The sequence below is a fragment of the Kerstersia similis genome (assembly GCF_965139615.1).
In the GTDB taxonomy this organism is placed as follows: Bacteria; Pseudomonadota; Gammaproteobacteria; order Burkholderiales; family Burkholderiaceae_B; genus Kerstersia; species Kerstersia similis.
The window spans coordinates 57,672-115,342 of sequence record NZ_CBCSIQ010000008.1 but is presented as its reverse complement, the minus strand read 5'-3'; the positions used below and the strand labels follow the sequence as shown (position 1 = coordinate 115,342).

52 protein-coding genes and 1 tRNA gene (2 of these 53 cut by a window edge) are annotated in these 57,671 nt (G+C 61.9%); 16 read left to right on the top strand and 37 right to left on the bottom strand.

Annotation, left to right across the window (positions count from 1 at the left end):
* The 3 genes from ACNA1V_RS07325 to ACNA1V_RS07315 all read right to left on the bottom strand — a co-directional run.
* Positions 1-262 carry the start of a 3-hydroxybutyrate dehydrogenase gene (locus tag ACNA1V_RS07325; RefSeq protein ID WP_415832932.1) on the bottom strand. It extends 521 nt beyond the left edge of the window, so the window shows 262 of its 783 coding nt (coding positions 1-262); the start codon lies at positions 260-262; the stop codon falls past the left edge of the window.
* Positions 263-275: 13 nt separating this feature from the next.
* Positions 276-1,046 (bottom strand): acetoacetate decarboxylase, encoded by a 771-nt coding sequence (locus tag ACNA1V_RS07320; RefSeq protein WP_415832931.1) that lies wholly within the window; start codon positions 1,044-1,046, stop codon positions 276-278.
* Between the two features lie 219 nt (positions 1,047-1,265).
* Positions 1,266-2,465 (bottom strand): patatin-like phospholipase family protein, encoded by a 1,200-nt coding sequence (locus ACNA1V_RS07315; RefSeq protein ID WP_415832930.1) that lies wholly within the window; start codon positions 2,463-2,465, stop codon positions 1,266-1,268.
* A gap of 994 nt (positions 2,466-3,459) precedes the next feature.
* Here ACNA1V_RS07315 and mdlC point away from each other — a divergent pair.
* On the top strand, positions 3,460-5,094 hold the full coding sequence (mdlC, locus tag ACNA1V_RS07310; protein ID WP_415832929.1) for a benzoylformate decarboxylase: 1,635 nt from the start codon (positions 3,460-3,462) through the stop codon (positions 5,092-5,094).
* Between the two features lie 141 nt (positions 5,095-5,235).
* A complete protein-coding gene (locus ACNA1V_RS07305; RefSeq protein ID WP_415832928.1) occupies positions 5,236-6,180 on the top strand; it encodes an AEC family transporter in 945 nt (314 codons plus the stop codon).
* A 140-nt stretch (positions 6,181-6,320) separates the two neighbouring features.
* Here ACNA1V_RS07305 and ACNA1V_RS07300 read toward each other — a convergent pair whose 3' ends face one another.
* The 7 genes from ACNA1V_RS07300 to rpsU form a co-directional block, all read right to left on the bottom strand.
* Positions 6,321-7,376, bottom strand: a complete 1,056-nt coding sequence (locus tag ACNA1V_RS07300; RefSeq protein WP_415832927.1) for a linear amide C-N hydrolase — start codon at positions 7,374-7,376, stop codon at positions 6,321-6,323.
* A 221-nt stretch (positions 7,377-7,597) separates the two neighbouring features.
* Positions 7,598-8,050: an NUDIX hydrolase gene (locus ACNA1V_RS07295; protein WP_415832926.1), complete on the bottom strand. Its 453-nt coding sequence runs from the start codon at positions 8,048-8,050 to the stop codon at positions 7,598-7,600.
* A 234-nt stretch (positions 8,051-8,284) separates the two neighbouring features.
* Positions 8,285-8,361, bottom strand: a tRNA-Ile gene (locus ACNA1V_RS07290).
* 85 nt (positions 8,362-8,446) lie between these two features.
* The gene (locus tag ACNA1V_RS07285; protein ID WP_068368964.1) at positions 8,447-8,899 is read right to left on the bottom strand and encodes a DUF441 domain-containing protein; all 453 of its coding nucleotides are present in this window, start codon (positions 8,897-8,899) and stop codon (positions 8,447-8,449) included.
* A 16-nt stretch (positions 8,900-8,915) separates the two neighbouring features.
* On the bottom strand, positions 8,916-11,153 hold the full coding sequence (gene rpoD / locus ACNA1V_RS07280; protein ID WP_415832925.1) for an RNA polymerase sigma factor RpoD: 2,238 nt from the start codon (positions 11,151-11,153) through the stop codon (positions 8,916-8,918).
* A 250-nt stretch (positions 11,154-11,403) separates the two neighbouring features.
* Positions 11,404-13,482, bottom strand: a complete 2,079-nt coding sequence (dnaG, locus tag ACNA1V_RS07275; RefSeq protein ID WP_415832924.1) for a DNA primase — start codon at positions 13,480-13,482, stop codon at positions 11,404-11,406.
* Between the two features lie 12 nt (positions 13,483-13,494).
* Positions 13,495-13,707: a 30S ribosomal protein S21 gene (gene rpsU / locus ACNA1V_RS07270; protein ID WP_006218592.1), complete on the bottom strand. Its 213-nt coding sequence runs from the start codon at positions 13,705-13,707 to the stop codon at positions 13,495-13,497.
* A gap of 352 nt (positions 13,708-14,059) precedes the next feature.
* Between rpsU and ACNA1V_RS07265 the strand changes: the two genes are divergently transcribed.
* Both ACNA1V_RS07265 and ACNA1V_RS07260 read left to right on the top strand, forming a co-directional pair.
* Positions 14,060-17,476, top strand: coding sequence for an AAA family ATPase (locus ACNA1V_RS07265; RefSeq protein WP_415832923.1), 3,417 nt, complete (start codon positions 14,060-14,062; stop codon positions 17,474-17,476).
* Positions 17,477-17,608: 132 nt separating this feature from the next.
* Positions 17,609-18,088: a hypothetical protein gene (locus ACNA1V_RS07260; protein ID WP_415832922.1), complete on the top strand. Its 480-nt coding sequence runs from the start codon at positions 17,609-17,611 to the stop codon at positions 18,086-18,088.
* 124 nt (positions 18,089-18,212) lie between these two features.
* Here ACNA1V_RS07260 and ACNA1V_RS07255 read toward each other — a convergent pair whose 3' ends face one another.
* From ACNA1V_RS07255 to ACNA1V_RS07205, 11 genes are all read right to left on the bottom strand, one after another.
* Positions 18,213-19,100 (bottom strand): helix-turn-helix transcriptional regulator, encoded by an 888-nt coding sequence (locus ACNA1V_RS07255; RefSeq protein ID WP_415832921.1) that lies wholly within the window; start codon positions 19,098-19,100, stop codon positions 18,213-18,215.
* Positions 19,101-19,105: 5 nt separating this feature from the next.
* Positions 19,106-19,741, bottom strand: coding sequence for a YbhB/YbcL family Raf kinase inhibitor-like protein (locus ACNA1V_RS07250; RefSeq protein WP_415832920.1), 636 nt, complete (start codon positions 19,739-19,741; stop codon positions 19,106-19,108).
* Positions 19,742-19,913: 172 nt separating this feature from the next.
* Entirely contained in the window at positions 19,914-20,555 is a 642-nt protein-coding gene (locus ACNA1V_RS07245; RefSeq protein WP_415832919.1) for a phosphoribosylanthranilate isomerase, read from the bottom strand.
* A gap of 43 nt (positions 20,556-20,598) precedes the next feature.
* Positions 20,599-21,432: a tRNA pseudouridine(38-40) synthase TruA gene (gene truA, locus ACNA1V_RS07240; RefSeq protein ID WP_415832918.1), complete on the bottom strand. Its 834-nt coding sequence runs from the start codon at positions 21,430-21,432 to the stop codon at positions 20,599-20,601.
* Entirely contained in the window at positions 21,432-21,785 is a 354-nt protein-coding gene (locus ACNA1V_RS07235; RefSeq protein ID WP_415832917.1) for a hypothetical protein, read from the bottom strand. The genes truA and ACNA1V_RS07235 overlap by 1 nt, the downstream gene beginning before the upstream one ends.
* A gap of 109 nt (positions 21,786-21,894) precedes the next feature.
* Entirely contained in the window at positions 21,895-23,025 is a 1,131-nt protein-coding gene (gene asd, locus ACNA1V_RS07230) for an aspartate-semialdehyde dehydrogenase (protein WP_415832916.1), read from the bottom strand.
* A gap of 275 nt (positions 23,026-23,300) precedes the next feature.
* Positions 23,301-24,374, bottom strand: a complete 1,074-nt coding sequence (gene leuB, locus ACNA1V_RS07225) for a 3-isopropylmalate dehydrogenase (RefSeq protein WP_415832915.1) — start codon at positions 24,372-24,374, stop codon at positions 23,301-23,303.
* A 113-nt stretch (positions 24,375-24,487) separates the two neighbouring features.
* On the bottom strand, positions 24,488-25,138 hold the full coding sequence (gene leuD / locus ACNA1V_RS07220; RefSeq protein WP_415832914.1) for a 3-isopropylmalate dehydratase small subunit: 651 nt from the start codon (positions 25,136-25,138) through the stop codon (positions 24,488-24,490).
* Between the two features lie 6 nt (positions 25,139-25,144).
* Positions 25,145-26,548, bottom strand: a complete 1,404-nt coding sequence (gene leuC, locus ACNA1V_RS07215; RefSeq protein WP_415832913.1) for a 3-isopropylmalate dehydratase large subunit — start codon at positions 26,546-26,548, stop codon at positions 25,145-25,147.
* Between the two features lie 268 nt (positions 26,549-26,816).
* Positions 26,817-27,890 carry a chorismate synthase gene (gene aroC / locus ACNA1V_RS07210; protein WP_415832912.1) on the bottom strand — a complete coding sequence of 358 codons (1,074 nt, stop codon included), beginning with the start codon at positions 27,888-27,890 and terminating at the stop codon, positions 26,817-26,819.
* 148 nt (positions 27,891-28,038) lie between these two features.
* Positions 28,039-29,544, bottom strand: a complete 1,506-nt coding sequence (locus tag ACNA1V_RS07205; RefSeq protein WP_415832911.1) for a protein adenylyltransferase SelO — start codon at positions 29,542-29,544, stop codon at positions 28,039-28,041.
* Positions 29,545-29,594: 50 nt separating this feature from the next.
* On the opposite strand from ACNA1V_RS07205, the gene ACNA1V_RS07200 reads away from it, so the two are divergent.
* Positions 29,595-30,932 carry a YihY family inner membrane protein gene (locus tag ACNA1V_RS07200; RefSeq protein ID WP_415832910.1) on the top strand — a complete coding sequence of 446 codons (1,338 nt, stop codon included), beginning with the start codon at positions 29,595-29,597 and terminating at the stop codon, positions 30,930-30,932.
* A complete protein-coding gene (locus ACNA1V_RS07195; RefSeq protein ID WP_415832909.1) occupies positions 30,916-31,383 on the top strand; it encodes a CBS domain-containing protein in 468 nt (155 codons plus the stop codon). The genes ACNA1V_RS07200 and ACNA1V_RS07195 overlap by 17 nt, the downstream gene beginning before the upstream one ends.
* Positions 31,384-31,547: 164 nt before the next feature.
* On the opposite strand, the gene dusA is transcribed toward ACNA1V_RS07195, so the two are convergent.
* From dusA to ACNA1V_RS07180, 3 genes are all read right to left on the bottom strand, one after another.
* A complete protein-coding gene (dusA, locus tag ACNA1V_RS07190; protein ID WP_415832908.1) occupies positions 31,548-32,522 on the bottom strand; it encodes a tRNA dihydrouridine(20/20a) synthase DusA in 975 nt (324 codons plus the stop codon).
* Between the two features lie 146 nt (positions 32,523-32,668).
* A complete protein-coding gene (locus ACNA1V_RS07185) occupies positions 32,669-34,420 on the bottom strand; it encodes a SulP family inorganic anion transporter (RefSeq protein ID WP_415832907.1) in 1,752 nt (583 codons plus the stop codon).
* Between the two features lie 240 nt (positions 34,421-34,660).
* Positions 34,661-34,942, bottom strand: a complete 282-nt coding sequence (locus ACNA1V_RS07180; protein ID WP_415832906.1) for a SlyX family protein — start codon at positions 34,940-34,942, stop codon at positions 34,661-34,663.
* 350 nt (positions 34,943-35,292) lie between these two features.
* Here ACNA1V_RS07180 and ACNA1V_RS07175 point away from each other — a divergent pair, with 350 nt between their 5' ends.
* Both ACNA1V_RS07175 and ACNA1V_RS07170 read left to right on the top strand, forming a co-directional pair.
* A complete protein-coding gene (locus tag ACNA1V_RS07175; RefSeq protein ID WP_415832905.1) occupies positions 35,293-36,261 on the top strand; it encodes a homoserine kinase in 969 nt (322 codons plus the stop codon).
* A gap of 23 nt (positions 36,262-36,284) precedes the next feature.
* The gene (locus tag ACNA1V_RS07170) at positions 36,285-37,079 is read left to right on the top strand and encodes a BPSS1780 family membrane protein (RefSeq protein ID WP_415832904.1); all 795 of its coding nucleotides are present in this window, start codon (positions 36,285-36,287) and stop codon (positions 37,077-37,079) included.
* Here the strand turns inward: ACNA1V_RS07170 and ACNA1V_RS07165 are convergent.
* From ACNA1V_RS07165 to ACNA1V_RS07110, 12 genes are all read right to left on the bottom strand, one after another.
* Positions 37,018-37,446, bottom strand: a complete 429-nt coding sequence (locus tag ACNA1V_RS07165; RefSeq protein WP_415832903.1) for a DUF192 domain-containing protein — start codon at positions 37,444-37,446, stop codon at positions 37,018-37,020. The two genes, ACNA1V_RS07170 and ACNA1V_RS07165, sit on opposite strands and share 62 nt — an antisense overlap.
* 47 nt (positions 37,447-37,493) lie before the next feature.
* Positions 37,494-38,528 (bottom strand): type II secretion system F family protein, encoded by a 1,035-nt coding sequence (locus ACNA1V_RS07160; RefSeq protein WP_415832902.1) that lies wholly within the window; start codon positions 38,526-38,528, stop codon positions 37,494-37,496.
* A complete protein-coding gene (locus ACNA1V_RS07155; protein ID WP_415832901.1) occupies positions 38,525-39,373 on the bottom strand; it encodes a type II secretion system F family protein in 849 nt (282 codons plus the stop codon). The genes ACNA1V_RS07160 and ACNA1V_RS07155 overlap by 4 nt, the downstream gene beginning before the upstream one ends.
* Complete coding sequence (locus tag ACNA1V_RS07150; RefSeq protein WP_415832900.1) at positions 39,370-41,370, bottom strand: ATPase, T2SS/T4P/T4SS family; 2,001 nt, start codon at positions 41,368-41,370, stop codon at positions 39,370-39,372. Before ACNA1V_RS07150 ends, ACNA1V_RS07155 begins: the two co-directional genes overlap by 4 nt.
* The gene (locus ACNA1V_RS07145) at positions 41,354-42,814 is read right to left on the bottom strand and encodes a type II and III secretion system protein family protein (protein ID WP_415832899.1); all 1,461 of its coding nucleotides are present in this window, start codon (positions 42,812-42,814) and stop codon (positions 41,354-41,356) included. Before ACNA1V_RS07145 ends, ACNA1V_RS07150 begins: the two co-directional genes overlap by 17 nt.
* Complete coding sequence (gene cpaB / locus ACNA1V_RS07140; RefSeq protein ID WP_415832898.1) at positions 42,805-43,680, bottom strand: Flp pilus assembly protein CpaB; 876 nt, start codon at positions 43,678-43,680, stop codon at positions 42,805-42,807. Before cpaB ends, ACNA1V_RS07145 begins: the two co-directional genes overlap by 10 nt.
* Positions 43,677-44,618 (bottom strand): hypothetical protein, encoded by a 942-nt coding sequence (locus ACNA1V_RS07135; protein WP_415832897.1) that lies wholly within the window; start codon positions 44,616-44,618, stop codon positions 43,677-43,679. The genes cpaB and ACNA1V_RS07135 overlap by 4 nt, the downstream gene beginning before the upstream one ends.
* Positions 44,615-45,325, bottom strand: coding sequence for a hypothetical protein (locus tag ACNA1V_RS07130; protein WP_415832896.1), 711 nt, complete (start codon positions 45,323-45,325; stop codon positions 44,615-44,617). Before ACNA1V_RS07130 ends, ACNA1V_RS07135 begins: the two co-directional genes overlap by 4 nt.
* Positions 45,322-46,722: a hypothetical protein gene (locus ACNA1V_RS07125; RefSeq protein ID WP_415832895.1), complete on the bottom strand. Its 1,401-nt coding sequence runs from the start codon at positions 46,720-46,722 to the stop codon at positions 45,322-45,324. The genes ACNA1V_RS07130 and ACNA1V_RS07125 overlap by 4 nt, the downstream gene beginning before the upstream one ends.
* Positions 46,722-46,985, bottom strand: a complete 264-nt coding sequence (locus ACNA1V_RS07120) for a hypothetical protein (protein ID WP_415832894.1) — start codon at positions 46,983-46,985, stop codon at positions 46,722-46,724. Before ACNA1V_RS07120 ends, ACNA1V_RS07125 begins: the two co-directional genes overlap by 1 nt.
* A 143-nt stretch (positions 46,986-47,128) precedes the next feature.
* A complete protein-coding gene (locus ACNA1V_RS07115; RefSeq protein ID WP_415832893.1) occupies positions 47,129-47,827 on the bottom strand; it encodes a fumarylacetoacetate hydrolase family protein in 699 nt (232 codons plus the stop codon).
* Between the two features lie 93 nt (positions 47,828-47,920).
* A complete protein-coding gene (locus ACNA1V_RS07110; RefSeq protein WP_415832892.1) occupies positions 47,921-49,315 on the bottom strand; it encodes an aminotransferase-like domain-containing protein in 1,395 nt (464 codons plus the stop codon).
* Positions 49,316-49,422: 107 nt separating this feature from the next.
* Here ACNA1V_RS07110 and ACNA1V_RS07105 point away from each other — a divergent pair, with 107 nt between their 5' ends.
* From ACNA1V_RS07105 to ACNA1V_RS07075, 7 genes are all read left to right on the top strand, one after another.
* Complete coding sequence (locus ACNA1V_RS07105; protein ID WP_415832891.1) at positions 49,423-50,709, top strand: hydroxymethylglutaryl-CoA reductase, degradative; 1,287 nt, start codon at positions 49,423-49,425, stop codon at positions 50,707-50,709.
* Between the two features lie 2 nt (positions 50,710-50,711).
* Positions 50,712-51,626 carry a hydroxymethylglutaryl-CoA lyase gene (locus ACNA1V_RS07100; RefSeq protein WP_415832890.1) on the top strand — a complete coding sequence of 305 codons (915 nt, stop codon included), beginning with the start codon at positions 50,712-50,714 and terminating at the stop codon, positions 51,624-51,626.
* 111 nt (positions 51,627-51,737) lie between these two features.
* The gene (locus tag ACNA1V_RS07095; protein ID WP_415832889.1) at positions 51,738-52,973 is read left to right on the top strand and encodes a CaiB/BaiF CoA transferase family protein; all 1,236 of its coding nucleotides are present in this window, start codon (positions 51,738-51,740) and stop codon (positions 52,971-52,973) included.
* Positions 52,974-52,997: 24 nt separating this feature from the next.
* Positions 52,998-53,453, top strand: coding sequence for an FAS1-like dehydratase domain-containing protein (locus tag ACNA1V_RS07090; protein WP_415832888.1), 456 nt, complete (start codon positions 52,998-53,000; stop codon positions 53,451-53,453).
* Positions 53,450-53,878, top strand: a complete 429-nt coding sequence (locus tag ACNA1V_RS07085) for an HTD2 family dehydratase (protein ID WP_415832887.1) — start codon at positions 53,450-53,452, stop codon at positions 53,876-53,878. The genes ACNA1V_RS07090 and ACNA1V_RS07085 overlap by 4 nt, the downstream gene beginning before the upstream one ends.
* Positions 53,879-53,953: 75 nt before the next feature.
* Complete coding sequence (locus tag ACNA1V_RS07080) at positions 53,954-54,487, top strand: hypothetical protein (RefSeq protein WP_415832886.1); 534 nt, start codon at positions 53,954-53,956, stop codon at positions 54,485-54,487.
* Between the two features lie 2 nt (positions 54,488-54,489).
* On the top strand, positions 54,490-55,872 hold the full coding sequence (locus ACNA1V_RS07075; protein ID WP_415832885.1) for a tripartite tricarboxylate transporter permease: 1,383 nt from the start codon (positions 54,490-54,492) through the stop codon (positions 55,870-55,872).
* A gap of 61 nt (positions 55,873-55,933) precedes the next feature.
* Here ACNA1V_RS07075 and ACNA1V_RS07070 read toward each other — a convergent pair whose 3' ends face one another.
* A complete protein-coding gene (locus ACNA1V_RS07070) occupies positions 55,934-56,521 on the bottom strand; it encodes a TetR family transcriptional regulator (protein WP_415832884.1) in 588 nt (195 codons plus the stop codon).
* 389 nt (positions 56,522-56,910) lie between these two features.
* On the opposite strand from ACNA1V_RS07070, the gene ACNA1V_RS07065 reads away from it, so the two are divergent.
* Positions 56,911-57,671: the 5' portion of an MFS transporter gene (locus tag ACNA1V_RS07065; RefSeq protein ID WP_415832883.1), read on the top strand. Its footprint extends 478 nt past the window's final position; 761 of the gene's 1,239 nt are visible here — the first part of the coding sequence; its start codon is at positions 56,911-56,913; its stop codon lies beyond the right edge, outside the window.

Here is a 57,671-nt window from a genome sequence, read left to right as displayed (position 1 = left end):
CCAGCACATCAATCTTGCCGTACTTGGCAATGACATCCGCCACACCCTTTTCCACTTGTGCTTCGTCGGTCACGTTCATCGCAACCGCAAAGGCATCAGCGCCAGTTTTCTTGATTTCTTCCGCCGTTGCCTGCGCCGCCTGCAGGTTCAGGTCAGCAATAACCGGCGTGCCGCCTTCTGCTGCGAAACGCAGTGCGATTTCCTTGCCGATACCGCTTGCAGCACCAGTGATAATGCCGATTTTTCCATCAAAGCGAGACATAAACAGACTCCTATCAAATATTGTTAGTGTTGGGTGCCAAATAATCGTAGATCACTTCGCCCAGCCCGAGGGTCAGGTCGGCAATGTAGTGGCTGGCGGAGATCACTTCCCGCACTGGCAAGCGCGCCACATCGCACATGGCATGTTCGAACAGTTGCAGCGCAGCCGGCCCGGACCATGCACCCTTCAAGGTAACGTCTTCCATGTAATAGCGCACCAGTTCGCATATGCGGGGCGTGCCATCCACATGAGGAATGATCTTGATCATGAACGCCGGCTTGGCCATCGCGGCCGAGAAGGTGCTCAGATCCAGTTCCTTGTGCTTGTATCCCATCGTTGCCGTCACACACAGCACGGAACCGTAATGCAAGGTACCGACCAGGGTTTCCTGTTCGTGGCGGAACTTGGGGCTGGCCAGCTTTTTGGGGAAGCCCCACAGTTCACGGCCGCCAGCAATCGGCGCGTTGTCGTCGAGATACATGGCATGCACGTATCCGCCTTCCTGCACTTCGCCCGACGGGGTCTTGAAGCGCACGGGAATCACTTGCCCGGTTTCCGTGTAATCACCGAAACCGGTGGAATCCGGCATACGAATGAACTCATAGGAAACGGTATCACCAATCACTTCCAGCGGTTCCGGCACCAGTTCCCGCAGCACTTCCGGATCGGTGCGGTAATTGATGACGAAAAATTCGCGGTTGTAGAACTTGTATGGCGGCCTCGGATAGGCGGGATCGTGCAGCGGCATGGCAAATGCCTTGGCGCGCACATCGGCGATTTTCATCAGTCACTCCCTTTTATCTTGCAGTGGGTCGAAAAAACATGGTGCTGCCCGACCAGCACAGGCCGGGACTTGCCTGGTGTCCCCAGGCAGCATCCTGTCGCCGCGACGGGATGCAGTAGCCATTGCGGTGGCATGCGGATACGTCAACCACGATATCCCTGCGCCGCCACACCATCGCCACGCAACCGCCCCAAAGGGATGCTGCAGGGGGGAAGTCATTTACCTGCGGCGCGCGCGCCGGGTTCTGAGCTGCGGCTCGTGGTCATGGATATCGAAAGTCGCCACGCCATCCGGAGTCTCGGGCCGTTGCCAGACCTCCTTGTGCTTCAGCGTTTCCACTGCGTCCGCATAACCGGAGTCCCAATGCTCTTGCATGGTGACAGCGGAAAACTCATAGTCTTTGCAGGAGCCCTCGTAATTCTTGGCCCGGTAGATCAGGTGGATGATGTTGTAAACCTTCTCATCCGCCTCTGAAATCAAGGCCTCGATGCCGGCATCATCCTTGCCCAGCAGCGCAACATCCGGCATGTCTTCGATCATGCGCGCCAGCGCGCGGCGCAGGCGCTGCTGGTTGCGAAACTGTGTCGTGGCGTAGCGCGTACGACTGGAAAAACGGATGTCCTTCAGGCGCAGGTCCTGGCTGATCAGGTCTCCGGGAAATTCGCCCATGGCGCTCCAGAGATCCACCTGAAATGCCAGCGTGTCACGCCGAGGCTTGTTTTCCAGCACCCATTGCAATGGCGTGTTGGAAACCAGCCCGCCATCCCAATAGGCTTCGCCATCTATTTCCACTGCCGGAAACCCAGGCGGCAACGCGCCGCTGGCCATGATGTGCTCCGGACGGATGGTATGCGTCGTCGTATCGAAATACGTGAAGTTGCCGTTGCGGACATTGACTGCCCCGACACTGAAGCGCATCTCGCCCGAATTGATCCGGTCGAAGTCCACCAGTCGTTCCAGCGTGGAACGCAGGGGGGAAACATCATAAAAACTCTGTGCGCTGTCCGTTCCCTTGGGGGCAAGCAAAGGATGCAGCGTGCGCGGCTTGAAGAATTCCGGCGCGCCACCCAGAACGGTCGCCACCGCATTCATCTGGTTCGCCCAGCCATGCACGGTTTCGTTCCAGGCGATCATTTCTGCTTTATCCAGGCCCAGGAAACGCAGCATATAGGCCGGGTGCGCAGGATGTGCGGTCGTAATGGACTGCCAGAAATCGCGCAAGGCATCCACGCGCTTTTCCGGGGGGTTGCCGGCGATCAGGGCGGAATTGATGGCTCCGATAGAAATGCCTGCGACCCAGCCAGGATGCAAACCTTCTTCGGCCAGCGCCTGATATACCCCGGCTTGATAGGCTCCGAGCGCACCGCCGCCCTGCAGTATCAAGGCGATTCGCTCAAAGGAAGGATGTCGCTTCGTCATGATTGAACTCCAACCTATAAATTCGAAATTTTTTTATTAAATCTATTCTTAATTATTAGCGTGCCAGCACGACAGAAAAAATCACAATTGAAGTCAAATGTAACAATCGACACATCCAATCCCGTCCTGCAGAGCCAAGGAAATCGCGGGAAAACCAAGCCCGTCCACAAGGACCCGGCTTCTCCCCAGGCCACAAAACTGTATCGTTCGTTACACTAAATGCTGCACTGCAGCGTTTCAGCACAACAACACTTCCTCTACACACCGGGCCTCGACACGGCCAGCGGTACCACTTGGTCTTGCATGGCTGCCATCTCTCGCCACCGATACGGCACATCGGCCTGCCATAGCCAGCCCCCTATCAGTTCTTACTGGCAGTGCTGGATCGCCCCCCGTCCATGTGGCCGTCATGCCTACCAAGCGCCCCCTGTTTCGGCATCTTGCTTAATGGATAAAACTGCGGCGCTGATAAAAATCGCTTTCTTCCGTTCCGCCCCATCAAGCGGGGAAGGATTTTCCGCAATAAACAAAATTCACATCAGACTGCAAAATTCCGGAAACATTGTTCAGCCCTTGAAACCCGATAACCCCAAAAACAACCCTTCCCACCCTGCCACTTATGCCTTATTACTGAAACAATAGCAAAAATCACACCGGGCCAATGAAAAGAAGAATTCATACATATCCAAACGGCCATAAAAACAAAAATTTTCCTTTTAAAAACATACAACTATGACAGCCATTATTTTCACCATCATTTAATCCAGATCAAAGACACAGCCATTTACTTATCCTCCGAAAACAATCGTAAAAATCTAATAAAAATAAAATTACAAAAAGTTTCAAAAACAATGGCATTTACAGAGCGACTTTTTCAGTTACTAGCAATCCAGGACAGTCATCAATCATCATCTGACGTTACATTAGGAATGAATCTGCCAGATATTCACATAGCGGGCAGACTTTCCCTCCATCTGGAACCGTCGGAGTTCACATGTCAGACAAAACCATTCGTGACGTTACCTTTCAATTGCTGCGTGACCTGGGCCTGACCACCATGTTCGGCAATCCTGGATCCACCGAGGAAACCTTCCTCAAAGATTTTCCAGAAGACTTCCGCTACATCCAGACCCTGCATGAGGCCTCTGCCGTCGGCGCCGCTGATGGCTTTGCCCAGGCCACCCGCCGTCCGGCGCTGGTCAATGTGCATACCTCTGCCGGCCTGAGCAACGCGATGAGCAACATCCTGACGGCATCGCAGAACAAGACGCCGCTGATCATCACCGCTGGCAACCAGACCCGTGAAATGCTGCTGATGGAGCCCTGGCTGACCAACGTCGAGCCCTCCTTGCTGCCCAAGCCCTGGGTGAAATGGAGCTACGAGCCCGTGCGTGCCGAAGATGTGCCGGCTGCCTTCATGCGTGCCTATGCCATCGCCATGCAACCGCCCGCAGGGCCGGTCTTTCTCTCCATTCCGCTGGACGACTGGGATAAGCCTGCCACTGGCGCAGCCGTCGTCCGTTCGGTCACGACGCGTATCGCTCCCGATCCGGAACGGATTGCGGAATTCGCTCAGGCGCTCTCCAGCGCCCGCCATCCTGCACTGATCTACGGCTCGGCCATCGCCCGCGGCGACGGCTGGCAGCAAGCCATCGCGCTGGCGGAAAAACTGCAAGCCCACGTTTATGCTGCCCCTGCCTCCGAACGCCCGCCCTTCCCCGAAACCCATCCGCTCTATAGCGGCGGCCTGCCATTTGCCATCGGCCCGCTCTCCAAGAAGCTGGCAGGACATGATCTGGCAATCGTGATCGGCGCGCCGGTGTTCCGCTACTATCCCTTTGTCGAAGGCGACTACCTGCCCGCCGGCCTGCGCCTGCTGCATATCACAGACGACCCTTCGGAATCCGGCCGTGCACCGGTGGGCGACAGCCTGCTTGGCGATGCCGTGCTCTCCCTGGAGGCCCTGGAAAAACTCGTGCAAGGTCGGGCTGCTCCGGCCAACGCTGTCAAGCGCCAGGCGCACGGGATGGCGCCGCATCCTGCAGCCAGCACCGACAACACCAGCCAGAACGGCGTGCTGTCGTCGCTGACGCTATTCCAGACCTTGCGTGCAGCCACGCCGCCGGAAACCGTCCTGGTGGAAGAATCTCCCTCCAACCTGGGGGAGCTGCATACCGCCTGGCCGGTGGACCGTCCGGACTCGTTCTACACCTTCGCCAGCGGCAGCCTGGGCTGGAACCTGCCTGCCAGCGTTGGCCTGGCGCTGGCCGAACGAGACAGCGGCCGCAACCGCCCGGTGCTGGCCATCATCGGCGACGGCTCTTTCCAATACTCGATACAAGGGCTCTGGACGGCGGCGCAGCACAAGCTGCCCATCCTCTTTGTCGTGCCGCGCAACGGCCAGTACGGCATCCTGAAATCCTTTGCTGAACTGGAACAGACACCCGGCGTACCCGGCCTGGATCTGCCCGGCCTGGATTTCGTTGCACTGGCCAGCGGCTATGGCGCCCATGGGGTACGCGCCACCACGCCGGAAGAAATCCGCGCCGTTTGCGCCGAGGCCTTCACCCGCCAAGGGCCGACTGTGCTGGAAGTCCCGGTGCTGCCGACCATTCCGCCGCTGCTCTGATGCAAGGGATTGCCTGACGGCACAGGGCCAGACCTGAGCAATCCGGCCCTGTGTCCTGGGGGCCGCTGTTCAGGCCCCGGTTCAGGTTCTCTGCCCAGGCCCTTTGTTTCTGCCCTTTGTCGGCTTTTGGAGAAACACCGTATGCTGGAAACTATCATCACTGCCTTGCTGCCTATTGTTGTCACCCTGATGCTGGGTTACTTCGCAGGCTGGGAGCGCAGCTTTTCACAGGACCAGGCCAGCGTTCTCAACCGCATGGTCATGCTCTATGCGCTGCCGCTGATGCTGTTTGCCGGCATTCTCAGCACCTCGCTGACGGCCATCAGCCAGAACATCCCGCTCTTCATCTGGACGGCCATCGGCATGATAGGCGGCCTGATCATTGTCTTTGCGCTGTCCCTGCTCGTCTTCCGCTCCACGGCGCAGCTCGCGGCATTGCGAGCCATCGCCATCGCGGGCCCCGCCGTTCCCTTCATCGGTACGCCGGTGCTGGGCATGCTTTACCCCAATGACGCCGATATTGCCATTGCCACCGGCAGTTTGCTGATGAATCTGGTACAGGTGCCCCTGGCCCTGATCTTTCTGGTCGGCAATCAAGAGGAAAGCGGCGCAGTCAAGAAAAGCGCGCTGGCCATTGCCGGCGACAGCTTGCTCAAGGCAATCAAGCAACCCGTCGTCTGGGCGCCGGTGCTGGCCTTCATCCTGTTGCTGTGCGGCCTGGAAATGCCTCGCTCCCTCAAGGGTTCCTTCACCCTGCTGGGCCAGGCAACGGGTGGCGTCGCGCTCTTTGCCGTAGGTATTGTGCTGTTCTCGCAGAAAGTCAGTGTTTCGCTGCCTGTCATCATCAACGTCATCGGCAAAAACCTGCTGCTGCCCGGCATCATCCTGGCCATCATGCTGGCCGTGGGCGTGCCCTCTGTCGAACGCGGCCTGGTCGCCGTCACCCTGGCCATTCCCACCGCCTCCATTGCCGTGATCTTCGCCGTGGAATACAAATGCGGCACCCAGGAAATGGCCTCGACCTTGTTCTGGAGCACCATCCTGTCCATCCTCACCATGGGGATGTTCATCTGGATGACCGCCTGAAGCCGACAGCCGGAACCCTGGCGCCAGGCCTGCTGTCTGCCCCATCAAAGGCAAACGCCACCGGAATAATTCCGGTGGCGTTTTTTTTCGGGAAGAACCGATGCCCATCAAACGCAGGCATTCCTGCGATCAGCCGGGCGTTACTCTACCGCCTTGAATTCGAAAGGCGTGGCCGGCACGAACTGCGCCGACACCTCTCCGGCCAACACCCGATTCATATCCACGCCCAGATTCAAGGTCAATGTCTCTGCCCCTTCGGAAAAATCAAGGCGCTGCAGATCCACCCAAAACACATTGGGCGCAGTGGCCGACTCCGCGTAGAACAGCTTGTTCTTCTGGTCCGCCACAACGCGCCAGCGTGTCGTGGACAGATTTGGGGCATCCGGATGGCTGATACCGTAAGGCACCGACACATTCCGCACCACGCTGAATAGCGCCGCCGCTGCCGTACGGGGATCATCGCTTTTCAGCACGGCGTCTGCATAATAATTGGCACGGACAAAACGATCCGGTGCGCGGTTGGTGCCCGGCAAGAAGCTGCGCCCATCCACCCCACGCCAATACTTCATGATCGCCAACTGCTCGTCATACGGCGGGTCATTGGTCATCACCCTGAACTCGCGGCCATGGTGCACCTTCAACTGGCCGTCGATCCACTCCAGAATGGCGCTATCCCCTGTTGCGTCCGACAGGGACAAATGCAGTGGCGCCAGGCTTCCCGGCCGGCCCGGCACCTCTCCGCTCGCCACCAGCATCGGATGCTCCTGCACATGCTTCACAGCCTCTTCGACCGTCGCGAACTGGTCGAGGAAATACTGCGCCCATATCGCCAGCGAGATACGCGGCGTCGCCCCATCGTCCTCAGGGTAGCGGGCGTCGGCCAGCCAGAGCAGATTGGCATTGAGCCCGGCCTCATTCATGCCGTCCACGGCGGAAATCTCATAGCCGGAAACGATCAGGCTGCCATAGGTCGATTTCCATGTCACTGAACGAGGCCCAGCAGCACCATGCCGCTCCATGCCACGCGGAAATACCCAAAGATTGCTGATCATCGGATCTTTGAAATCCATGGATCGTCCCGTCAGATAGGTATCGTTGGGGCCATGGTAAATCACCCGGGTACAAGCCTGCGCTTCGACTGCCAGAATCGCTGCGGCCGCGGCCAACGCCATACCCAAACGTGTCGCTCGTTTCATCTCGACATGCACTCCTTATGGGTTCAAAACTGCCCGAGCCTATGTTGCCACAAGCGGAGCGTGAAACCTTGCTGTGTCTTGATGGTAAACGACATCGCCAGCCAAGTCCTGAACCCCATGGGAATTGCAGAGATTTCCCGAACGTGCAAAGAACCACCGGCCGTGTATCACCCGGCCGGGTGGTTCAGGCCATGAGCGAAAAATCAGGGCAGGCCCTGGCGTCAGGCATCCATCCCTTCGGAATGGATAGACTCAAGCAAATCAGCCAGCCAATCCGGCTTGAAAATATCAGGAGATTGAGCCTGCATATCCTCCAGGCGCCACCACTTCCATGCCTGAATCGTACTCTGCTCCTCCTCCGTCCAGCCGTCACGCCGGATTGCTGCCGGAGCCGGGCAGCGCACCAGAAAGTACTGCTCCAGCCATCTGGCAGGCGAGGACCGGGCCACCGCATACACCGCATCCCTGGTTTTCAACAGTCTCCCGATCTCCAGCGCCAGGCCGGTTTCCTCTTCCAGCTCGCGCCGTGCCGCATCCAGATAAGACTCGCCCGGCAACAGCTCGCCGCCAGCCGTCGCCCAGAAAGGCGCCTGATGCTCATCGTGGTATTGAAATAGCAGCAACCTGCCGTCCTCATCCACAATAATGAGGCGTGCGGATCTTCTGAGACTCAACGCTGTCATTTCCTGACCCTTGAAAGGTGGTGTGGAATATCAAAATCACGCTAGCGCCGGGCAGGCCTTGCCGCTATGCGACAGGTGATTGGGCTGGAGCAAAAATAGCGCACCTCGCACCGCCACGGTTGGCCGCCCGCGCCGCAGCGGCCACACTTTGGGCACAAGCAGCACCAGAAAAGAAAAACGCCACCGTTAAGGGTGGCGTAATTCACTGATAATGCTAGGTAATTTTGGTAGGCCGTGCTGGACTTGAACCAGCGACCAAAGGATTATGAGTCCTCTGCTCTAACCAACTGAGCTAACGGCCCCCAAGCTCGCTATTATGACATGCCTGACAGGCATTGCAAAACAGAAGCACAGCAAAATCCCTGATCTTCCGGCAGCCGTTCAGGCTCAGGATTTACCGATCAGCAAGGAGAGCAAACCGGCGGCGATCAGCGGTCCGACAGGTACGCCGCGGAAGAAGGCCACGCCGATGAGCGTGCCCATCAGCAAGCCTGCCACGATCTGCGGGCTGTTGCCCATGAGCACTACGCCCCGCCCACCCAGCCAGGCCACGCCAATGCCAACCAGCACGGCCAGGAAGGAGCGCCATTCGACGAACGAATGCAGCAGGTCGCTGACACTGATGCGGCCGCTGGCAATGGGCGTCATCACCCCTACCATCAGGATGATGATGCCTACGCTCAGGCCGTATTTCTGTACCCACGGGAAATGCGCCTGCAGCGGCGTCAGCCGGACAAACAGCAGAACCAACATAGCGATGGACACCGCCATGTTGTGGCTGACGTAGCCGAGCACGGCAAACGCCAGCAACAACAGGATGGTTGGATCAGCCCAGCTCATCGCAGGAAGGCTTCCATTACTGCCCTTCCAGGAAGCTCTTCAGTTTGTCCGCACGGCTGGGGTGACGCAGTTTGCGCAATGCCTTGGCTTCTATTTGGCGAATGCGCTCACGCGTGACGTCGAATTGCTTGCCGACTTCTTCCAGCGTCTGGTCGGTGCTCATTTCAATACCAAAACGCATGCGCAGCACCTTCGCTTCGCGCGGCGTCAGCGAATCCAGCACTTCCTTGACGACGTCGCGCATGGAGCCATGCAAGGCCGCTTCGGCAGGCGCCAGGTTGGCCGTGTCTTCGATGAAATCGCCCAGGTGGGAATCGTCGTCATCCCCGATCGGCGTTTCCATGGAGATCGGTTCCTTGGCGATTTTCAGGATCTTGCGGATCTTGTCCTCGGGCATGTCCATCTTGGCCGCCAGGGTTGCGGGATCCGGCTCGGCACCGGTTTCCTGCAGGATCTGGCGGTTGATCCGGTTCATCTTGTTGATCGTTTCGATCATGTGCACCGGAATACGGATGGTGCGGGCCTGGTCGGCAATGGAGCGCGTAATGGCCTGACGGATCCACCAGGTCGCGTAGGTCGAGAACTTGTAGCCACGACGGTATTCGAACTTGTCCACTGCCTTCATCAAGCCGATATTGCCTTCCTGGATCAGATCCAGGAACTGCAGGCCACGGTTGGTGTATTTCTTGGCAATGGAGATCACCAGACGCAGGTTGGCCTCGATCATTTCACGCTTGGCCTTGCGGGCCTTGGCCTCACCGGTCGCCATGCGCTTGTTGACGTCCTTGAGATCCTTGAGCGGCAGCACGACGCGATCCTGCAATTCGATGAGCTTGCCTTGCAGCTCCTGGACGTCAGGAATGTGGCGCGCCAGCGTTTCCGAGTAGGAATGCCCGGCATCAACTTCTTTCTGCACCCATTCCAGGTTGGTTTCCTGGCCCGGGAAGGCTTTGATGAAGTGGCTGCGAGACATGCCGGCACGATCCACGCAGACCGACAGCACGGCACGTTCCAGCTGGCGTACTTCCTCTACCTGCGAACGCAGCGTGTCGGCCAGCCGCTCGACCATCTTGGCCGTGAAGCGAATGCCCAGGAACTCTTCCTGGATGCCTTCCTGCGCTTCCAGGTAACGCGCCGAGCGGTAACCGCCGGTTTCGTAGCACTCGCGCATCACGCCGAACCATTTCTCGACGCGATCGAATTTTTCCAGCGTTTCGATGCGCAGGGTTTCCAGCTGCTTGCTGCTCATGCCGCCGGCAGGGCCGTCATCGCTGCTGTCGGTCACGCCAGCACCCGCGTACTCTTCGCCGTCCTGATCCAGCAGGCCGTCAACGATTTCATCGACCTGGATGGAGCCGTCACGGACCTTGGTGACATGCGCCAGGATTTCCAGGATCGTCGTGGGACACGCGGAGATGGCCATGACCATGTGCTTCAGGCCGTCTTCGATACGCTTGGCGATTTCAATTTCGCCTTCGCGCGTCAGCAGTTCGACGGAACCCATTTCACGCATGTACATGCGAACCGGATCGGTCGTGCGACCAAAATCCGAATCCACCGTCGTGAGCGCGGCTTCGGCTTCGTCTTCGACGTCATCGTCGTTGGACGCGACCGGCGCGTTTTCGCTCATCAGCAGTGTTTCGGCATCGGGTGCCTGGTCATAGACCGCGATACCCATGTCGCTGAAGGTGCTGATGATGCCGTCGATGGCTTCGGCATCGACCAGATCGTCAGGCAGATGGTCGTTGATTTCGCCGTAGGTCAGGTAGCCGCGATCCTTGCCCAGCTTGATCAGCTGCTTCAGGCGATTGCGGCGGGCTTCATATTCCTCGGGCGAGACCGGGCCGCGCGCGATCAGATCCTTGGGATCCGCCTTGCCGCGCTTGCCGCGCTTGACCGGCTTGAAATCCGGAACGATTTCGCCGTCCTGGTCCATATCGTCATCGAAATCCGCGCTGACGTTGGCGCTCTTGGCCGGACGGCCGGGACGCCGGCCAGTGCCGACTGCCTTCGGTGCCGCAGCCTTGGGTTCGACAGCTTTCTTGGCCGCCGTCTTGGTCGCGCTCTTGGCTGCCGTCTTTGCCGTCTTGGCCGCGCCCGCCGCAGCCACCTTGACCGCAGCCTTGGCCGGCGTCTTGGCGGCGGCGCGCGTTACCTTGCGTGCGCCAGCCGTTGCCGCACTGCCTGTATCCGGCACGTCGATATGCGTCTGTTGGTCTGCCTTCGAACTTTTTGCGGTTTTGGATTGGGTCATAATGGTTTCCGTAGCGAAGTTGCCGCCACAAAACGGGAGGGCTGTTTGATTCTGCCGACAGCCCAAACATTGAACAGGACAAAAAAGAGCGAGAACAACTCGGCTTCAAGCGCCGAAAAGCCGGAAGCAGCAAAGCCCCCGGCATCAGGCGGGTTAAGACCCGCAGCATCATCCGACCACACCGCCGATAAAAGGTTCGGGGCAGACAGCGCAAACCCCTGAATCTTAACTTATTTGCGGGAACACTACACTAAGCGTTCCCCAAGCCTCTCAGCCGGCGTGTCAGATCATGATATAAACTTTTCGATTCCTCATCGGTCAGGCCAGCTGCCACCAGGGCATCCAGCTCAAGCTTCAGCGCATCGCGTTCGACACTGCGCAGTCCCCCTTCCCACTCCAGCTGCGGGTTGGGCAACTCCTCACTGCCAAGCACATCACGCGACAGGTCATGCAGGATGCCGGCCAGCTCGGAACCCGATGGCACAGCTTCCATCATGGCGCCTATGTGCCTTGCTCCCGAATCCTGCAAGAGTGTCACCAGCTCCCTGACCATACGCATATGGGGGCTGCTATCCAGAACTTCAAGCTGCTGATCGCCCATTTCATCGACCAGCCCGGGATGGCTGACCAGCAAGCGCAATAATTTGCGCGGCAGGCTGGCCACCTGCTGGCCGCCGCTCAAGGGAGGCACGCCGCCACGGTCGTTCCAGCGCCCGCCCCCTTTGCGTCCCTTCTGGCTGCCATCGCCACGGCCATTGCCATTCCATTGCCGGCGGCCACCTGAGCGGCCTGCTTGCGATGGAAAGGAGGCTTCCTGCTCCGGCGGCCAATAGCCCCCTTCAGGATCCAGCCCGCCATGAAAACCGATATCCTCGGGCACCACATCGTCGGGCGCCACCATCCAGGGCGGCGGCGCATCCGATGACGGCGCATGAGCGCCCGCCGGAACACCGCCATGCCCGGCCACCACAGGACCTTCCGCCCCGCCACCAGCCTGACTGGAGGCATGCGACACCGGCCGCCCCGGCGCCTGGGCCTCACCCGCCCGGAACATGGCATGCAACTCTTCCGGCGTCAGCCGCACCTGCCGCGCAAACTCGTTATGCAGCTGGATTTTCAGCGCGCACTCAGGAATTTCGGCAAATAGCGGCCGGGCCTCATGAATACATGCCGCACGCCCTTCCACTTCCTCAAGCGCATGACGAGCCGCCAGTTCATCGAGCAAAAAGCGCGACAAGGGCTGAGCTTCGGCAAGCGTGGCCCGAAAGGCCTCGGCACCGAAGGCCCGCACATAGGAATCGGGGTCGTGCTCTTCCGGCAGGAACAGGAAACGAATGGAAATATCATCCCGCAGCAACGCCAGGCAGGTATTGAGCGCCCGCCATGCAGCGCGTCGGCCGGCCTTGTCGCCATCGAAGGAAAACACCACGTTTTCACTGGCGCGCAACAGCTTCTGCACGTGCTGCGGGGTCGTCGCCGTACCCAGCGTCGCCACGGCATGCTCTATGCCCAGTTGCGCGAGCCCGACCACATCCATGTAGCCTTCGACGACCAGCACCTGCCCGGCCGCACGAATGGCCTGGCGCGCTTCCCACAGCCCGTAGAGCTCCTGCCCCTTGGAAAACAGCGGTGTTTCCGGAGAGTTGAGATACTTCGGTTCGCCTTTGCCGATAATGCGGCCGCCAAAACCGATCAGGGCACCACGCGCATTGCGGATGGGAAAGGTCACGCGCTCGCGGAAGCGATCATAGCGGCGGCCGTCTTCGGCTTCCACCACAAGACCGACCTCGACCAGCACCGGGTCGTCATACCGCTCGAACACATTGGCCAGGCCACGACGGTCATCTCCCGTCCAACCCAGGCCATAGCGCTTGGCGATTTCACCAGTCAGCCCGCGACCTTGCAGATAGCGGCGCGCCTGCGCCGATTGGCGCAACTGAGCCAGGTAGTATTCCTGTGCTTTTTCCAGGGCTTGCGTATGCCGAGAAACCTCTTCCTTGCGACGTGCCGCCTCGGCCTGCTGACGCGGGCTGCGCGGTTCCTCGGGTACGTTCATCCCTGCTGATGCGGCGAGCGAACGCACGGCCTCCGGGAAACTCGCCCCGGTATGCTCCATCAGAAAGGTAATCGCGCTGCCATGGGCTCCGCAACCAAAACAGTGATAGAACTGTTTGGTAGGGCTGACAGTAAAGGAAGGGGATTTTTCGTTATGGAAGGGGCAGAGACCTAAAAGGTTCGCCCCACCCTTGCGCAGCTGCACATAACGCCCGACGACATCAGTAATATCGACCCGGGCGAGAAGTTCCTGGATGAAAGAATCAGGAATCACTCACTGAACAGATCAGTAGAGGCGCGGAGGCAGTTGTTGGCTGCGGATACGCTTGTAGTGGCGCTTCACGGCGGCGGCATGCTTGCGCTTGCGCTCAGCGGTGGGCTTTTCGTAGAACTCGCGCGAACGCAGTTCGGTCAGCAGACCCGTCTTTTCGATGGTGCGCTTGAAGCGGCGCAGAGCGGCTTCAAACGGCTCGTTTTCTTTCAGGCGAACAATAGGCATGAATTCTATTACGCAGTTAAAAAATGGATGGAATGAGGTGCATACTGAATCGTCGGATTCTATCACGTTACGCGGCAGATTCAAAACCGCGACTGTTGCCTGTACGCCAACCCAGATCCTGTTACAAATAGGACCACGCCGCGAAATGCCCATTTTCCCTGATCTGTTCCTGGCAGCTGCGCGCAACCCACCCCCGCCACCAACCTTTACAACTCACACAATCTGGCACAAGTGTGACATCAAAAATCGCTGATCCCTCACAACTCAAGGCATGCCGCAGCGGGCACCCCGGTATGGGAGTGCCTATACTTCACTCTGCTGTCCTACCTTTCCCCTGCATTTTTCCTCAAGCATGCCCCCGATCCAGCCGCTGACTTTCCTTGACGTACTGAAGCTATCCAAAATCACTGCCCTGCGCCATGGCCTCATGCGCATCAACATGGATATCATCAACGAAACGTTAAAAACCTACGTCGATACCACGGAAATTTCCGACGACACCGCGAGAAAGCTGGGACTGGACCCCAGGGATAAGCAAGCACCGAAACGCAAGGACGGCAGCCAGCAGCTAGCGGAGTACCCTGCCCAGCCAGCCGTGGCCCTGACTGCCGAAGTCACATCGCTGCGACAGGAATATGGTTCATCTCCAGTGGCAGGCCTATTCCTGCCCGAACTGGAAACGAGCACCGTTGCCCAGGTAGCGGCCGAAGACATTACCAACGACGAGCCCATGTCGCCGGCCACGCCCGGCGACTGCACCGACAACGCCTCCGCGCACCTCGCCGCAAATCCCAACGCCAGTGGCGCCGACCGTGATATCTCTTTGCAGGAATGCCTGGTGCTGGCCGAACAGACCGCCAGGGCCAGCGGCAAAGACAGCATTACCCTGGGAGCGCTGCGTGAAGCCTTGTCGCTCTATGTCGATACCCGTGCCCTGGGCTTGCATCAAACGGCTCGGCTGGGCATTACAGGCGCAGCGGCCGCACGCACGGATGGCATGCATTACCTGGCTGGCGGTCAATCCGGTACCACACTGCCGGTCTCCGAGGAAGTGACGGCGCTGCTCGACCAGTTCCAGGACGAAACCCTGCCCCTGAAGCTTCCAGGGCGCCCCCCGGCCGCCGGCAAAACCAAGGCAGGCGACACCAGCAACAAGCAAGATCGCCGCAACCACCCGGGACGCAGCCGCAGCAGCGAAGCGCCCCCGGCCAGCGGCGAGCCTGCGCTCCCGGCCACCGAACCGGAAGACACCCTCAGCCGCGAAGAACGCGTCCCCGCTGTGTTGAAGCAGGTGGACGAACAGTTGCAAACGCTGGGGCAGACCATCATCGGCCAGCCCGCGGCACTGGCGCGCCTGCGTACGGAACTGCTGGCGCGCGCCCTGAAGCTGAACGCACCCGGCAAGCCGCGCCTGCTGGTTTGCATCGGCCCGGCGGGTACCGGCAAATCGCTGCTGGCACGCAAACTGGCCGAAACCAATGAAGGCAAAAGCCTGGTGCTCAATATGGCCAGCTTTCAGAGTCACAACGAGGGTTTCGGCCTGACAGGGCTGCGCGAGGGTTACAGCAACGCCGGCCCTGGCCGCCTGACCGGATTCGTGCGCCGCCACCCGCGCGCCGTGGTGGTATTCGACGATGTCGATCGCGCCCATCCCAATGTGCAGAATATTCTGGCCAATCTGCTCAGCGATGGATATCTGGAAGACGAGTACGGCTTCGGCAATGAGAAAGAGCGCTCCCGCGCGGAAAGCCGGCGCGTTTCCTTCCAGGCCACACAGCTGATTTTCACCATGCGGCCCAGCCCTCAACTGGCCGAGGACAGCAGCCTTTCCAAGTTGATACGGGAACATCCGGCACGCGCCGCCAACCTGCTCGCCGAAGACATGCTGGCGCGCCGTGCCGACGACGACAGCGAGGACACCAGCAGCGAGAATGGCAAGATCACCTCTTACCTGGCCGGCTACCTCTCCAATGCCACCCTGCTGCCATTTGCCGAGTTGACGATAGCGTCATTGATCAGCATCACCAGGGCAGCGCTGTCGGATTTTGCCGAACGGTTCAGCCAGCAGGCAATCCCTGTCGAATTCGACAATCCGGCGCTGATTGCGACCATCGTCACACTATCTTTCGGCCCGGACATTACCCCGCTGGAGCTCTCCGAGGCCGGGACGCAATGGCTGACGGAAGCCTGCTTTGCCGACACGGCCAGCAGCAGCCAATTGCCGGAACGCATCAAGGTCAGCATCAGCCAGGAAGTGCAGGACTGGTTTGCCGGCCGCGATCTTGATGCGCTGCATCGCAACCAGTTCCGCCGCCGCGAAGTCCTTCATTACGAACTGCGGCCACACCGGCAGGAAGGCGAGTTGCAGCTGGTGATCGACTCGGTTCGCCTGGATCGTATCCAAGGCCGCAAGGACTACGGCGCCGATGATGGCTTCGCCGTTGAAATGCCGGATTTGCGTTTCCAGGACATCAAAGGGCATACCCGTGCCAAGGAACGCCTGCAACAAATCATCCATTTGCTGGCCGCCCGCGATGCGGGCAGCGCCGACACTGACAGCCAGCAGGCACCGCCCCCCAAGGGCATGCTGCTGCATGGTCGCCCAGGAACCGGCAAAACCATGCTGGCCAAAGCCCTGGCCGCAGAAGCCGGGGTTCCCTTCCTCTCAGTCACCGGCCCGCAACTGTTCAATCCGACCCTGACCCGTTCCATTTTCCGGCGCGCCCGGCGCTATGCCCCCAGCATCGTTTTCATCGACGAAATCGACGCCCTGGGCATACGCGGCATGCGTGGCATGGAACCGGCGATCAACCAGCTGCTTGCGGAAATCGACGGCTTCGGTTCGCAGACAGATCATCCGGTTTTTATTGTCGCCGCTACCAATTTTCTGGCAAATGTCGATCCGGCATTGCTGCGTTCCGGGCGCCTGGATCTGCTCATGGAAGTCCCGCTGCTGGATCGCGAGGCCCGCCGCCACTTCATCGACACGCGCCTGAGCACCCTGCCCCGGCCGCTGCCCCCGGCCGCCGACGCCTGGAATCTCGATGCGCTGGTCGCTATGACTGCCGGCATGAGCGGCGCCGACTTCGAAAAAGTCTATCGTGAGCTGGTGCTCGCCCTGCGGCAGAACCCGCACGAACACATCAGCTACGAACAGTTGCTGGAACAGATCAATACCGTGAAATACGGCGAACGCAGCCGCCGCAAACCGCTGCAGGAGTACCTCTCCGCCGTCGCCTTCCATGAGGCGGGGCATGCCGTGCTGGCGGCCTTGCTGCGACCGGAGCACCCACTGGAACAAGTCACCATCGCCGGACGGGGCGACGCCCATGGGTTTGTCGCACTCTCCCGTGATGATGAGCACAGCGTGCGCCCGATGAATCGCCGCGAAGCCATGGACGACCTGTGCATCAAACTGGCCGGCCGTGTGGCGCAACTCAAGCAGTTTCCCGCGTCCGAACCTGCCGGCGGCAGCGACAACGGCGCAGCCAGCGATCTGGCCAAAGCCAGTGAACTGGCCTGGCTGGCAGTCACCGAATGGGGGCTGGATGAAAGCTTCGGCTGGCTGTCCCTGGCGCCATTCGATACACCCCTGCCTCCTGCCTGGATGGAACGTGCCCAGCTGCGCGTGGATATCTGGCTGCAGGAAGCGCGTGAACGAACAGAAACGCTGGTGGAAACACACTGGCACAGCATCAGGCAGCTGGCGGAGCAACTGCTGCGTGAAGAAACACTGGACGGCCATGCCGTGCTGGCGCTTCTCCGCTAGACAAGACGGCACAATATGGCAGCGGAATATGAAGCAGGCGCCTGGCCGCTGCCACACCTGAAGTCCCCGGCCAGCGACATACCCTTATCGCTCAAGCCACCATTTCGTTATCTCAAGAAGGAGCACCTACTCATGACGTCCAAGACCGAAGAACTGCAAAAGCTGTACCAAGAGGTTCTGGATTACAAATCGGACATCGACGATGACGGTGATGTCCGTTTCCGCCACCCGGAAATGGGCGTGTTCTACCTTTCCATCGACGCCGACAACGACCCGGAATTCCTGCGCCTGGTATTTCCGAATTTCGCCGATGATGAACGCACCGGCCTGTCGCGCGAGCAACTGCTGGAACTCGCCAATGAAGTCAATATCCGCAACAAGGCTGCCAAGCTGACTGTCAGCTACATGAATAGCGACAACACCTGGAACGTGAGCGCCCAGATCGAATGCTTCCTGGCAGCTTCCGATCAATTCCCCGATCCCGAAATCCTCCGCGCCACGATGAACCGCAACATTTCCGCCATTCGCGCCAGCCTCTCGACCTTCCACCAGGCCGTCGAAGAAGCCAAGGGTTCGGAATCGGAAGACGGCGAGAACGACGACGCGATCTGATCGCGCAACCGTCTGGGCAAGGGCATGCAACACCCTGTTGATGCCCCCATCAAGTATGCCGCGCCGGGCAGCTACCCGGATGAACAGCGCACCGCGCAGTTCACCGGAGAGGCTGCCCGTTTTTTTACCGAACGGCAGAAGGCAGATAACCAAAACGCAGACGGAAACGGTCGGTAAAACGTGCACGCGACTGATACCCGCAAGCCTGAGCAATGCGGGGGATGCTCCAGGGGGTCGTCTGGAGCAGCATCATGGCGTGATGCATGCGGATATCAACGAGCAATGCCTCGAAGCGTACGTTTTCACTGGCCAGCCGACGCCGCAACGTGGCTTCACTCATCGCCAATGCCTGCCCTGCCGCACGTGCCGTCCAGTGCCGATCGGGCGCTTCACCCAGCAATGCCCGCAAACGTCCGGCCGTCCCGCGCTGCCCGGCGTCGGTAAAGGCATGGCCGCGCTCGGCCAGCGCCAGCAGAAAATCCATCAGCCTATGCGCCAAGCGCTCATCACTCACCCGGCTGGCCTGCACCCCATCCATCACGCCACGCAATGTCTCGGCCAGGTCCGTATCCAGAGGAACTTGTCGGCAGGCCCACGGATTACCACTGCCTGACGGCTTCGAGGCAGCATGATGGCGATGAAAGGTTTCCAGCAATGCCGCCGGAAAACTCAAGAAAACCGAGCGAAAGGGAAGCTCGGGACTTTCCGGCGCTTTTCGCACATCCAGGCAGCTTTCCGGATCAATGAGCAGCAACGCCTCTTGCGCTCCCACGGACAGCCGATTGACGCCATCATCAAGATCCAGCCGCCCGGCCATCACGAACAGCACCGTGGCCTCATGAAACAGGAAGCGCGGCATCTGCCGCGCTTGCTTCAGCACGGGCTGGGCAAGGCTGCACAGACTGCGCCGCAACACTGGCGCGCCGGACGGCAACGGCTCACCGGGAGGCTGGCCCGCCGCCATGGAAATGGCGGCGGATGTCGATGGCAGCTGCGGGTAGCGCCGGTTCATGGATATCAATCAAACGGGACGGCGGGGTTAAGGCCATACAGGCCTGTCAGGCTGGCTTGCCCCAATACCGGCACCGTCGCCAGGGCGGCACGCACGTTCGCACCGGTCAGCGGCCCCGCCACGGCCAGCGAGGGCGTCGCCAAGGCATAGAGCGTGAAGATATACCGATGAACCAACTCGTCATTCCACGGCGGGCAGGGGCCATCGTAGCCATGATATTCACCCTGCATTTGCGCATCACCGGCAAACCAGGCCGTGTAGTCATTGATCCCGTGCCGCATGCCAGCACTGGCTGCGGGCCCCGGCTTGCCGCCAGGCGTCACGGCGTTCGAATGGGAACCGGCCGCGATTTCCGCCACATCCGCAGGAATATCCAGCAACAGCCAGTGAAAGAAGTCAATGCGCGGCAGGCTGGCTGGCACCTCGCGCCCTGCCTGATTCACATCATCGCCCCGGCTGGGCACATCGGGATCATGACAGATGAGCACAAAGGAACGGGTTCCTGCGGGAATCCCCGTCCATGCCAGATGCGGATTGCGATTGGACGACAACACCACTCGCGTGGCGGCATCGGGGACTGCGAAAGCAAATTCGCCGGGAATGGCCTTGCCATCCTGGAAACTATGACTGATGAGTTGCATATCAGATTCCATCCTATGCGTTGAGGGGCATTTCAATGCTGAACAAGGCCGTGTTCTTCATGGAATTCTAGGGCCCTGCGAAGGAATCGAGATATCTCATCCGATCAATATCCAGACTTATCCCGTCATTTTGACTGCCTGTGATTGGCCATAGGGCGTATGGCTTGCCGCCCTATTCTGCTGCCTGCCGAACCGCATCAACAAAGCGACGCACTTTTTCCGCGCTTTTGATACCAGGTGCATCTTCGACGCCACTGCTGACATCCACCGCCACCGGACGCACTCGCCGAATGGCTTGCGCCACATTGCCCGCATGCAAGCCACCCGAAAGAATCAGGCGTCCACGCGCCGGCTCATCCCATTCATCCAGCAAGCCATGGTCGAACACCGTGCCGCTTCCGCCATAGCCTGGGCTATCGGTATCCAGCAGGCAGCCATCGGCCTGCGGGTAGGCCTGCATCTGCCCGGCCAGCATCGCGCCCGTCACGCCACCTTCCTTGGGCACACGCAAGGCCTTGAGCCAGGGATGCCCGTAAGACATGCAATGTTCCGCAGTTTCATCACCATGAAACTGCAAAAGATGCGGACGCACCAGTCGCAGCACCGTTTCGACGTCTGTGCGCGTGGCGTTCACAAACAGCGCCACGACTGTCACGAAAGGCGGTATCAGCGTGCGCAAAGCGGCAGCCTGCTCGGGGGTCACATAGCGCTTGCTGGGAGGGTAGAAAACAAAACCCAGCGCATCCACGCCGCTGCGCACCACCATCCGCACATCGTCGGGCCGCGTCAGGCCGCAGATCTTTATTCTTGTCATGTTGTCGTCCTCAATCCATCCTGCCCGTCCGGCTGCCCGCCATTCAGGCCCGGGGCCAGGCGCTCAACTCACCGTCGGGCGAGAGCTGCAAGCCAGGCATGATTTCCAGGCCTTCCTGTAGCGGCAAGCCATAGCTGGCGGGATAATCCACCGCACACAGATACAACCCGGCGGCCGAATAGGTCGGCGCTGCGCGGCGCCTGTCGCGCTCCTGCAGCAACTCCTGCATGCGCGCAACGGTGTAGCGCCCCTGGCCGACATAGACCAGCGAGCCAATGATATTGCGCACCATATGATGCAGAAACGCATTGGCCTTGAGCACGAATACGATCATATCGCCATGGCGCTGGATATCCAGGCGCTGCATCGTACGTACCGGATGCGCCGCCTGGCATTGCGAGGAACGGAAGCTGCTGAAGTCATGTTCGCCCAGCAGATGTGCCGCCGCAGCACGCATGGCCTCGACATCCAGGGGACGAAAACACCATCCGGCCCGCCCGGCCCATAGAGGTGACCGATAAGGACGGTTCCAGAGCAGATACACATAGGTACGAGCCTGCGCCGAAAAACGCGCATGAAAATCTTCCGGAACTTCCCGCGCCCACTGCACCGCAATGCTTTCCGGCAGATGTGCGTTCAGGCCACGGATCCAGGCCACATCACGACGCTCCAGCCCGGTATCCAGATGCACGACCTGCAGACAGGCATGAACACCGGTATCCGTGCGGCCGGCGCAGATTGTCGGCACCGGTCCGCCGGTAAAGGCGAACAAGGCTTTTTCCAGCTCGTCCTGCACGGTATGCCCGCCCGGCTGCGTTTGCCAACCCAGCCAGGACGAACCTTCGTAGGAGACCCCCAGCGCTATCCTGCGCGCCATCAGCGGCTGCCCCCGCGCGGGCCGTGACGTTCTGCTGCCGGGCGACGATCCGGCGCCGGAGGCGCATCCAGATCAAGATCTATGGCAGACAACTGCTGTTCGAATTTCTTGCGTGCCTGCTCCAGACGCTGCGCCTGCAGATCATCCGGCTGTCGTCGCGACTCCGCCTGCACCTCTTCCACCGAGCCTGCGTCGGCGTCGGTACTTTCGCTGCCGTGATCAGCGCTACCGCTATCGTCGGTATCCTGCCTGGCCCCTGCGCGGCGCATCAGCAAAGCCACCCAGAATGCCACTACTGCCAGCAGGACGGTGCCCAGCACCAGGCCATAGCCCTGCCCAAATTGCGCGTCCACAGCTCACTCCCTTAGAACGTGTTTATGACCTGATCCTGACCAAGCAAGATACAGGTCATAAACACGTTCCTGGGGAAGGCCACCATGGCCTTCCCCGAACCTTCCCTGATTACAGTTCGCCGATGGCGATGCGCAGCATGCGGCGCAGCGGCTCTGCCGCTCCCCACAGCAGCTGGTCACCCACGGTGAAAGCACCCAGATAATCCTGGCCCATCGACAGCTTGCGCAGACGGCCCACCGGGATGTCCAGCGTTCCGGTCACGGCGACAGGCGTCAGGCCATGGATCGTGGATTCCTTGTCATTCGGAATGACCTTGGCCCAGTCAGTGCCTTGCGCAATGATGTCGGTGATCTCGTCGAGCGGCACATCGCGCTTGAGCTTGATCGTCAGTGCCTGGCTATGGCAACGCATGGCGCCGATACGCACGCAGAAACCGTCGATGGGCGTAGCTTCGCTGCCGAAGGCTGCGCCGCGACCCAGAATCTTGTTGGTTTCCGCTTCCGCCTTCCACTCTTCGCGGGACACGCCATTGCCCAGGTCGGAGTCGATCCAGGGGATCAGGTTGCCGGCCAGGGGCACGCCAAAGCGCTCGGTCGGCAGATTGCCGCTGCGCTGCAGGTCCAGCACGCCACGGTCGATCTGCAGGATGGCCGATGCGGGGTCATCCAGCAAGGGACGCACGGACTCGTTGACCAGGCCGAACTGGGTCAGCAGTTCGCGCATATGTTGTGCGCCGCCGCCAGAAGCCGCCTGGTAGGTCATGCTGGTCATCCATTCGACCAGATCATGCTGGAACAGGCCGGACAGCCCCATCAGCATGCAGCTGACCGTGCAGTTGCCGCCGATGAAATCACGCACGCCACGGTTCAGGGCGGCGTCGATGACATTACGGTTGACCGGATCCAGCACGATGATGGAATCATCATTCATGCGCAGCGAGCTGGCTGCGTCGATCCAGATGCCCTTCCAACCCGAGGCACGCAGCTTGCCGTGCACCGCTTTGGTATAGTCGCCGCCCTGAGCCGTCACAATAATCGGCAATTTCGCCAGCGCCTCGATATCGTAGGCGTCCTGCAGCGGACCCGCACCCGTCGCCCAGGACGGTGCCGCACCGCCCACCTGGCTGGTGGTGAAAAACACGGGTTCAATCAGGGAAAAATCATTTTCGTCGCGCATGCGCTGCATGAGGACTGATCCCACCATGCCGCGCCAGCCGACCAGACCGACGGCTTGAGTCATCTGTATTCGCTCTGTTTTATATGTGAAGAACAAGCCACGCCGCCCGCTCCTGACAGTGTGGCCCTCGGTATAAGAATGTATCAGAATTACCAGGGTTTACCTGGGTTTTCCACGAAATAATGCGCCATTTTTTGGCGTGGCGTAAAACGGACGCAACAATCCTTCCCGCCCGATTTGCCAACGGTGGCCAGCCACACACAAACAAGGCAGGACGCCGGTGCAAACCGGTGCCCTGCCCTGGCGTCGATACCGGCCTTTGAGGCCAGCAGAACCGCTTACAGTGCCGCCAGAACGGCGTCGCCCATTTCGATGGTGCCGACCTTGCGCGTGCCTTCTTCGTAGATATCCGCCGTACGCAGGCCATCCGCCAGCACTTTGCGTACCGCCGCCTCCACGCGATCCGCCTGCTCGCTCAGATCCAGCGAATAGCGCAGCAGCATGGCGGCCGACAGGATGGTGGCCAGCGGATTGGCCAGGTTCTTGCCAGCGATGTCAGGTGCGGAACCGTGGCTGGGCTCGTACAGCCCCTGGCGCTTTTCGTTCAGCGATGCCGAAGGCAACATGCCGATGGAGCCCGTCAGCATGGCGGCTTCGTCAGACAGGATGTCGCCGAACAGATTGCCGGTCACGATGACATCGAACTGGCGCGGTGCGCGTACCAGCTGCATGGCAGCGTTATCGACATACATATGGCTCAATTCCACATCCGGGTATTCGCGTGCCACGTCGATCACGATATCGCGCCAGAACTGCGAGGTTTCCAGCACATTGGCCTTGTCCACGCTGCACAGCTTGCGATTGCGCTTCTGTGCCGACTGGAAGCCCAGGTGGGCAATGCGGCGCACTTCGCTTTCGGCGTAGCGCATGGTATCGAAACCTTCGCGCTGGCCCTGGAACACACCGTCTTGCGCCGTGCGCACGCCACGCGGGGTGCCGAAATAGATATCGCCGGTCAATTCGCGCAGGATCAGGATATCCAGGCCGGACACCACTTCCGGCTTGAGCGTCGAAGCCGCTGCCAGTTCCGGATAGAGAATGGCCGGACGCAGGTTGGCAAACAGCCCCAGCGCCTTGCGCAAACCAAGAATGGCCTGCTCCGGACGCAGCTCACGCGCCAGTTTGTCGTACTTCCAATCTCCCACCGCACCAAACAGGATAGCGTCGGACTCCTGCGCCAGCGCCAGCGTGGCAGGCGGCAAGGGATGCCCATGCAGATCATAGGCAGCGCCCCCTACCGGCGCTTGCGCGATTTCCAGCGGCAGATTCAGCGCCTGCAGAACACGGACCGCCTGAGCGACGATTTCGGGGCCGATGCCATCACCGGGAAGCACTGCGATTTTGTGAGCCATGAGAGATCGTTTTACGAGAAGTTAAAGGAGAATTAGGTGCATTCATCCCCCAGGAAGGCAAGCCCCCTGGGAGCTGCGCACTGCCGGCCCGGGCAGCCGGCAGTGCGCCCATATCAGCGCAGCTGACGGCTTTCCAGCCAAGGGTGGCGCGCCAGGCGCTCGGCTTCGAACTGCCGGATCATGTCAGCCTTCTGCAGCGTCAGACCGATATCGTCCAGCCCGTTGAGCAGGCGGTGTTTGCGGAATTCATCAATATCGAAGGACAACTCCCCGCCTTCCGGCTTCACGATGACCTGGCGCGCCAGATCCACCGTCAGCTTGTAGCCGGGGAAAGCCTTCACTTCATCGAACAGCCGCGCCACATCCAGTTCCGACAGAATGATAGGCAACAAACCGTTCTTGAAGCTGTTATTGAAGAAGATGTCGGCAAACGAAGGCGCGATGATGGCGCGGAAACCATACTGGCTCAGGGCCCAGGGCGCATGTTCGCGGCTGGAGCCGCAACCGAAATTCTTGCGTGCCAGCAGAATCGAGGCGCCCTGATAGCGCGGCTGGTTCAGCACGAAATCCGGGTTCAGCGGACGCTGGCTATTGTCCATGCCCGGTTCGCCATGATCCAGGTAGCGCAGCTCATCGAACAGGTTGGGGCCGAAGCCGGTACGCTTGATCGACTTCAGGAACTGCTTGGGAATGATCAGGTCGGTATCGACGTTTTCCCGATCCAGGGGGGCAACGAGGCCTTCGTGTACGGTAAATGCTTGCATGATGGCTTACCTGAAATTCCTGACATCAACAAAATGGCCGGCAATGGCGGCAGCGGCTGCCATGGCAGGACTGACCAGATGGGTGCGCCCGCCCATGCCCTGACGGCCTTCGAAATTGCGGTTCGATGTAGAGGCGCAACGCTCTCCCGGCTCCAGGCGGTCGGCATTCATGGCCAGGCACATGGAACATCCGGGTTCCCGCCATTCAAAACCCGCTTCGATAAAGATGCGATCCAGGCCTTCGCGCTCGGCCTGCAGCTTCACCAGCCCGGAACCCGGCACGACCATGGCCTGCTTCACATTGCGGGCCACACGCTTGCCTCGCGCCACCTCCGCAGCGGCACGCAGGTCTTCGATACGCGAATTGGTGCAGGAACCGATGAATACGCGGTCGATGCGGATGTCCACCAGAGGCGTATTGGGCGTCAGGCCCATGTATTCCAGCGCCCGCTCCATACCGCTGCGGCGGACGTCATCACGTTCGCGGTCGGGATCCGGCACGCGGCTATCCACCGGCAATACCATTTCCGGCGAAGTCCCCCAGCTGACCTGCGGCTTGATTTCACGGGCGTCGATTTCCACCACTCGGTCGAAATGCGCGCCAGGGTCGGAATGCAAGGTCCGCCAGTAGGACACGGCCTGATCCCACAGCACGCCGCTGGGTGCGAAAGGACGGCCACGGAAATACTCGACGGTTTTTTCATCCACCGCAACCAGCCCCGAACGCGCACCGGCTTCGATGGCCATGTTGCAGATGGTCATGCGGCCTTCTACCGACAACTCACGGATGGTGCTGCCGGCAAACTCGATGGCATGCCCCGTGCCCCCCGCCGTGCCGATGATGCCGATCACATGCAAGACCACATCCTTGGCCGTACAGCCGAACGGCAATTTCCCCTCGACCTTGACGAGCATGTTGCGGCTCTTCTTCATGGTCAGGGTCTGCGTTGCCAGGGCATGCTCAACTTCGGAGGTACCGATACCGAAGGCCAACGCCGCCACGGCGCCGTGCGTGCTGGTATGGGAATCGCCGCACACAACCGTCATGCCCGGCAGGGTGGCGCCCTGCTCCGGCCCGACCACGTGAACGATGCCTTGGCGCACGTCTGTCATCGGGAATTCGGTGATGCCATAGGTGGCGCAGTTGGCATCCAGCGTATCGACCTGAAGCTTGGAGATCGGATCTTCGATCCCGGCGCTGCGATTCTTGGTCGGCACGTTGTGATCGGCCACGGCCAGGTTGGCACTGACGCGCCAAGGCTTGCGGCCCGCCAGGGCCAGGCCTTCGAAGGCTTGCGGACTGGTCACTTCGTGCAGCAATTGCCGGTCGATATAGATCAGACAGGAGCCATCGGATTCCTGGTGCACCAGGTGGTCGCGCCAGAGCTTGTCATAAAGAGTCAATGCCATGATTTTCACTCGCTTCGTGGAGGGGGCTGTCGCCAATCGCGCCGACGGGCCACCCGGTGAGGCCATGAAATCATTATGCCAAGCATGGAAAGCCTAACGGCCCGCCTCATGACACAGAGTGTCATGAAGCGGGCCGTTAGAAACAAAAAATTTATGCAGTCAAAACAAGGATATGGGCCAATGCCCCAACGGCTTTTGTGCCGGGTTTGGGCTGGCGGAAGATGGGCTTAGCCGCATCACGCCTGCCTGGCGCGGGCGGCCAGGCCCATCAGTCTTGAGCCGGCTCACCAGCCTGGGCACGCTGCCGCAAGGCATGATCCGCCAACACCAACGCCAGCAATGCCTCGGCAATAGGCGTGGCGCGTATGCCTACGCAAGGGTCGTGGCGCCCCAGCGTCTGCACTTCCACCGGCTCGCCCGCCCGGTTGACCGACTGGCGCATGACTCGAATACTGGAAGTCGGCTTGATGGCCAGCGACACCGTGACGGCCTGCCCGGACGAAATGCCGCCCAGCACGCCACCCGCATGATTGCTCAGGAAACCCGAGGGTGTCAGTTCATCGCCATGCTCGGAACCACGCTGCGCGATGGATTCGAAACCCGCACCGATGGAAACGCCCTTCACTGCGTTCAGGCCCATCATGGCGTGGGCGATATCGGCATCCAGGCGATCGTAGATCGGTTCACCCCAACCTGCCGGCACACCTTCGGCCACGACCTCGATGCGCGCCCCGATGGAGTCGCCATCGCGTCGCAACTGATCCATATAGGCTTCCAGTTCCGGCACGATAGCGGCATTGGGCGCGTAAAAGGGGTTATTGCCGACCTCATCCCAGGATTCGAAAGGAATGGCGATGGGGCCCAGCTGGCTCATATAGCCGCGCACCCGAACGCCATACCGGGCTTCCAGCCATTTGCGCGCAATCGCCCCGGCTGCCACCGTAGGCGCCGTCAGGCGAGCGGAAGACCGGCCGCCGCCGCGCGGGTCGCGCACGCCATACTTTTTCCAGTAGGCATAATCGGCGTGGCCAGGACGGAAAGTATCCAGGATATTGCCGTAATCTTTGCTGCGCGCATCAGTATTGCGGATCAGCAACCCGATGGGCGTGCCCGTCGTCAGCCCCTCATAGACCCCTGACAGTATCTCGACCTGATCCGCTTCCTGGCGTTGCGTGACATGGCGCGATGTGCCGGGACGGCGGCGATCCAGCTGGAACTGGATATCCTCTGCCGACAAGGGCAGCCCCGGCGGGCAGCCGTCCACCACACAGCCGATGGCTGGTCCGTGGGACTCGCCGAAGTTCGTCACGCAAAACAGTTTTCCTAGGGTGTTACCGGACATGAGCAGGACTCTGAGGAAGCAAGGGGCTTAAAGAAAAAACGGAAACTACGGCACGGTCAGCCCGGCGGAACAAACTCCCTGGCGGGAACGCATCATTCCGGCGCCGCCAGAAACGGGCAGCGCGCCAAACTGCCGCATTATGACATTTTCAGGACGAACAACTGATGACCAACCCTGCCGACCAATCCGGCGCAGGCCGCGCATAGTGTTCCAAACCGGGACGGGCCTCCCACGGATTGCGCAAGCATGCCAGCAGGCTTTCGATTTCGCTGGCGTCGCCCTGCTCGGCGGCGCGTATGGCCAGTTCCGCCATGTGATTGCGCAGCACATAGAGCGGGTTGGCACGATTCATGGCCGCCGCGACGGCCTCGGGCGCCTGGCCGTCCTGAGCCAGACGGGCCTGATAAGTTTGCAGCCACTGCGCCGCACCAGCGCGATCCACGAACTGATCCAGGAATGCGCTGGCATCGCCATTGGCCACTCCCGCCAGCGCACGGAAGGTCAGCGTGAAGTCCGCGCCGGAGGTATGCATCTCACGCCACAGGCCATCCATCAGCGTATCGTCTTCCTCGTCGCGCCACTGTGCCAGCCCCAGCTTGCGGCGCTGGCGCTCACGCCAATGCCGCATGAAGTCCGACTCAAAACCGCGCACCGCATCGCGCAGCATCTCGGCATCCGGCACCAGGGGCTGCAGGGCTTCGGCAAGCCGGAACAGATTCCAGTGCGCGACCGCCGGCTGCGCATTCCAGGCATAGCGGCCTTCGTGATCCGAATGGTTGCAAACGTGGTTGGCCTTGAAGCCATCCATGAAGGCATAGGGGCCGTAATCCATGGTCAACCCCAGAATGGACATGTTATCGGTGTTCATCACGCCGTGACAGAAACCGACCGCCAGCCAATCCGCCATCAGCGCTGCCGTCCGGTCCGTGACCGCCGCCAGCCAGCGCGCGATCACAAGGTCATTGCCGCCGCCGGCGGCACGGCATTCGGGATAGAAACGGTCGATGATGTCGTCACACAAGCGCTGCAGCAAACCGGCACGACGCTGCGCATACCAATGCTCGAAGGAACCGAAACGGACGAAACTGGGTGCCAGCCGGGTGACGATGGCGGCCGTTTCCATGGTTTCGCGGCGCACCGGGTCATTGGATGTCACCAGTGCCAGCGAACGTGTGGTCGGAATACCGAGGCCATGCATGGCCTCGGCCGCCAGATACTCGCGCACAGAGGAACGCAGCACGGCACGGCCGTCGCCCATGCGGGAATAAGGGGTACGTCCGGACCCTTTCAGCTGCACTTCCCAGCTTCCCTGCGGCCCTTCGACTTCCGCCAGCAAGTGCGCCCGCCCGTCGCCCAACTGCCCGGCCCAAACGCCGAACTGGTGGCCGCTATAAACCGCCGCCACACTCTCTCCGCCAGGAAAAGCGCTGGCACCGGACAGCACCTGCAAGGCCAGGTCCGTGCGCAAGGCCGCTGGCGTCAAGCCCAGCAGGGCGCAGCCATCCGGATTCACGTGCAGCATCCTGGCGGTCTGCAACGGCATGGGCCGCACCCGGGAATAGAAATCCTCGGGCAATGTGGCGTAGCTGTTGCGCACCCGCAGTTGTTCAAGGGATGCAGCAGTGCCTGTTTGGGACTTGAGTTGAGCATTCATGCTGCTATTATCTTCGAATGAGCGCCACCGACCAACCCTCCGCCAACTCAATGCCTGCCCAGCCAAATGCGATTGGCCGGGTCGTGCGGCTATTGGGTTTCGCCGTTGACCGCATTGCCGGCGAACGCCTGACACAAGTCGCCTCCAGCCTGACCTTCACCACCGTGCTGGCCATCGTGCCGTTACTGGCCGTGGTGTTGTCGCTGTTCACAGCGTTCCCGCTGTTCTCGGATTTCCGCCTGGCACTGGAAGACTACCTGGCCAGCAATCTGATGCCCGCCGATGTCTCGGCGGACATCATGGAATATCTCAACCAGTTCGCGCAACAGGCCTCAAAACTGACGGCCATCGGCAGCTTGTTCCTGATTGTCACCTCGGTCATGCTGATCATGACCATAGACTCCGCGCTCAATGACATCTGGCACGTATCGCGCCAGCGCCCGCTGCACCAGCGCATTCTGGTCTATTGGGCCGTCATCAGCCTGGGGCCGCTGGTACTGGGCGGCAGTCTCTGGGCCACCTCGGTACTGGCGCGCACCTCCATGGGTCTTGCGGGGGATCTCTCGCCGCTGGTCAATATCGCGCTTTCCGTCCTGCCTGTCCTGTTGACCGGGCTGGCCTTTACCGCGCTGTTCGTGGTCGTTCCCAACCGCGCCGTCCACTGGCGCGATGCGGCCATCGGCGGCTTTGCGACGGCCATCGTGCTGGAAACGATGAAGGCAGGCTTCGCCTATTACATCAGCCAGTTTCCCAGCTACACCGTCATCTACGGCGCGTTTGCCGCCGTCCCCGTCTTCCTGCTGTGGATCTATCTGTCCTGGCTGGCCATCATGGCGGGCGCCGTGCTGACCGCCTCGCTGCCTGGCATCCGCCTTTATGGCCTGACGACAGAAACCCGCACGGCAGGCGCGGCCTACCTGGATACCATTGCCGTGCTGCAGGCCCTGTATGCCGACTGGAGCCGGCAGGGCCAGGGCATCAGCCAGAGGGAATCCTGCGCCGCGCTGGCCATCCATCCGGAAGACCTGGATATCGCCCTGACCGCCTTGCAGGATCTCGGCCTGGCTGCGCCAGCCCGCATCCGTGGCAAAGAGCGCTGGGTCCTGAGCAGCGACCCTCGCCGCACAACCATCGGCCCGCTGGTGGATCGCCTGCTGCTCACCCGCGCCATCGCGCTGACGCACCAGGATGGTGCTGTGCTGATGCAGGCCACCGCCAACGCACTGGGCCAATACGGGCCGGAGGCCACGCTGGATGAACTGCTGTCGGGCAATCTGGCCGATACGCTCGCGGGCCTGGCGCAGGACCAGGATGCACCGCCCATTACCGCTTTCCTATCTCGTCCCTCGATAAACAGCGAGGAGTCCCACCATGCTAAAAGTCAGTGAAATCCTGCGTGTCAAAGGCGACACGCTCTATACCGCGACCCCCGACACGTCCGTCGAGCAAGCCATCATCACCATGAGCGAACACGATATCGGTTCGCTGGTCATCATGGAACACGGCACGCTTGCCGGGATGCTGACCTTCCGGGAAATCATCCGCCTGCTGCATGAACGCGCAGGAAATGTCGGCGACACCACGATCCGCTCCATCATGGATGACGCGCCTATCAGCGTTTCGCCAAATACCAGCGCCGATGAGGTCCAACGCCTCATGCTGGAAAAACGTACCCGCTACGTGCCCGTCATGGACGGCCCTACGCTGCAAGGCGTGATTTCGTTCTTCGACATGGCGCAGGCGGTGGTCTCCGCCCAGCAGTTCGAAAACAAGATGCTCAAGGCCTATATCCGCGCCTGGCCCAATGAAGACAAGGCAGAGGCCGACGAGCAACCATAAGCCTCTAGCGCCCTTGCCTGAACGCCTGCCCGGCCCCATGCCGGCCAGGCGTTTTTCTTTGCCTTGCCGCAACGCCATGCACCGATCCAGGCGCCGCGGCCCCCGCCTTTCCACAGCGCCTCATCGCCCCGGCTCCTGGCCTGGCCCCGTCCCGATAGCCGGTATCAGGCCACCTGTTCCCAGGCGCGCAGCAGCAAAGATGGATCCTCCTGGCCCAGCAAGCGATGATCCGACAACATCTGGCGCCAGCGCCTGGCCCCCTTGCGGCCATTGCCCCAACCCAGCAGCGGGCGCACCAGGATACGCATGGGCACGCCTTGTGCCACCATGCGCTCGGTATAGCCGGTATAGCGCCGCAACACTTCGGCATCGTCCAGCACCGCTTGATCCGGCCAGAAGCGCAGCGACAATTCGCGCAACACTTCCGGCTGGTGCCAGGCCGCGCGGCCCAGCATCACCCCATCCAGATCACGCCCTTCCGTCTCCGCCTGTTCGGCGGTCGCCAGCCCACCATTGAGCACAATCACGCAATCCGGGAAATCCTGCTTGAGCTGCCGGGCATAGGCGTAGCGCAACGGTGGAATCTGGCGATTTTCCTTGGGCGACAAGCCTTTCAGCACGGCATTACGCGCATGCACCACAAAAACGCGGCAGCCAGCTTCGTACTGGATACCCACGAAGTCGCGCACGAAACCATAGCTCTGCTCGTCATCCAGCCCCAGCCTGTGCTTCACCGTGACAGGCACCTGAACGGCGTCGCGCATGGCACGAATGCAATCGGCCACCAGATGCGGCTCGGCCATCAGGCAGGCACCAAAGGCACCTTGCTGAACCCTTTCCGACGGACAGCCGCAATTCAGATTGATTTCGTCATAGCCCGCCTGCTCGCCCAGCCTGGCAGCCTGCGCCAGCGCCTGCGGTTCGCTGCCGCCCAACTGCAAGGCCACGGGATGCTCCGCCGCATCGTATTCCAGATGCCGTGGCGCATCGCCATGCAGCAATGCGCCGGTCGTGATCATCTCGGTATAAAGCAGGGCGCGCGGCGCCAGCAGCCGGTGGAAATAGCGGCAATGGCGATCCGTCACATCTATCATCGGCGCCACACACAGGCGCCAGGTATCCGAGGAGACCAGGGACATACGGAACATTCTCTTTGGAACAGGAAAAGACCGACATTGTATGGCGAGCCTCTGCCCTTGCGCACATGAGGCGTCCCGCCGGGCTCTTGCCCATCTGGTTCCGCCCCAAGCCTGCCCCGCCGCGCCCAGTTCAGCCCGGCACACGCCTACTTGCCCAGCCCCTCCGGCGCCAATGCCGCAATCGCCTGGTAATGCGTCAGGAACACCTGCCCGCTCAGGCATTGCAGAAATGAAGTCCGGGACAGACGATCCATCACCGGCCCCTTGACCTCCGACAAATGCAGGCAGATACCTGCCTCGCGCAGACGGACCTCTATCATCTCCAGGCTGGCCAAGGCACTGGCATCAATGTCGTTGATGGCGGAACACTGCAATACCACATGCTTGAGTTGCTGGCGCCGGGCCACGGCGTCATTGATGCAATCCTCAAGATAGCGCGCGTTGGCGAAATACAGGCTCTCATCCACACGCAGGCCCAGCACCGCCTCGCAGGTATTGACCGCATGGCGGCGGACATTGCGGAAATGCTCGGTACCCGGCACCTGGCCAACTTCCGCGACATGGGGTCGGCTGCTGCGATACAAATGCAAAGCCAAGGCCAGCACGACACCGGCCACCAAGCCCGTTTCCACGCCAGCCAGCAGTGTCAGTGCCAGCGTCGCGGCCGCCACGGAAAAGTCGAAGCGGGAATACCGCCAGATACGGCGGAATACCGCAATATCCACCAAAGAGAGCACGGCAACTATCACTGTCGCCGCCAGCGTGGCCTGTGGCAGATAGCGCAACAACGGCGTTAACAGCAGGGCCGCCAGCGCAATACCGATGGCGGTATAGACACCCGCCGCCGGCGTGCGGGCGCCCGCATCGAAATTGACGACTGAACGTGAAAAGCCGCCAGTCACCGGCAAGCCGCCGCTGACGGCGGCCGCCACATTGCTGGCCCCCAGCGCCAGCAACTCCTGGTCGGGCTCGACCCGCTGACGCCGCCGAGCCGCGAGCGTTTGGCCGACCGACACGGACTCTGCAAACCCTACCAGGCTCAGCAATAGCGCAGGCATGGCCAGCGACGACCACAATGCTGGGTTCCATGTCGGCCAGGTCAGCGATGGCAGGCCCTGCGGTACCGCGCCCACCACCTTGACGCCCTGATCCTGCAGATTCCACGCCCATACCGCCAGCGTCGTCAGCGCAATCGCCAGAACCGGCGCGGCCCGCCCCAGCACATCGACCAAACCGGAACGCCAGCCCCAGGCTCGCAAGCGACGCCCCAGCCTTTGCCTGGACCACCACAGGAACAGCAAGGCCCCGCCCCCCAGCATCAGCGTCGGCCAGTTGAGCATGGGCAATTGATGCCAGAGCGCGGGTAGTAATTCCAGCAAGGTATCGCCATGGGCGCTGACCCCAAGCACATGCCGGGCCTGCCCGAAGGCGATCAACAATCCAGATGCAGAGATAAATCCGGCAATCACCGGATGACCAAGAAAGTTGGCCAGGAACCCCAGACGCAACAAGCCCATGACGAGCAATATGCCCCCTGACAGCAAGGCCAGCGCCAGCGCGGCTTCCCAGTAAGCGGGCGTTCCCGGCGCAGCCAGCTGACCAATCGCCGTCGCCGTCATCAGCGATGTCACGGCGGCCGGCCCGACCGCCAAGGTCCGGCTGCTGCCGAATACGGCGTATGCCAGCAAAGGCAGCATGCTGGCGTACAGCCCGGCCTGCGGCGGCAAGCCTGCCAACATGGCATACGCCAGGCTTTGCGGAATCAGCATCAAGGTAACAATGCCCGCTGCCAGCAGATCCCCGCCCAATTGACGGCCATCATAGGCCCGCCCCCATGCCAGGATAGGCAACCATTTTGCCCAGGCAATGCGCGAATGAGTGGTGGGGCCTTGATTCATAGACGGTTCAGCACAAAAAACGGAGACACCTGCGCATGATCGCGCGCGGCACGCCGTCCCGCAATCATCGCTTTCAGTTATCAACCCAGCCAGTCATTCTACCATTCAATATAAAATAATTATCTAATATAAAGTTAGCTGGCATCTGAATACAAGGGAGCCTGCATTGCCCCGGCAGGCCGGTCGGTAAATCCGTCAAAGCCGATGCGCCCACCTTGGGCTGCCGGCGCGGTTCGCGCATCAATAATGCGGGGGCAATTCATCCCTCAGGCTGCGAAATGCCGTCCCTTCAGCGGGAATCTGGTCACGCAGCTCCGTCAGCTGGCGTTGCAATGCTTCGAGCTGACGTTGCATGCGAAACATTTGCTGGTTGAGTTGATCCAGCATGTCATCAGCCAGCGTGGAACGTATCTCCAGCTCCTGAACGCGCGCCAGCGCCTGCGCCAGCTGCGCATCCCCTGCAGCCTCGCCCCGCGTGCCGGTTTCCATCTCGGTGTGCGCCTGTGGCGGTTGAATCGTCATGTTTTCATCCTCTTCCAGGGAAAGCGCCCTGGAACGCATCGGCAAAACCAGCGCCGGCAGCCAACGGGCATCACGGTTTTCTTTACCTCAGGCGCGCGATGTCCGCCAGACAACCGGCGGTCATTCGTGCCCGATCTGCCGTTGCCCGTGTCGGGACTGGCATTAGACCTGAAAACCATACTGCCGGGCCAGCCTGGCCGGCAAGGAACAAAAGGCCCAGCCATTGTCCAGCTGCCGCGCCGGATGCACTAAAATGCGCAGCTACGCCAGCCCTTGCCGCCGCCTATGCTGCGCACCGGGCTCCAATCACTTATTTCTTTCGGCATTCCTGCCGCGCCCGCATTCACGCTATGGCCGTTTTTACTCCTGTCTCCGACCAACAAGCGCGCGAATTGCTCGAACGCTATGAACTGGGCGAACTGGTTTCCATGCGCGGTATTACCGCTGGCATCGAAAACTCCAACTTCTTTCTGAGCACGACTCGGGGCGAATTCGTCCTGACGCTGTTCGAAGTGCTCACCCGTGAACAACTGCCGTTCTATATCGAACTGATGCACCATCTGGCGCAGCGCGGCATTCCCGTTCCCGAACCGCAAACCCTGAAAACCGGCGAACGGATCTACACGCTCAACGGCAAGCCTTGCGCCATCGTCAGTCTGTTGCCAGGTGGCTACGAACCCGCACCGAGCGCGGCGCATGGCGCCCTGACAGGCAGCACATTGGCTCGCGCCCACCTGGCCGCGCAGGATTTCCCCCTGCAACAGCCGAATTTGCGCGGGCTGTCCTGGTGGCGCCAGACTGCTCCCACCGTCCGGCCCTTTCTTGATGCCGCCCAGGCTGCCCTGCTGGATCGCACCCTGGCTGAACAAGAAACGCTGGCTGCCAGCCCGGCCTACGCCCAGCTGCCCAGCGGCCCGGCTCACTGCGACCTGTTCCGCGACAATGTGCTGTTCGCCGGCACCTATGAAGCGCCTGTCATGGGCGGCATCATCGACTTCTACTTCGCTGGCTGTGATACCTGGTTGTTCGATGTCGCCGTTTCCGTCAATGATTGGTGCATCGACCGCGCCAGCGGCAAGCTGGACCTCGAACTGGCCGCCGCCTGGCTGCAAGCCTACGCCAGCGTACGCCCTTTCACCGAAGAGGAACGAGCCCTCTGGCCCGCCATGTTGCGGGGCGCTGCGCTGCGATTCTGGCTGTCGCGCCTGTACGACTTCTTCCTGCCGCGCCCGGCGCAGACACTCAAGCCGCACGACCCGACTCATTTCGAGCGCGTCCTGTTGCAACGCCAGGGCGATGCTGCCCTTCCCCTGCCCTGACCGGATAAAGGAAACCTAGTCACATGCAAGCTGCCACGCTACCCGCCTCTGCCGGCTGGTATTGGATCCGCCAGGGCTACCTGCTGTTCCGGCGCCAACCCCTACCGCTGTTCACATGGATGATGTTCCTTACCATGCTGGGCATGCTGGCGCTGAATCTGGCGCCTGTCGGACCGCCCCTGGCCCAGTTCTTCGTCCCCTTTCTTACCGTCATGACGCTCAGCGGCTGCCGGGCGCTGGCCAGCGGCAAGCCCGCGCACCCTGCCGCCTGGGTACAACCCTTGCGCGAACCCGGCGTGCCGGTACGGCTGCTGGCGGTTGGCGGATTGCAATTCGGCTTGATCCTGCTGTCCGCCATGCTGGCCTTCATGCCCTTTGCTGACACCCTGACCGTCGAGCTGGAAAGAGCCATTCAGGAAGAAAACATGGCACCCTTTCTGGACGCCATGCAAATGCCCACCATTATTTTCGGTGTGCTCTATGCCGGTGTTTCGGCCCTGTTCTGGTTCACCCCACTGTTGGTGGCCTGGCATCAGCTACCTGTCACGCGAGCCATTTTCTTCTCGCTGATTGCCTGCTGGCGCAACAAATGGGCATTTCTGATCTATGCCGCAGCCTGGGGCATCATGCTGTACGCCGTGCACATCATTGCGAATATGCTGGCCTTTGCCCTGCCCGGCATCAGTTCGATCATTGCTGCGCTCGCCATGGCAGTCAATCTGTTCGCCGCAGCCGTCTGGTCCTGCAGCGCCTACGTCAACTACGCGACGGTGTTCGGCGCAGCCAGTCAGGCGGACGACGCCAGCACCACCGACTGAACCCTTGGCGCCTGGGCAAGCGGCGCAGAATGCGCCTCAGCCTGGGCCCAAGATCGTTCCAGCCGCCGGGCCACGCCTGCCCGGCGCGCAGCTCCAACACTGCAACTGCACGCGGGTGCCAGGCGCAACGCCATGGCTGCATCGCCCGCACCCGTTTCACGCAACGCCCCTGTTCATCCAGGAAATAGACGTCCAAAGCATGCGTCATCCCCAGGCTGTGCACTGCCATGCAAGGCCACAGCAGTAAGGCCGTGACAACAGCTGGCCGGCGACGCCACAACCAGCCCCGCAAACGCTGCCGCCATGTCCGCGCAAGCACCAGGCGCCCCTGCTCCGTTCTGGCAACCTTGCTGGCTCCAAGCCGCATGCCTCGGTTCTTGTCTCGCCCGCTCCGGGGCGATGCCGCCTGTCGATTCATCCCGACAACCCTGCTTGCAGATAATGCATGACCGGATAAGCCAGTACCAGAAAGGTGCAGGGAAAAATGCATGTCATCAACGGCAACAGCATTTTCACAGGCGCTTCCATGGCTTGTTTTTCGGCCTGTTGGATCCGTTCATCCTGCAATTGTCTGGCCTGCGCCCGCAGCAAGGGCCCCAACGCCATGCCCAGGCCTTCGGCCTGCGCCAAGGCGGCGGCAAAACGACGCATGGCGGGCAAGCCGGTACGCCGCGCCAGTATCCGGATCGCCTCCACCCTGGGCCGTCCTTGCATGATTTCTGCCCAGGCCTGCGCAAACTCCTGCTGCAAGGCTCCACGTGGCGCATGTCGCGCCATTTGCTGCAAAGCGCCATTGAAATGCTGCCCGCCGGCCAGGCACAGCGCCAACATTTCCAGCACCAAAGGCAACTCCGCCGCCATCTGGCGACGCCGCTCGCGTGCCCTGGCTCGCAAACTAACGCCCGGGGCATGCCAACCCGCCAGTCCCCCGCCCAGCATCATCCCCGCTGCCGTCGGAAAGAAGCGGCCCGATAGCAGGCCGGCCTCATTGCCGAACCCCGGACTCGATAGACACCATATCACCAGCCCCGACATCAAGGCTGCCATCAGCCCCAGCAAGCACTGGGCTGTTCGCAACACCAAAGGCTCCAGCCCTCGCGCCAGCCCGGCTTCCTGCAACAATTCAGCCAGGCGCTGCTGCGCCCGCCAACCCAGCCATGGCCGTGCACACCAGGAAAAACGCTGCAGCACAGGTAGCGCAAAGCGCCAGACCCAGGGCATGGGCAGGCTTGTGCTGGCGACAACCGGCTCCGCTCTGTTAACCCTGTCGCCCTGCTGCCACTGGGATACGGCCATGCCAACCGCCAGGGCGATACCAACCATGCACAGCCAGAGCCAGATGCCGCCGCGGCTGGCATCCGAGACATCCTGAGTATCCGGGATGCCGGGCTCCACGATATGCAGCACAACAGCGTACCAACCGGTATGCATGACACCCACGGCATTCATGGCCGGATACTCACGATCCGCCGGATAAACCAGAATCCGATGGCCAGCAGTAGCGCCAGTATGCCCAGCAACAGCCAACCTGAGGGGGTATGCCACAAACCATGCATGGCTTGTGGCTCCAGCCACTGCAAGCTTGCCAGCAGGACGAGCGGCAGCGCCCCCATGATCCAGGCCTGCAACACGCCCTGCGATGTCATGGCACGCAAACGCCGCTGCGTCCGCAACCGTGCCTCGACCGTATCGGCCAAGCCCTGCAAGGCATCCGCCAGATTGCCGCCGGACTGCGCCGCAATGCCCAGCACGGCCACGACCAGCGCCAGTTCCGGGGTCGGCACGCGCTGGTACAGATTCGCCAGCGCCTGCTCAAAACTCACGCCCATGCGTTGCTCGCGCAGCAGCAAGCCAAACTCCTGCCGTGTCGGCGGCTCGGTTTCCAGTACCACGGCGCGCAAGGCACCCGGCAGGCTGGCGCCGCCCCGCAAGGCCCAGGCCAGGCCCAACAGCAACTCCGGCAATTGCGCCGTCAATTGCCGTCTGCGCCGTTGCCAGCCCCAACGCAGCAGGCCACGCGGCAGGACCAGCAAAGCTGCGCTCAAACCGCCGCACACCCACCATGAACCTGTCCATGCATACGCCGCCAACCCGGCTGCCCATGCCGCCAGCAACGCCCCCAGCCAGAATCGTGACAAATCCATGGCCAGGAAAAAAGCATCCATCCGGTATCGCGCTCCAGCCGTGAACGCTGCACGGTAGTGGCGCAGCCAATCCGCCATGCCTTGTCGCAGCCCCAAAGCCAATGCGGCCGCTGCAACAGCGACTGCCACGATGATCCATCCCCGCATCATGGCACGGCTCCGCGGCCTCCGGCAGCTTCCTGCCAGGACAAGCGCTCGACGGCCTGCGCAGCCAGGGCCGGCAAGGCGTCAGCACCGTCGCCTGACCACGCAGCAACACGGTCCGGTCCACCAAAAGGGGTGGCATCGAAACTCAGGCCCTGGCTGCGCCAGGTCTCGAAAAACGTTGGCGCATTCTCACCATGCCGATGGCGGCCCAGACGCCTGTCGAACTGGAACAGCGGCAAGGTCTGCAGACACTGGCTTTCCACTCCGCACAACTCCGTGACCTCCGACACAACACGGCGTCCGTCCGGCAAACGCACCAACTGAACCAGCAAATCCACACTAGCAGCAATCTGTTCACGTACTGCGGCCAGCGGCAATGACATGCCTGCCATCAATACCATGGTCTCCAGCCGCGCCAGCGCATCACGCGGCGAGTTGGCGTGCAGCGTCGTCAAGGAACCTTCATGTCCGGTATTCATGGCCGCCAGCATGTCCAAGGCCTCGGGCCCCCGGCACTCGCCAACGATGATGCGGTCGGGCCGCATGCGCAAGGCATTGCGCACCAGTTCCCGAATCGTGATCGCGCCCTTACCTTCCTGGTTGGGCGGCCGCGCTTCAAGCACAACACGATGCGCATGCAACAGCCGCAGTTCTGCCGCATCCTCTATCGTGATTACCCGCTCGTGCGCTGCAATGCAGTGCGACAAAGCATTGAGCAAAGTGGTTTTCCCTGAGCCCGTTCCGCCCGATACGATGATATTGCGGCGCAAGCGCACACACTGCGCCAGAAACGATGCCATGGCGCCATCCAGCGCCCCCCATTGCGTCAGTTCCGGCAACCCGGGCCGATGCACGGGAAAACGCCGAATGGTCAGACTCGGTCCGCGCACGGCAACAGGGCGAATGACGGCATGAACCCGGGAGCCATCCGGCAGACGCGCGTCCGCCAGCGGCATATTTTCATCCAGCCTGCGCCCTACCGGCGCAACCATGCGTTCCATCACGGCCATCAAGGCGGCTTCGCTGCTGAACGCCGCCGGATGGCGCAGCAGACGGCCCTGGCGCTCGACATAAATTTCATTGTGGCCATTGACCATAATCTCGGTAATGCCCTCTTCCGCCAGCAAAGGCTGCAAGGGGCCATAGCCCAAGGCCTCATCCAGCACCCGTTCCAGCAGCGCCTGGCGGGCAGCCCCCTCGGCCGGCCAGCCCGCCTCGGACGCCCCTTCCTGCGCTGACAGGTCACCCGCCCTGCCGTTTCTGTCCAGCCAGGCGGAGAGTACTTCACGCGCCTGGCTGCGCAGAGCTGCATCGTTCATATCTTCGACATTGCGGCGCCGCAGATCCAGCTCCTGCAGCAGTACGGCATGCAAGCGACGAACCAGCAGGGTATCGGCTACCGGCCATCCCCCCGCCACATCGGCACCTGCTGTGTCTTGCCCATCCAGCAGGTTCGCCTCCCCGTCAGCCAATTGCGGCGAGCCCTGCCCTGGCTGCGCGGGCAGTGCCGCCAATCCAGTGACCGACAACGGATCTGCCTGGAAATCCGGGCCGGGCTCCAGACGGATGCGAGAGGCAGGAGGACGATCTGTCGGAGTCCCAGGATCAGCCCCCATCAGAGGCAACCGCGCAGCCAACCGCGCCGCACTGCCCTCTCCCGGCACGGTATCGTTTTTCGGAAGCAGGGGTGTCACCCGCCGCACCATCAGCCGGCAGGGGCCAATGACCACAATATCTTCGGGCTGCAGGGGGCCATAGCGCGCCACGCGGCGCTGATTGACCCAGGTGCCATGCCAGGAGCCCAGGTCTTCCAGCAACAAATCCCCGGCATGCGCACTCAGTCTGGCGTGCGTTCTGGCGATCCGCCAGGAGCGCAAACGCAAGCTGCATTGCTCGTCACGGCCGATCAATACCGGCAGTGCCAGCAAATGGCGCTCCACTGCTGCGCCTTCCTGCGTGATTTCGATTTCCACCATTGCTGGCTCACTCATCAAAGTCATAGACATTGCCTGCAGCGGCAGCGGCTGCCTCGGCCTCCCATTGCGACCCGGCACCGGCATAGGGATCCCAACGCCGACCTTCCGGCACATCCGGCAGGATGGGCACATTGATGGCAGGCCCATCCGGGAAGGCCGCTTCGACGGCCTGCCGGGCGGCATGTGCCCGGCGCTGCAGCCCCGGATCGTCCTGCGACACCACCACCGGCGTGACCAGAATCGCCAGCTCCGTCTCACGCTGCTGGAACCGCCGCGAGCCGAACAGCGCGCCGATAATGGGCAGGCTGCCCAAACCGGGCAACGCATCCCGGTCACGCAACTGCTCACGCGAGATAAAACCACCCAACACCAGGGTCTGCCCGGAACGCACGTTGAATTCCGTCGCGGCGCGCCGTGTCTTCATGGCAGGCCCGCCATTGGCCGACACGCTGGCGTCCACGGCGCTGACCTCTACTTCGATGCGCGAACGGACAGCGCCATTGCGCTCCACCCTGGGCGTAATGGCGAGAGAAACGCCATAGGGTTTGAAAATCGTGGTCGAGTTGCCATTGGCATCGACGGTCACGTAAGGCACCTCACCACCGGCCAGAAAACTCGCCGTTGCGCCGCTGCGCGCCAGCAGCTGAGGCTGCGCCAGCATGACGGCATCGCCCTGCTGGGCCAAGGCATGAATGCGCGACGCCAGCATGGCATTCAAGCCGAAATAGGATTGCGCCGAACGCACCGGCATGGGCAGGTCCAGCGGCAGCTCCGTCCCTGGCCGCGCAGCCAGGGCGGCACCGCTTGCCATATCCCACGCCACGCCACCGACGAACCCGCCCTGGGTACTGCCGTCCCAGCGTATGCCGTACTCCAGCAGCTCGGATCGCGGCACTTCAATGACCTGCACATCCAGCAGAACCATGCGGTCCCAGCCGACCTGCCCGGTAAAATCCAGCAAATCCGGATAGCGCTGCACCAAGGCGCTGATACGTTCCTGATCCGCGTCAGACAGGTCCTCGCCTTCGATCAGCATGCGATCCCCGACACGGCTGCTGCGAGCATTCGGAATGCGCGCCAGCAAAGCAGCAACTTCCTGCTGCATGCGCTGCGCCCCCGATACGCCCACTTCAATCTCATAGGCCTGGCGAACGCCGGCGCGGGTCCACACATGCAAGGTGGTCAGGCCCTGGCGGCGTGCGAATATCAGGACTTCCCGGCCATCCGCAGCGACCGCTTGAACCACGCCGCCGTCTCCGACCGCCACCCGGCCCAGATCCGGCACATCCAGCACATGCGTCTGTCCGGCCTCCAGGCGCAAGACGATGCGGGCGGCGCCGGTATCGCTGCCCGCTGCCACCACGGCACTCTGCACGCAGACCATGCCTAAACCTGCCAGCCGGTTGGCCAGCAGCAGCCAGCCGGCTGCTCTGCCCTGCTTTGCGTCACGATGCGGCTTCACTCCCATTCTCCCGTTTCCTGGGCATTGAGCGGTGGGACGTGCATGGTCTGGCGGTTGCCATAGAGCACCACCGGCTCGGGTGGCACCGGCGAGGGCGCCACGCCCAGTAATTGATCCAACGACACACTACGGCGCAACTGCCCTGCTCCACTGTCTCCCGTCGCCCGCAGGATCGCCACCATTTCCCCCTCCTGGCGGGCTGCCAGCAACAGCAAGGCATCCTCCTGGGAAACATCGAGCGTGACGGTTCGATACGCTCGGGCGCCGCCTTCGCTGCCCGGCACCCCCTCCATTTCCGCACCGGTAGCCAAAACCACGACATCCTGCAGCAATGAGGTCGTCGCCCGGCGTCCCTGTCTTGGCATGGCCACAAACAGGTCGATCCGGTCGCCCGGCTGAACCAGACCGGATTGCGTACTGGCCTGGGTAACCGTAATCGTCAAGGCGCGCCGTCCGGGCGCCAGGCGCTCGGACAAGCGCGCAGGCTGTGGTTCCGCCAGATGCATTTCCGTCAGGACTTCCCCGGCCAGCAAGCCCCAGCGCAGACGCTTGCCAGCCACCCGGGCGGCATCCCCCGCACGCAACCCATGGCTGCCCGCCCAATCGGCAGGCACGTGGCGCAAGGCCAGCTGTGTCAGATGCAGGCTCATGCCAGCATCCAGGCGCTGGCCGGCCACCAGCCGTTCCACCATGACGCCCTGCCCTGCCAGGCGCAGCGCTTCGGTCTGCTCATCGAGGTAACGCTGTGCCGCCCAAGCTGCACCAGCCGCTGCCGACAAGGCCAGCAGCCATACCCGTAGTGCGCGCCAGCGCTCCCACGCCGTCGCCACGCGGGCCGAGATTGTCAAAAATGGCGCGGAAAAATGGCTCATGGTTCAGTACGCTCGTCCAGGCGCCATACCGCCGTTCCCTGAGCGGACGACAAGATGGACAACTGCAAACGACGCCCATCCGGATGCCAGGCCGTCACCTGGGCGCGCGGATGGCCTGCCCCCGTGGCTGCCGCAGCCATTGCGCCCGCCACTGCCGTGTCCGGTGCAACGGCAGGCGCACCGCCATCCCCGATAGATACCCAGCCCTCGGCGGCCAGCTGGTACGTCCAGGCCTGCCAGACGGCCAAGGGCGATTCCTGATGCAGGGTCAGGCGCTGATTCACGTCATGGCCGGCATCCGTGTCTGCACTTTCCAGCAAAACATTTCCTGCCGCCCACACATTCGTGTCGATGGCCGCCGGTGCTGCCGGGAATGCCCCTGCCAAGCTCGGCACAGCACCATCGGTTTGCCCTTTGCGCCTGCCACACTCCTGCAGCGTCAATACCGACAGGCTGCCGGCTGTTCCGCCGCCTTCTGCCGCTGCCAGACCCAATACCCAGTGCCTGCCTGTTTCGTACCAATGCAAACGCAAGGTATCAGGCTCCAGCAGCAACGCCGGCCGCGTCTGCAAGGCCAGGGACAAACGCCGGGCCAGCGCCCCCGGGGCTTCGGCACTGGTAAAAAGTACGGCATCCAGCGGGCAGCCCTGCCAGCGAACCCCGTGCAAGACCTGTTGCCAGCGCACGCCAGCCGGCCATGGAAAATCAACAGGATTTCGCCTGCCCATTCCTCCCGCTCTTGTCGTCTCCTCGACCGTGACTACCCTGGGGGCCTGCAGCATGGCCTCCGGCAGATTGGCCGAGACATTCACTGGCAAGGCCAGCGCGGATGCCCCCAACCCGCCCAGTATCAGGCACAGGCTTGCCTGCCTCAGAAACGGCCTTGCCTGTGTTGCACTGCCGTGCCACGGCAAGCAGAAACGCCACCCGTGTCTCATTGCACGCTCCCGGCCTGCAGGCGTTCAGGCACGGCACCCGCCCAGGTCTCCAGCCAGGCAGCAACATCATGCCCGGGCCGCCAAGGCGCATCCACGCGACGCATCTGGCGATCCAGCTGCGCCGCGTGCTCCATAGTGCCCTGTGCGGCAGAGCGCCAGGCTTTGGTCGCCGCAGCAATACGCTGCTGGACCGCAGCATCCCCCGCTCCTCCTGCGCTGCCATTCCCCTTGCCACCCAGCAATACCAAAGCGGCAGGCAGCGTCATCGACATCGGCGCCACAGACAGCCCGGGGGGAGGCAGCGGCGCTGGCAAGCGGGTTTGTGCCGACCACAACCCGGCCTGCGCGCCGAAGTCATGGCGCAGGGCCCAGGCGTGCGTCTCAAGCCCTGCGACCTGCAATCGTTCCGGCACGGAAGTGGCAGGCGTCAATACCCCTGGCTCTTCCAGGCCATCAGCCCCTGCCTGCCCCTGCCCAATCGTCGCCACCGTTGCCGCCGCAGCAGGCATGCCGGCCGCCAGCTGGAACACCGTCCGCCTGGCTTCCAGCCCGGCCTGGGCTGACAGCCGCTGCATTTGTCCCAGCCACTCTCCGGCCTGCCAGAGCAACAACACCATTGCGCCCACAAGCAAGCACTCCAGCAAAGCCTGCCCCGCCTGCAAATGCAGGTCAGACCGGATACGGCAGCACTCTGGCAACGGCGTCATGGCTGCGCTCCCTGGTGCAATGCTGCGGCGTTCCCCGGCGCCAAACGCGCCTGCCAGTACGGCAGATAGAGATTGGCCGCCTCCAGTGCGACGCCATGCTTGCCGTGCGGTCTGACGTATTCCACTGCGGCGGCGCTCTGCACCTGCAGCCAGTCTTCTGCTTGCAACGCCTGGAAGCGCCAATCACCCGCCAACGCAACCCGGCTGGCAGCGTTCGCGGTCTGCAAGGTATGGGCTGGCACGGCCAGACCAATCGAAAATTGCAAGCGGCCTGCCTGAATGGCAACATCTGGCGTCAGCCCCCGGCTACGCAAGGCAAGCGGCGCCGCTGCCGCATAGGAAGTCGCCAGCGGATTGTCCTGCCTGCCCAGCAAGGGCCAATTCGTCTTGTCTTGCAACCAGCGCCAGAATGCTTCATCGCCGAAATGGCTGGGCGCCCCCTGCGTATGCATCGCCCCCGGCCGTGCGCCGGCCGGCGCGGCCCAGGCCCAGCCCATGGGATACGGACGGAAGTAGCAGCCTACCCAGCGATTACGGCGCAGCGCCTTGAATGACAAGGTATCCAGCGCCTGCCACCGTCCATCGGCATCCAGCGTGGTCGTGCCGCGACGGCGCAGCTCATGCCGCAAATGCGGGCAATAGGGTGATACCAGATAATGATTGCGCGCTGTCTCATTGCGCGGAGCCAGGAAAGGCGTATTGCGTATCTGCTGCGTCAGCCAGGCATGCCCTCCCTGCCCGACCTCTGCACGCTGGCTGCCGATCGCGCCCGGCAGGGTGTCGGCATACAGACTCAACCTCGCATGATCCCGCGCCAGGCTGCCCGCCAGGCCTGAGTAATCTCCGTGCAGATTCTGTTGCATGACCCAGGTCATGACAGCCTGGCGCGTCTCGGCGATGCGGGACAGCGTTTGCCCGCGCACTTGCTCAAGCACATCATGAATCAGGCTGTCGTGCCGCGCATAAGCGGCAGCCCAGCCCTCGCTCTGCGCGCCGGCAAGCAGCGTACCGGCTGCCCGGTAGGCGGTGCCATAGCGCGGCCCGAACAGGCTGGCGATCAGGAACGCCGGCGGATTCCCCCTGGCCTGCTGCTCCGCCTGGCGGCTGCCGAAATCCGCCCAGGCGGCCAGCGTTGCGACATGCCCCATGGCAATCTGATGCGCCAGCTGCGTGCGGCTGATCCAGGCCGCCAGATTCAGGCTGCGCGCCTGAGACAAGGCACCGCTATATGCCACCACATCTGCCACATGGGCCAGCCGTGTCCGGGCATTGGCCACCTGGCGCAGCCCATAGCCATGCGTCCAGGCCAGTGCCAGTACCGCCAGCAGCAGAACACCCAATGGCAAGGCCTGGCCACGGGACCGCCGATGTGCCGGCAGCAAGCGGGCCGGCAGCATTACTGCCCCGCCTGCCCGGCATTGCCGGTAAAGGATTTCAAGGAACGTGCGGCAGCTTGCGCCGCGGCGCTGTCAGCCGCCTGTTGCGCGGCAGCCGATTCGCTGGAGCCATCCTCGCCCGCCAGCTCCCGGGCCATGGCGGCAGTCTGTGAGCGGATGACTTGCCCGAACAACTGATAAACGGCAATGGCCGCCACCGCAACCAGCGCAACGATAATCACGTACTCGGTCATGGCCTGGCCGAGCTGCCTGAACTTGGGCATATCCATCCTCCTGTAGATGACAGGAGGATTCTGTTCCGACTCGAACCGCCAGCCTAGGCGGAGTTTCCGACTGGCGGTTCCTACCCATGCCGGCCCGGCGGCGGGCAGGCTGACCGGCGCTGCCAGCGCTCAGCCGGCAGAGATCAGATGACGCGGACTTCCAGGTCTGCCAGGCCGTCCACATGACCCAGCAGATGATCGCCACGCTCAACCCGGCCCACCCCTTCCGGCGTACCGGTGAAAATCAGGTCGCCGGCTTCCAGCGTGAAATAACGCGACAGAAAAGCAATGGTTTCAGCCGGCGTCCAGATGCGTTGCGACAGGTCACCCGATTGACGGCGCTGTCCGTTCACATCCAGCCAGATGGCCCCTTGCTCCAGATCGCCAACGACACTGCGACGGTGCAGCGAACCGACGGTAGCACTATGTTCGAACGTCTTGCCCAGCTCCCAGGGGCGGCCGACCTCCTTGGCCTGCGATTGCAGGTCGCGCCGCGTCATATCCAGGCCCAGGGCATATCCCCAGACATGGTCCAGCGCCTGTTCTGCGGGAATATCGCGCCCGCCGCGCCCCAGGGCCAGCACCAATTCGATTTCATGATCGACGTGACGGCTTTGCGGCGGATAAACCATTTCCCCCACGCTGCCCGCCGGAACCGCCAGCAAGGCGTCGCCAGGCTTACAGAAGAAGAAGGGATCCTCCCGGCCGGTGAAACCCATTTCACGGGCATGCGCCGCATAATTGCGGCCCACGCAGTAAATCCGGCGCACCGGGAAACGCCCCGCTTCCCCCACGACGGGCAAAGTCGGTACGGCCGGCGGCGCGATCACATAATCAACCATATTTTTTCTCCCAAAACACCTATTCTATTGAACCCGGTGCCGCGCCAGCAGTTGCGGTACCGGCAGTTGCGACAAGACACCCCATCAATCAGCTTACCCCAGCCTGGCAGCCTGTACCGCATGACGTATGCTGGCGGCGAAGGCCGGGTCGTCCAGGTAGCCGACATTGAGTCTTGTCCAAGGTTGCGGCATGCTCCGATCGACAAAGAAAATCGGCCCCGGCGCCAACACGACGCCTTGCTTCAAACAATGGGCCGTCAGCTGATTGGCGTCCTCCAGCATCGGAAAACGTGCCCATAGATACAGGCTTTGCTCCGGCCGGCAGAATACTTCCGCCCCCAGCCGGTCCAGGGTTTCCAGGCCGCGCCGGGTCGCCTGCCGCAAGCGCGTCTGCAATCGCTGCGCCTGACGCGGGAACTCGCCGCTGGTCAACAGGGCATCCAGCACTCTTTCCGCGTATTCCGAACCGGTGGTATGCACCAGCATTTTGATGTCCGCCAGTTCTTCGATACGTTCCTGGCTGCCAGCCAGATAACCGACCCGCAAAGCGGCGGAGACCGATTTGGAAAATGTGCCGACATAAAGCGTGTTGCGCAGCTGATCCAGCGCGGCCAAGCGCACCGCAGACGCCGGCTTGTAGTCAGCCATCGCATCGTTTTCCACGACCAGCACACCGTACTTGGCGGCAATGCGCAGAATCTGTTCTGCGCGCGCCCGTGAAATGTCCGAACCCGTAGGGTTGTGCGCCGTCGTCTGCACGAAAAACACTTTGGGACGATGCTGGCGCGCCAGATGTTCCAGCACGCCCAGATCCGGCCCATCCGGCTGGCGCGGCACGCCCAGCATGCGTGCGCCGTGCATCAGCAATTTGCCGAAAAGCGGGTAGTAGCCCGGGTCATCCACCAAGACCGGATCACCCGGCTTGAGATAGCGCCGGATGATGATGTCCAGTGCATGATTGGCGCCAAAGGTGGTCAACATCTGGCGTGGCGTGCACTGAATGCCGTGATCGGCCAGGCGTCTTGCCAGGCGCTGGCGCAGGCCCATATTGCCCAGCCGCGAGCCGTACCGGTACAAGGTCAGGCCTGCGTCACGGATGACCTGCCGGTGGTAGCGGTCCAGCCGCAGGCCGGACAGCCAGGCGACAGGCGGAAACCCTTCGCCCAGATGAGAGTGCCCAGGGTCGCGCACGAATTGCTGGCGCATCATCCAGATGGTGTCCAAGGCCCGGTCATAGGGCTGCAGATCATTGTCATCCCCTGTGGCCGGCACCCGCTCGCACACAAAGAAACCTTTGCCGTGCCGGGCTTCTACCAAGCCTTGGGAGGCCAGCATTTCATAGGCGGTCACCACCGTATTTTTCGAATGCCCGTGCAGCTTCATCGACTGCCGCAGCGACGGTAGCCGATCGCCGGTTTTCAACAGCCCTTCGTGAATCTGGCGGGTGATTTCCGCAGCGATCTGCTCGGTCAGTGTCGGTTTTGCCATGGGGGTTTACCAAGGGTCTGGAAGTGGACTGTCTGCCCCCAACTGTACCTTTTTTATGGTGACAGTGACAGGTAGTATGAATTCCACAATTAACCAGGAAGAGACAAATGCCCCTCGATTCACGCCTGAAACACTTCCGCGACCTGAGCCCTGCCGCCCGCGTCGAGCATATCGCCCAACTCGTCGGCCTCTCGCCCCAGGACGCCGCCCTGCTGACTGAAGCCGGCGCGCTGCCCCTGGATATTGCCGACGGTATGATCGAAAACGTGCTGGGCAAATTTGAATTGCCCTATGCCATCGCTTCCAACTTCCAGATCAATGGACATGACGTCCTGGTTCCGCTGGTGGTAGAGGAACCCTCCATTGTTGCCGCGGCCTCCTTCATGGCGAAGCTGGCACGCCCAGGCGGGGGTTTCCTGACCTCCAGCAGCGCGCCCTTGATGCGAGCGCAAATCCAGCTGACCGGCATCCGCGATCCGCAAGGCGCGCGCCATTCACTGCTGCGCGTACGGGACGAGATCCTGGCGCTGGCCAACAGCCGCGATGCCCTGTTGCAGAAACTGGGCGGCGGCTGCCGGGATATCGAGATCCATACCTTCGACAGCAGCCCGGTCGGCCCCATGGTCGTTCTGCATCTGATTGTCGATGTGCGTGACGCCATGGGCGCCAACACCGTCAATACCATGGCCGAAGCCGTCGCCCCGCTGGTGGAAAAAACCACCGGCGGCAAAGTCCGCCTGCGTATTCTCTCCAACCTGGCCGATTTGCGTTTGGCCCGTGCCCAGGCCCGATTCGCACCCGAGGTGTTTGAAAACGAGCACTACCGTGGCACCGAGGTGATCGACGGCATCATCGAGGCATACACCTTCGCCGCCATCGACCCATATCGCGCCGCCACCCATAACAAGGGCATCATGAACGGCATCGACCCGCTGGTCGTCGCCACCGGCAACGACTGGCGTGCCATTGAAGCCGGCGCACACGCCTATGCTGCCCGCCAGGGCCATTATGGTTCGCTCACCACCTGGGAAAAGGACAACCAAGGCCATCTGGTCGGCACCATAGAAATGCCCATGGCGCTGGGGCTGGTGGGCGGCGCCACCAAAACGCACCCGCTGGCGCAGCTGTCGCTGCGTATCCTGGGCGTCACCAGCGCCCAGGCGCTTGCGGAAATCGCCGTGGCCGTGGGGCTGGCGCAGAACCTCGGCGCTTTGCGCGCGCTAGCCACCGAAGGCATTCAACGTGGCCACATGGCCTTGCACGCCCGCAATATCGCCATGCTGGCAGGCGCGACGGGCGAGGAAATCGGGCAGGTGGTCAATGCCATGGTGCAGGCCAGGGATGTACGGGCAGACCGCGCCAGCGTCCTGCTTGCCGAGCTGCGCGGGAAATGAGCATGTCCCAGGTACGCATTGTCGAAGTCGGCCCACGCGACGGCCTGCAGAACGAAACCCGCACCTTGCCGCCCGCGATCCGCGCCCAGCTGGTGCAACGGCTGGCACAGGCCGGCCTGCGCCATATCGAAGCCGGCGCATTCGTTTCGCCTCGCTGGGTTCCCCAGATGGCCGGCAGCGATGAAGTGCTGTGGTTGCTGCCGGCACTGCCTGGCGTGCGCTACAGCGCATTGGTACCCAATGAGCAGGGCATGCGCAGCGCCCTGGCCTGCGGCTATCAGGAAGTCGCCGTGTTCGCCGCGGCGTCGGAGACCTTTTCGCAACGCAATACCAATTGTTCGATAGACGAAAGCCTGACTCGTTTCGCGCCTGTCGCCGCCCTGGCCCGCGAACATGGCGTCCGGCTGCGCGGCTATATCTCCTGCGTGGTGGCGTGCCCCTATGAAGGGGCCACGGCTCCCGGGCAGGTAGCCGACCTTTGCCTGAAACTGCAGCAACTGGGCTGCGACGAAATCAGCCTGGGGGATACCACTGGCGCCGGTACGCCCCGCCAGATTCGCCAGCTGATTGCCGCCTGTGCCGCACAGGTGCCATCCGCCATGCTGGCCGGCCATTTCCACGATACCTACGGCATGGCCGTGGCGAATGTGCTGGCCGCCCTGGAAGCTGGCCTCACCATTTTCGATGCGTCGGTTTCCGGCCTGGGCGGTTGCCCGTATTCACCCGGCGCCAGCGGCAACCTGGCCACGGAGGACCTGGTGTACCTGCTTGAGGGGCTGGGCCTGCCCACCGGCATCGACCTGGAGCGCCTGATCGACGCTGGCGCCTGGATAGACACCGTGCTTGAACGCCAGACCGCCAGCCGGGTCGCCCGGGCCCGGCTGGCCGCGCGAGCCGCTTGCGCGACACGCCCCTGAAGGACGCCCCGCAGCACCGAAAGAGCGGCAGACCGGCCGGGCCGGCGCATTTAACAGGACAATAGTGCCCGCCAGAACCTGGCTGACACAGAAAAATTGGAGACACCGATCATGCAGACCCCACTTCCCCTTCCTTCCAGCGCCCCGCAGCCAGGCGCCCTGGGCGGCATCATCATCCTGGATCTGACCCGCGTCGTGGCCGGACCCTACTGCGCCATGATCCTGGCGGACATGGGTGCCACCGCCATCAAGATCGAGCATCCCAAGGACCCCGACCTGACGCGCGAATTCCCGCCCTTCCGCGAGCACGCCGATACTGCCGCCAGCGGTTTTTTTGCCCAGTACAACCGCAACAAGCTGGCTGTCAGCCTGGACCTCAAACACCCCGAAGGCAAGGCGCTGTTTCTCGATATGGTGGCCCAGGCCCATGTCGTGATCGAGAATTTCCGACCCGGCACCATGGAACGTCTGGGGCTGGGTTATGAGGTACTGAAAGCCCGCAACCCTGCCATCGTTTATGCCGCCATCAGCGGCTTCGGCCAAACCGGCCCGAACAGCCGCCGGCCGGCCTATGACAGCACCGCACAAGCGGCAGGCGGCCTGTGGTCGATGAACGGCCTGGAAGAAGAGCCCATGCGCGTCGGCACCGTGCTTGGCGACCTCTCCGCCGGCATGTTCGCAGCCATCGGCATCCTGGCGGCGCTGCGCCAGGCCGAACAAAGCGGCCAAGGCCAGATGGTGGATGTCTCGCAACAGGACTCCATCGTGGCGCTCACGGAAAATGCTGTCGTTACCTACACCGAAACCGGCAAGGTCACGCTACCCGCCGGCAATGGCCACCCGTTCGTCAAACCTTACGGGCGCTACCGCTGCAAGGACGGCTATGTCTTTTTCGGCGCCTATACCGATAAGTTCTGGCAGGAAGCCTGCCGCACCTTTGGCGACACCGAACTGGAACAGGATCCGGAAGTCGCCACCATGGCGCAGCGCTTCCAGCAGGACATCTACGAGCGCAAGGTTGATCCCGCCGTGCGACGCTGGTGCGGCCGCCACACCAAGGCCGAGCTGGAAGCCATGGCGGGCGACCGCTTTCCCCTGACCCCCATCAAGGGAATCGACGAAGTGGTCGCGGATCCGCATCTGCTTGCGCGCGACATGCTGGTTCCTGTGAATTACCAGAATGCGACCTTTTCGGTCTTTGGCAACCCCATCAAGCTGTCCGGAGGCACTCGCGAGCATGGCGCCAGCGCGCCGACCATCGCCCAGCACAACCCGTCGGTTTACCTCGACTGGCTGGGACTGACGCAAGCGCGTTATGACAGTCTGCGCCAGCAAGGCGTGCTTTGAAAACCCGCGCCCAGGAGAACCGTCATGGGATTGCTCAGCCCTGATATCACCCGCCACATCGGCGCCAGTCTGCCGCCCTTCCGCTTTGAGGTCAGCCGCAACGACATCCGCAAATATGCGATTGCCACGGGACAGCGCAACCCCCGGTTCCTGTCCGGCGACGAAGCACCGCTGCTGTTTTTATTCAGCGCCATGATTCCACTCACGCCGCTGGATCAGCTGCGGCCCGATGGCCATCACCCGGACAATCCCCTGATTCCGGCATTGCCGCTGAAACGCATCATGGCTGGCGGCAGCGAGTTCGAGGTGCTGGGCCGCATCCGGGGCGGCGAAACCCTGATTGTCCGGCAGCGGATCCTGGACATCCATGAGAAATCCGGCGCCAGCGGGCCGCTGATTTTCCTGGTGCTGGAAAACCGTTTTGAACGCGAGGACGGCTCGCCTGTAGTGATAGAAAAACTCACGAGGATCGCAAGATGAACGCTTTTTCCCTGGCTAGCGCCACACCGGGACAAACGCTGCCGCCCCGCGACTACCGCGTCGGCACCGTGCAGCTGTTCCTTTATAACGCCGCCATCTGGAATGCCCACCGCATCCATTACGACGCTCCCTACGCGCTGGAGACCGAACAGCATCCAGCCCTGGTCGTCGATGGCCCCTTGCAGGGCGACTGGCTCACGCAACTGATCTATGAGGTCATGGGTAGCGACGATGAGCTGATTGCCTTTGACTACCAGAACCGCCTGGCCGCCTACCTGGACGAAGTGCTGACCTGCAGCGGTAGCGTCACCCGGGTCGAGCACGACCGGGTCACGTTTGCCTTGCAGGTCAGCCGTGCGGATGGCCGCGCCACCACGATTGCCCACGCCACGGTGCGCCGCGCGCCCCGTTCCCCCAACCCCTGACTGCGCCAGGAGACGCCACACCCAGACCCATGTAGTCCGTGTCTCATACCGAAAAAAACAGATGGAGAAGACAAGGTGCAATATTCCACAACCCACCATGCCCCGCCGCTCGCGCTGCGCAGCGGCCTGGCCTCAGAACAAACCTACAACCTGTTTGAAGTCTGGGGCGATACGATTGATGCGCGCCACCTCGCCAGCGCCATCGCCATCGGTGCCGCAATCAGCCTGGGCGCCTACGTCCTGACACGCTGGGCCCTGCATCTCATCATTGACGATGCGCATATGGTCCACGCCTATTCGATGCTGGGCGGGATCATCGGCTGCCTGGCTGGCGGCGTCGTCAGTGCCATGTTGTTCAAACCCAAGCGTACTGTCGTCGAAGAACTGGTCGATGAGCAGTTCCGCCAGGCCGTGCTGGCCGATCTGGTCAAGCAATACGGCCATATCGGGCATATCGAAGACCTCTCGCCCGAAGTGGCCGACGAACTGCGCGAACTGGGCCTGTATGACATGTTCGCCCAGGCGCACACCGAACATCGGGAACCGCAGGCACCGCACGGACAGCCGTTCGCTGACACCAATGCGCCTGCTGGCGCCAAGAGGGGCTGAACATGGATCCGCTATTTGCCGAAATCCTCAATGCGCTGGCCTTTGGCCTGCTGGGTGCCGTGCTGTTTTCCGCCATCGGCCTGGTCTCCGGCACCGATGAAACCACCACCCTGGCACCACTGACCATGCTGGTCGTGCTGCTGGGTGCGCCACCCGCGTCCATTCTCAGTTTCTTCATTGCCGGCGCGGTTGCCAAGCACATGACCCACGCCGTCCCGACAGCACTGCTGGGCATTCCCGGCGACACCTCGGCCGTGGCGCTGATCGGTGACGCCAACCAGTTGCGCCGCCTGGGGGTCCCGCATATTGCCCTGCGCAAAATGCTGTCTGGCGGTGCGCTCTCCGCATTGATCGCCGTCCCTGTTTCCATCGCCTTCGCCGTGGTCCTGGCCCCGTTCGGGGAAGCAATCAAACAGTTTGCTCCCTGGGTCTTCCTGTGCGCTGCCTTGCTGATCGCATTTTTCTCAGCAGGCCGCTGGGCTGCCATGCTGGCGCTCGTACCATTCGTCTTGCTGATCGTCGCCCTGCAGAATCTCACGCTCAAATACGGCGTCAAACTGTCCGTCAGCTACTTCCTTGGCATCGCCGTGGCGCCGCTCATCGCCTCGCTGTTCACCCTGCTATCCCCCCAGGCGCGGGAAAACATGCGGCGCAGTGAGTTCCGGGTGTTTTCACTGGCCCCGGACATGAAGGCCTGGAAAGGCTACTTTCCCAATCCCCTGAAAATCATGAGCCGCCGCCAAACCCGGGTCACTGCCGCTGCAGCAACGATATCCAGCGCAACCTTCGTGTTCAGCCCCGTTGCCATGGCCGTCGTCCTGGGTGAAATCATTGGTGGCCGCATCAAGCATGCCTATGAACGCGTCACGACCGTCATCACCGCACGCAACGGCATCTCCGAATCCACCTATATTGCTGAAGCGCTGATCCCCCTGATCGCCTTCGGCCTGCCGCTCAGCCCGGTGGCGGCCGGCCCTGCCGCGCCCTTGTTCAATGCCCCGCCGCGCTTTTCCGTCGATGCCGGCTCCGGAGAAATCCACAACCTCCACAATCTGCTCAGCATTTCCGAATTCTTCGGTTTCACGCTGATGGCTGTCATCGTGGCCTTGCTCGTGGCCTACCCCTTCGCCATGAACTACGCCCACCGGGCGGCGACCTTCGTCGCACGCAAGGTCAGCCACGAAGCCGTGATTGCAACCTTTATTGGGTTGGTTCTGGTGATAGGCATTTGGGAGGGTGGCCTGCTGGGGTTGCTGGTCATTCTGTCGGTCGGCATGCTGGGAGGCTTTCTGGAACGCATCGTCAGCTTCAATATCGGCGTGCAATTCATGGGCTACTACACCGCCGTGCTTTCCGTGCCGGCCATTCTGGCCACTTTCGCCTGAGTCGCAAGCTCCGCCCCGCATGCAGACATGCCGGGCGGAGTTTTGATCCCAGTTCCTGGCGTCAGGGCGCCATTGCCAGACGCCGGGCCGCCTCGACGACGGACGCCCGCCGCCGCGCGTGTTCCGCAGCATCGTCGCCGCCCGTGAACATACGCGCCAACTGCGGTACCGCCGACCACCATCCTGCCAAAGACAGAATCAGAAAGGCCAGGTGATCTGGCGCCAGCGCGCTGGTCAGCGCACCGTGCCGCTGCCCAGCGGCGATCGCCTCGATCTTGTAGCCATAGTGTTCACGCCGCAGTGCCTCATCCGGTACGGCCCCGTCAAAAACCAGGCCTTCCCACCGCATCAGCCGGCTCAGTTCAGGATGCTCCCGGTGGTAGTCATACGCCCGGCCTGCGTATTCACCCACATCCTGCACGGAGAACGAGGCAAGCGGCAATGCCTGCGCTACGCGGGCCAATTCGTTGCGCAGCACGGCGCTGAACAATTCATGCTTGCCGCCAAAATAGTTGTAAACGCGTTCCTTGTTGACCCCCGCCAGCTTGGCGATCTTCTCGACCGTGGTGCCATCGGGCCCGAAGCGGGAAAACTCCGCCACGGCAGCTTCCAGAATCTTGCGTTTCGTCCCTTCCGTATCCCAGGCCATCGTCCCTATCCTGTCATTGCATGTCCCGACTTGGGCCGGTGTGTGCACGCTTGTGTTCGCGGGAGCATCATACTAGAATCAACTCCAACGTTTTAGTTGGATAACTAACTGATGGATCACTTGATGATCGCTTGATCACCGATCCGATCCCCTGATCGCAAGGCCTGCACGGACGCTGATACGATGACATTCCCCATGCTGAATTACGGGTATGCTCCTGGCATTTCCCTGGCCATCACCCAACATTTTGGCCATTTCGACGTCCCCGCCAGACGCCGCAGAAAGCTTTTGGACACGGCAGGCCCGGCGGCAGGTGCACGCCGTCATCTTCAATCGCAAGGTTACCGTGCCGGACATGGTGTTTCATGAATAAGCAGGAATCGAGCCCTATGCCTCAACGTTCCGGTACACATGCTCCCAGCGGGACGGACCGCCTATCGGCTGAAACACAAGACACTTACGATGCCTCTACCGGAGGCGTTATTTTGCTGCTGGTCGTCGTCGCGTTATTCGTCTTGACGCAGCTCTACCTGGCGATTCCTCTATTTTCCTACGTCGGACAAGACTTCCATGCGGCAGAAGCGGCGGTTTCCCTCGCGCTGGCCACAAGTTTCAGTCTGTCCTACGCAGGCGGCTTCCTTGTCTGGGGGCCGGTGTCGGATCAATACGGCAGGCGGCCGGTCATGCTGGCTGGCCTGCTTGTGCTGGCACTTGCAACATGCGCCAGTGCCTTCGCACCTAGCTTGCCCTGGCTGGCGGGCCTGCGCGTCGTTCAAGGATTGGCCGCTGCCTGCTTTGCACCAATCGCCCTGGCCTGGCTGGCCGAAGCCATGCCGCCACAGCGACGCGCCATGGCGATCGGCGCCATGTCCACCGCCTTTCTCGTCGCCGGTATTTTCGGACAGGTCCTGGCGGCCTGGGTCGCATTGCACTGGAATTGGAACTGGGTATTCCTGACAACCGGCATCTGCCTGGCAATCTCGGTGCCGCTGGTCGCCAGAATGGTTCAAGACCCACCTCGCTCCCAGATTTCCGGCCATCTCGGGCATCGCTTTGTCGCGCTGGGAAGCGTCGCCATGAAACCGGCGGCCCTGTTGCTGTCGCTGGCGAATATCACGCTGCTGCTTTCCTTCGTGGCGATGTACACGGC

Coding starts and splice junctions, on each gene's coding strand:
- leuB (WP_415832915.1), bottom strand. CDS start 24,374: ATGGCTCACAAAATCGCAGTGCTTCCCGGTGATGGCATCGGCCCCGAA.
- ACNA1V_RS07205 (WP_415832911.1), bottom strand. CDS start 29,544: ATGAATGCTCAACTCAAGTCCCAAACAGGCACTGCTGCATCCCTTGAA.
- ACNA1V_RS07095 (WP_415832889.1), top strand. CDS start 51,738: ATGCAGACCCCACTTCCCCTTCCTTCCAGCGCCCCGCAGCCAGGCGCC.
- ACNA1V_RS07160 (WP_415832902.1), bottom strand. CDS start 38,528: ATGAATGCCGTGGGTGTCATGCATACCGGTTGGTACGCTGTTGTGCTG.
- ACNA1V_RS07180 (WP_415832906.1), bottom strand. CDS start 34,942: ATGACGATTCAACCGCCACAGGCGCACACCGAGATGGAAACCGGCACG.
- ACNA1V_RS07285 (WP_068368964.1), bottom strand. CDS start 8,899: ATGAGCTGGGCTGATCCAACCATCCTGTTGTTGCTGGCGTTTGCCGTG.
- ACNA1V_RS07125 (WP_415832895.1), bottom strand. CDS start 46,722: ATGCTGCCGGCCCGCTTGCTGCCGGCACATCGGCGGTCCCGTGGCCAG.
- ACNA1V_RS07155 (WP_415832901.1), bottom strand. CDS start 39,373: ATGATGCGGGGATGGATCATCGTGGCAGTCGCTGTTGCAGCGGCCGCA.
- rpoD (WP_415832925.1), bottom strand. CDS start 11,153: ATGACCCAATCCAAAACCGCAAAAAGTTCGAAGGCAGACCAACAGACG.
- ACNA1V_RS07170 (WP_415832904.1), top strand. CDS start 36,285: ATGCAAGCTGCCACGCTACCCGCCTCTGCCGGCTGGTATTGGATCCGC.
- ACNA1V_RS07070 (WP_415832884.1), bottom strand. CDS start 56,521: ATGGCCTGGGATACGGAAGGGACGAAACGCAAGATTCTGGAAGCTGCC.
- leuC (WP_415832913.1), bottom strand. CDS start 26,548: ATGGCATTGACTCTTTATGACAAGCTCTGGCGCGACCACCTGGTGCAC.
- ACNA1V_RS07090 (WP_415832888.1), top strand. CDS start 52,998: ATGGGATTGCTCAGCCCTGATATCACCCGCCACATCGGCGCCAGTCTG.
- ACNA1V_RS07185 (WP_415832907.1), bottom strand. CDS start 34,420: ATGAATCAAGGCCCCACCACTCATTCGCGCATTGCCTGGGCAAAATGG.
- ACNA1V_RS07085 (WP_415832887.1), top strand. CDS start 53,450: ATGAACGCTTTTTCCCTGGCTAGCGCCACACCGGGACAAACGCTGCCG.
- ACNA1V_RS07130 (WP_415832896.1), bottom strand. CDS start 45,325: ATGACGCCGTTGCCAGAGTGCTGCCGTATCCGGTCTGACCTGCATTTG.
- truA (WP_415832918.1), bottom strand. CDS start 21,432: ATGGCGCGCAGGATAGCGCTGGGGGTCTCCTACGAAGGTTCGTCCTGG.
- ACNA1V_RS07145 (WP_415832899.1), bottom strand. CDS start 42,814: ATGGGAGTGAAGCCGCATCGTGACGCAAAGCAGGGCAGAGCAGCCGGC.
- ACNA1V_RS07115 (WP_415832893.1), bottom strand. CDS start 47,827: ATGGTTGATTATGTGATCGCGCCGCCGGCCGTACCGACTTTGCCCGTC.
- ACNA1V_RS07305 (WP_415832928.1), top strand. CDS start 5,236: ATGCTGGAAACTATCATCACTGCCTTGCTGCCTATTGTTGTCACCCTG.
- ACNA1V_RS07165 (WP_415832903.1), bottom strand. CDS start 37,446: ATGCGGCTTGGAGCCAGCAAGGTTGCCAGAACGGAGCAGGGGCGCCTG.
- asd (WP_415832916.1), bottom strand. CDS start 23,025: ATGACTCAAGCCGTCGGTCTGGTCGGCTGGCGCGGCATGGTGGGATCA.
- cpaB (WP_415832898.1), bottom strand. CDS start 43,680: ATGAGCCATTTTTCCGCGCCATTTTTGACAATCTCGGCCCGCGTGGCG.
- ACNA1V_RS07265 (WP_415832923.1), top strand. CDS start 14,060: ATGCCCCCGATCCAGCCGCTGACTTTCCTTGACGTACTGAAGCTATCC.
- ACNA1V_RS07135 (WP_415832897.1), bottom strand. CDS start 44,618: ATGAGACACGGGTGGCGTTTCTGCTTGCCGTGGCACGGCAGTGCAACA.
- mdlC (WP_415832929.1), top strand. CDS start 3,460: ATGTCAGACAAAACCATTCGTGACGTTACCTTTCAATTGCTGCGTGAC.
- ACNA1V_RS07320 (WP_415832931.1), bottom strand. CDS start 1,046: ATGAAAATCGCCGATGTGCGCGCCAAGGCATTTGCCATGCCGCTGCAC.
- rpsU (WP_006218592.1), bottom strand. CDS start 13,707: ATGCCTATTGTTCGCCTGAAAGAAAACGAGCCGTTTGAAGCCGCTCTG.
- ACNA1V_RS07075 (WP_415832885.1), top strand. CDS start 54,490: ATGGATCCGCTATTTGCCGAAATCCTCAATGCGCTGGCCTTTGGCCTG.
- leuD (WP_415832914.1), bottom strand. CDS start 25,138: ATGCAAGCATTTACCGTACACGAAGGCCTCGTTGCCCCCCTGGATCGG.
- ACNA1V_RS07175 (WP_415832905.1), top strand. CDS start 35,293: ATGGCCGTTTTTACTCCTGTCTCCGACCAACAAGCGCGCGAATTGCTC.
- ACNA1V_RS07300 (WP_415832927.1), bottom strand. CDS start 7,376: ATGAAACGAGCGACACGTTTGGGTATGGCGTTGGCCGCGGCCGCAGCG.
- aroC (WP_415832912.1), bottom strand. CDS start 27,890: ATGTCCGGTAACACCCTAGGAAAACTGTTTTGCGTGACGAACTTCGGC.
- ACNA1V_RS07150 (WP_415832900.1), bottom strand. CDS start 41,370: ATGACTTTGATGAGTGAGCCAGCAATGGTGGAAATCGAAATCACGCAG.
- ACNA1V_RS07315 (WP_415832930.1), bottom strand. CDS start 2,465: ATGACGAAGCGACATCCTTCCTTTGAGCGAATCGCCTTGATACTGCAG.
- ACNA1V_RS07255 (WP_415832921.1), bottom strand. CDS start 19,100: ATGAACCGGCGCTACCCGCAGCTGCCATCGACATCCGCCGCCATTTCC.
- ACNA1V_RS07120 (WP_415832894.1), bottom strand. CDS start 46,985: ATGCCCAAGTTCAGGCAGCTCGGCCAGGCCATGACCGAGTACGTGATT.
- ACNA1V_RS07200 (WP_415832910.1), top strand. CDS start 29,595: ATGCCTGCCCAGCCAAATGCGATTGGCCGGGTCGTGCGGCTATTGGGT.
- ACNA1V_RS07245 (WP_415832919.1), bottom strand. CDS start 20,555: ATGACAAGAATAAAGATCTGCGGCCTGACGCGGCCCGACGATGTGCGG.
- dusA (WP_415832908.1), bottom strand. CDS start 32,522: ATGTCCCTGGTCTCCTCGGATACCTGGCGCCTGTGTGTGGCGCCGATG.
- ACNA1V_RS07195 (WP_415832909.1), top strand. CDS start 30,916: ATGCTAAAAGTCAGTGAAATCCTGCGTGTCAAAGGCGACACGCTCTAT.
- ACNA1V_RS07100 (WP_415832890.1), top strand. CDS start 50,712: ATGTCCCAGGTACGCATTGTCGAAGTCGGCCCACGCGACGGCCTGCAG.
- ACNA1V_RS07105 (WP_415832891.1), top strand. CDS start 49,423: ATGCCCCTCGATTCACGCCTGAAACACTTCCGCGACCTGAGCCCTGCC.
- ACNA1V_RS07110 (WP_415832892.1), bottom strand. CDS start 49,315: ATGGCAAAACCGACACTGACCGAGCAGATCGCTGCGGAAATCACCCGC.
- ACNA1V_RS07260 (WP_415832922.1), top strand. CDS start 17,609: ATGACGTCCAAGACCGAAGAACTGCAAAAGCTGTACCAAGAGGTTCTG.
- ACNA1V_RS07250 (WP_415832920.1), bottom strand. CDS start 19,741: ATGCAACTCATCAGTCATAGTTTCCAGGATGGCAAGGCCATTCCCGGC.